53 protein-coding genes, 1 tRNA gene and 2 pseudogenes (2 of these 56 only partly in view) are annotated in these 57,671 nt (G+C 32.6%); 32 read left to right on the top strand and 24 right to left on the bottom strand.

The window, feature by feature from the left end; all coding sequences use genetic code 11:
- Positions 1-200: the 3' portion of a sulfite exporter TauE/SafE family protein gene (locus MK851_RS01420; protein ID WP_320240810.1), read on the top strand. It extends 532 nt beyond the left edge of the window; 200 of the gene's 732 nt are visible here — the last part of the coding sequence; the start codon falls outside the window, past its left edge; the stop codon is at positions 198-200.
- 31 nt (positions 201-231) lie between these two features.
- On the opposite strand, the gene MK851_RS01415 is transcribed toward MK851_RS01420, so the two are convergent.
- The 4 genes from MK851_RS01415 to MK851_RS01400 all read right to left on the bottom strand — a co-directional run bounded on the left by MK851_RS01415 (position 232) and on the right by MK851_RS01400 (position 3,747).
- A complete protein-coding gene (locus MK851_RS01415; protein ID WP_320240809.1) occupies positions 232-1,371 on the bottom strand; it encodes an ATP-binding protein in 1,140 nt (379 codons plus the stop codon).
- Positions 1,372-1,374: 3 nt separating this feature from the next.
- The gene (locus tag MK851_RS01410) at positions 1,375-2,130 is read right to left on the bottom strand and encodes an SDR family NAD(P)-dependent oxidoreductase (protein ID WP_320240808.1); all 756 of its coding nucleotides are present in this window, start codon (positions 2,128-2,130) and stop codon (positions 1,375-1,377) included.
- Between the two features lie 134 nt (positions 2,131-2,264).
- Positions 2,265-3,182: a hypothetical protein gene (locus MK851_RS01405; protein WP_320240807.1), complete on the bottom strand. Its 918-nt coding sequence runs from the start codon at positions 3,180-3,182 to the stop codon at positions 2,265-2,267.
- Positions 3,183-3,285: 103 nt separating this feature from the next.
- Positions 3,286-3,747: a hypothetical protein gene (locus MK851_RS01400; protein WP_320240806.1), complete on the bottom strand. Its 462-nt coding sequence runs from the start codon at positions 3,745-3,747 to the stop codon at positions 3,286-3,288.
- Between the two features lie 77 nt (positions 3,748-3,824).
- Between MK851_RS01400 and MK851_RS01395 the strand changes: the two genes are divergently transcribed.
- A complete protein-coding gene (locus MK851_RS01395; protein WP_303505509.1) occupies positions 3,825-4,934 on the top strand; it encodes an NAD(P)/FAD-dependent oxidoreductase in 1,110 nt (369 codons plus the stop codon).
- Positions 4,935-4,956: 22 nt separating this feature from the next.
- Entirely contained in the window at positions 4,957-5,409 is a 453-nt protein-coding gene (locus MK851_RS01390; RefSeq protein WP_303504847.1) for a 3-oxoacyl-ACP synthase, read from the top strand.
- Between the two features lie 188 nt (positions 5,410-5,597).
- On the opposite strand, the gene MK851_RS01385 is transcribed toward MK851_RS01390, so the two are convergent.
- The 5 genes from MK851_RS01385 to MK851_RS01365 form a co-directional block, all read right to left on the bottom strand.
- A complete protein-coding gene (locus MK851_RS01385) occupies positions 5,598-6,533 on the bottom strand; it encodes an ABC transporter ATP-binding protein (protein WP_303504845.1) in 936 nt (311 codons plus the stop codon).
- A 63-nt stretch (positions 6,534-6,596) separates the two neighbouring features.
- Positions 6,597-7,469, bottom strand: a complete 873-nt coding sequence (gene rimK, locus MK851_RS01380; RefSeq protein WP_303504843.1) for a 30S ribosomal protein S6--L-glutamate ligase — start codon at positions 7,467-7,469, stop codon at positions 6,597-6,599.
- A gap of 3 nt (positions 7,470-7,472) precedes the next feature.
- Positions 7,473-7,886: an ATP-dependent zinc protease gene (locus MK851_RS01375; RefSeq protein WP_115899602.1), complete on the bottom strand. Its 414-nt coding sequence runs from the start codon at positions 7,884-7,886 to the stop codon at positions 7,473-7,475.
- A gap of 128 nt (positions 7,887-8,014) precedes the next feature.
- Positions 8,015-10,117 carry a M13 family metallopeptidase gene (locus tag MK851_RS01370; RefSeq protein WP_320240805.1) on the bottom strand — a complete coding sequence of 701 codons (2,103 nt, stop codon included), beginning with the start codon at positions 10,115-10,117 and terminating at the stop codon, positions 8,015-8,017.
- A gap of 113 nt (positions 10,118-10,230) precedes the next feature.
- Complete coding sequence (locus tag MK851_RS01365; protein ID WP_320240804.1) at positions 10,231-12,390, bottom strand: prolyl oligopeptidase family serine peptidase; 2,160 nt, start codon at positions 12,388-12,390, stop codon at positions 10,231-10,233.
- A 140-nt stretch (positions 12,391-12,530) separates the two neighbouring features.
- Here MK851_RS01365 and trxA point away from each other — a divergent pair.
- From trxA to MK851_RS01340, 5 genes and pseudogenes are all read left to right on the top strand, one after another.
- Positions 12,531-12,893 (top strand): annotated as a pseudogene (gene trxA, locus MK851_RS01360) (thioredoxin); the annotation flags it as partial.
- A 305-nt stretch (positions 12,894-13,198) separates the two neighbouring features.
- Entirely contained in the window at positions 13,199-14,170 is a 972-nt protein-coding gene (locus MK851_RS01355) for a ribonucleotide-diphosphate reductase subunit beta (protein ID WP_320240803.1), read from the top strand.
- 172 nt (positions 14,171-14,342) lie between these two features.
- Complete coding sequence (locus MK851_RS01350) at positions 14,343-16,730, top strand: ribonucleoside-diphosphate reductase subunit alpha (protein WP_320241267.1); 2,388 nt, start codon at positions 14,343-14,345, stop codon at positions 16,728-16,730.
- Positions 16,731-16,838: 108 nt separating this feature from the next.
- Positions 16,839-17,501 (top strand): SMI1/KNR4 family protein, encoded by a 663-nt coding sequence (locus tag MK851_RS01345; protein ID WP_320240802.1) that lies wholly within the window; start codon positions 16,839-16,841, stop codon positions 17,499-17,501.
- 37 nt (positions 17,502-17,538) lie between these two features.
- Positions 17,539-18,876, top strand: a complete 1,338-nt coding sequence (locus MK851_RS01340; protein WP_303505505.1) for a deoxyguanosinetriphosphate triphosphohydrolase — start codon at positions 17,539-17,541, stop codon at positions 18,874-18,876.
- Positions 18,877-18,928: 52 nt separating this feature from the next.
- On the opposite strand, the gene MK851_RS01335 is transcribed toward MK851_RS01340, so the two are convergent.
- Entirely contained in the window at positions 18,929-19,501 is a 573-nt protein-coding gene (locus tag MK851_RS01335; RefSeq protein WP_303504831.1) for a DUF3109 family protein, read from the bottom strand.
- A gap of 110 nt (positions 19,502-19,611) precedes the next feature.
- Here MK851_RS01335 and MK851_RS01330 point away from each other — a divergent pair, with 110 nt between their 5' ends.
- Genes MK851_RS01330 through MK851_RS01320 form a run of 3 tightly spaced genes read left to right on the top strand, consistent with a single transcriptional unit; the run spans position 19,612 to position 21,957 of the window.
- Positions 19,612-20,193, top strand: coding sequence for a MarC family protein (locus MK851_RS01330; protein WP_115899595.1), 582 nt, complete (start codon positions 19,612-19,614; stop codon positions 20,191-20,193).
- A gap of 1 nt (position 20,194) precedes the next feature.
- Positions 20,195-20,803, top strand: a complete 609-nt coding sequence (locus tag MK851_RS01325; protein ID WP_303504823.1) for an FAD-dependent oxidoreductase — start codon at positions 20,195-20,197, stop codon at positions 20,801-20,803.
- Positions 20,804-20,826: 23 nt separating this feature from the next.
- On the top strand, positions 20,827-21,957 hold the full coding sequence (locus MK851_RS01320) for an endonuclease (protein ID WP_320240801.1): 1,131 nt from the start codon (positions 20,827-20,829) through the stop codon (positions 21,955-21,957).
- 241 nt (positions 21,958-22,198) lie between these two features.
- Here MK851_RS01320 and MK851_RS01315 read toward each other — a convergent pair whose 3' ends face one another.
- From MK851_RS01315 to MK851_RS01290, 6 genes are all read right to left on the bottom strand, one after another.
- A complete protein-coding gene (locus MK851_RS01315) occupies positions 22,199-22,945 on the bottom strand; it encodes a succinate dehydrogenase/fumarate reductase iron-sulfur subunit (protein ID WP_303504819.1) in 747 nt (248 codons plus the stop codon).
- 9 nt (positions 22,946-22,954) lie between these two features.
- A complete protein-coding gene (locus MK851_RS01310) occupies positions 22,955-24,970 on the bottom strand; it encodes a fumarate reductase/succinate dehydrogenase flavoprotein subunit (protein ID WP_303504816.1) in 2,016 nt (671 codons plus the stop codon).
- Between the two features lie 12 nt (positions 24,971-24,982).
- Positions 24,983-25,660 (bottom strand): succinate dehydrogenase cytochrome b subunit, encoded by a 678-nt coding sequence (locus MK851_RS01305; protein WP_320240800.1) that lies wholly within the window; start codon positions 25,658-25,660, stop codon positions 24,983-24,985.
- A gap of 182 nt (positions 25,661-25,842) precedes the next feature.
- Complete coding sequence (locus MK851_RS01300; RefSeq protein WP_320240799.1) at positions 25,843-26,427, bottom strand: alpha-ketoglutarate-dependent dioxygenase AlkB; 585 nt, start codon at positions 26,425-26,427, stop codon at positions 25,843-25,845.
- Between the two features lie 9 nt (positions 26,428-26,436).
- On the bottom strand, positions 26,437-27,123 hold the full coding sequence (locus MK851_RS01295) for an alpha/beta hydrolase (protein WP_320240798.1): 687 nt from the start codon (positions 27,121-27,123) through the stop codon (positions 26,437-26,439).
- The gene (locus MK851_RS01290; RefSeq protein ID WP_320240797.1) at positions 27,124-27,744 is read right to left on the bottom strand and encodes a DUF6973 domain-containing protein; all 621 of its coding nucleotides are present in this window, start codon (positions 27,742-27,744) and stop codon (positions 27,124-27,126) included.
- Positions 27,745-27,824: 80 nt separating this feature from the next.
- On the opposite strand from MK851_RS01290, the gene MK851_RS01285 reads away from it, so the two are divergent.
- From MK851_RS01285 to MK851_RS01275, 3 genes are all read left to right on the top strand, one after another.
- Positions 27,825-28,670, top strand: a complete 846-nt coding sequence (locus tag MK851_RS01285) for a helix-turn-helix domain-containing protein (protein WP_320240796.1) — start codon at positions 27,825-27,827, stop codon at positions 28,668-28,670.
- Between the two features lie 394 nt (positions 28,671-29,064).
- The gene (locus MK851_RS01280; RefSeq protein WP_320240795.1) at positions 29,065-29,622 is read left to right on the top strand and encodes a carboxymuconolactone decarboxylase family protein; all 558 of its coding nucleotides are present in this window, start codon (positions 29,065-29,067) and stop codon (positions 29,620-29,622) included.
- Positions 29,623-29,726: 104 nt separating this feature from the next.
- Positions 29,727-30,089, top strand: a complete 363-nt coding sequence (locus tag MK851_RS01275) for a cupredoxin domain-containing protein (protein ID WP_320240794.1) — start codon at positions 29,727-29,729, stop codon at positions 30,087-30,089.
- A 43-nt stretch (positions 30,090-30,132) separates the two neighbouring features.
- On the opposite strand, the gene MK851_RS01270 is transcribed toward MK851_RS01275, so the two are convergent.
- The 8 genes from MK851_RS01270 to MK851_RS01235 all read right to left on the bottom strand — a co-directional run bounded on the left by MK851_RS01270 (position 30,133) and on the right by MK851_RS01235 (position 36,658).
- Positions 30,133-30,555: a hypothetical protein gene (locus MK851_RS01270; RefSeq protein WP_320240792.1), complete on the bottom strand. Its 423-nt coding sequence runs from the start codon at positions 30,553-30,555 to the stop codon at positions 30,133-30,135.
- The gene (locus MK851_RS01265) at positions 30,555-30,791 is read right to left on the bottom strand and encodes a PLD nuclease N-terminal domain-containing protein (RefSeq protein WP_320240790.1); all 237 of its coding nucleotides are present in this window, start codon (positions 30,789-30,791) and stop codon (positions 30,555-30,557) included. Before MK851_RS01265 ends, MK851_RS01270 begins: the two co-directional genes overlap by 1 nt.
- Positions 30,792-30,932: 141 nt before the next feature.
- A complete protein-coding gene (locus MK851_RS01260; RefSeq protein ID WP_320240789.1) occupies positions 30,933-32,225 on the bottom strand; it encodes an aminopeptidase P family protein in 1,293 nt (430 codons plus the stop codon).
- A gap of 73 nt (positions 32,226-32,298) precedes the next feature.
- On the bottom strand, positions 32,299-32,883 hold the full coding sequence (locus tag MK851_RS01255; protein ID WP_320240786.1) for a Crp/Fnr family transcriptional regulator: 585 nt from the start codon (positions 32,881-32,883) through the stop codon (positions 32,299-32,301).
- A gap of 156 nt (positions 32,884-33,039) precedes the next feature.
- Positions 33,040-34,362, bottom strand: coding sequence for a DEAD/DEAH box helicase (locus MK851_RS01250; protein ID WP_320240784.1), 1,323 nt, complete (start codon positions 34,360-34,362; stop codon positions 33,040-33,042).
- 131 nt (positions 34,363-34,493) lie between these two features.
- The gene (locus MK851_RS01245; protein ID WP_320240782.1) at positions 34,494-34,748 is read right to left on the bottom strand and encodes a hypothetical protein; all 255 of its coding nucleotides are present in this window, start codon (positions 34,746-34,748) and stop codon (positions 34,494-34,496) included.
- 75 nt (positions 34,749-34,823) lie between these two features.
- The gene (locus MK851_RS01240; protein WP_320240780.1) at positions 34,824-35,789 is read right to left on the bottom strand and encodes a succinylglutamate desuccinylase/aspartoacylase family protein; all 966 of its coding nucleotides are present in this window, start codon (positions 35,787-35,789) and stop codon (positions 34,824-34,826) included.
- Positions 35,756-36,658 carry a RimK family alpha-L-glutamate ligase gene (locus MK851_RS01235; RefSeq protein ID WP_320240778.1) on the bottom strand — a complete coding sequence of 301 codons (903 nt, stop codon included), beginning with the start codon at positions 36,656-36,658 and terminating at the stop codon, positions 35,756-35,758. The genes MK851_RS01240 and MK851_RS01235 overlap by 34 nt, the downstream gene beginning before the upstream one ends.
- 141 nt (positions 36,659-36,799) lie before the next feature.
- Here MK851_RS01235 and MK851_RS01230 point away from each other — a divergent pair, with 141 nt between their 5' ends.
- The 18 genes and pseudogenes from MK851_RS01230 to MK851_RS01145 all read left to right on the top strand — a co-directional run.
- The gene (locus MK851_RS01230) at positions 36,800-39,625 is read left to right on the top strand and encodes a VPS10 domain-containing protein (protein ID WP_320240776.1); all 2,826 of its coding nucleotides are present in this window, start codon (positions 36,800-36,802) and stop codon (positions 39,623-39,625) included.
- Between the two features lie 96 nt (positions 39,626-39,721).
- A complete protein-coding gene (gene folB / locus MK851_RS01225) occupies positions 39,722-40,084 on the top strand; it encodes a dihydroneopterin aldolase (RefSeq protein WP_320240773.1) in 363 nt (120 codons plus the stop codon).
- 55 nt (positions 40,085-40,139) lie between these two features.
- Positions 40,140-40,210 (top strand) — tRNA-Cys (locus tag MK851_RS01220).
- A 244-nt stretch (positions 40,211-40,454) separates the two neighbouring features.
- Positions 40,455-42,137 (top strand): helix-turn-helix domain-containing protein, encoded by a 1,683-nt coding sequence (locus MK851_RS01215; RefSeq protein WP_320240771.1) that lies wholly within the window; start codon positions 40,455-40,457, stop codon positions 42,135-42,137.
- Positions 42,138-42,268: 131 nt separating this feature from the next.
- On the top strand, positions 42,269-43,114 hold the full coding sequence (locus tag MK851_RS01210) for an MBL fold metallo-hydrolase (protein WP_303506006.1): 846 nt from the start codon (positions 42,269-42,271) through the stop codon (positions 43,112-43,114).
- A 10-nt stretch (positions 43,115-43,124) separates the two neighbouring features.
- On the top strand, positions 43,125-44,762 hold the full coding sequence (locus MK851_RS01205; protein WP_303506004.1) for a S8 family serine peptidase: 1,638 nt from the start codon (positions 43,125-43,127) through the stop codon (positions 44,760-44,762).
- Between the two features lie 67 nt (positions 44,763-44,829).
- Positions 44,830-45,234, top strand: coding sequence for a hypothetical protein (locus MK851_RS01200; RefSeq protein WP_303506002.1), 405 nt, complete (start codon positions 44,830-44,832; stop codon positions 45,232-45,234).
- Position 45,235: 1 nt separating this feature from the next.
- Entirely contained in the window at positions 45,236-47,086 is a 1,851-nt protein-coding gene (locus MK851_RS01195; RefSeq protein ID WP_320240767.1) for a M1 family metallopeptidase, read from the top strand.
- 214 nt (positions 47,087-47,300) lie between these two features.
- Positions 47,301-48,992 (top strand): glutamine--tRNA ligase/YqeY domain fusion protein, encoded by a 1,692-nt coding sequence (locus MK851_RS01190; RefSeq protein ID WP_320240765.1) that lies wholly within the window; start codon positions 47,301-47,303, stop codon positions 48,990-48,992.
- A 227-nt stretch (positions 48,993-49,219) separates the two neighbouring features.
- Positions 49,220-50,656 (top strand): regulatory iron-sulfur-containing complex subunit RicT, encoded by a 1,437-nt coding sequence (gene ricT, locus MK851_RS01185; RefSeq protein ID WP_320240763.1) that lies wholly within the window; start codon positions 49,220-49,222, stop codon positions 50,654-50,656.
- Positions 50,646-51,131: a gliding motility lipoprotein GldH gene (locus MK851_RS01180; protein ID WP_320240761.1), complete on the top strand. Its 486-nt coding sequence runs from the start codon at positions 50,646-50,648 to the stop codon at positions 51,129-51,131. The genes ricT and MK851_RS01180 overlap by 11 nt, the downstream gene beginning before the upstream one ends.
- Complete coding sequence (locus MK851_RS01175; RefSeq protein ID WP_320240759.1) at positions 51,131-53,407, top strand: penicillin-binding protein 1A; 2,277 nt, start codon at positions 51,131-51,133, stop codon at positions 53,405-53,407. Before MK851_RS01180 ends, MK851_RS01175 begins: the two co-directional genes overlap by 1 nt.
- 60 nt (positions 53,408-53,467) lie before the next feature.
- Positions 53,468-54,169, top strand: a complete 702-nt coding sequence (locus tag MK851_RS01170) for a CoA transferase subunit A (RefSeq protein ID WP_303505989.1) — start codon at positions 53,468-53,470, stop codon at positions 54,167-54,169.
- A 17-nt stretch (positions 54,170-54,186) separates the two neighbouring features.
- Positions 54,187-54,450: pseudogene (locus tag MK851_RS01165) on the top strand (four helix bundle protein).
- A 150-nt stretch (positions 54,451-54,600) separates the two neighbouring features.
- Positions 54,601-55,254, top strand: coding sequence for a 3-oxoacid CoA-transferase subunit B (locus MK851_RS01160; RefSeq protein ID WP_320240757.1), 654 nt, complete (start codon positions 54,601-54,603; stop codon positions 55,252-55,254).
- Positions 55,255-55,321: 67 nt separating this feature from the next.
- The gene (locus MK851_RS01155) at positions 55,322-56,083 is read left to right on the top strand and encodes an exodeoxyribonuclease III (RefSeq protein ID WP_303505985.1); all 762 of its coding nucleotides are present in this window, start codon (positions 55,322-55,324) and stop codon (positions 56,081-56,083) included.
- 7 nt (positions 56,084-56,090) lie between these two features.
- On the top strand, positions 56,091-57,599 hold the full coding sequence (locus MK851_RS01150; protein ID WP_320240755.1) for a lytic transglycosylase domain-containing protein: 1,509 nt from the start codon (positions 56,091-56,093) through the stop codon (positions 57,597-57,599).
- 27 nt (positions 57,600-57,626) lie between these two features.
- Positions 57,627-57,671, top strand: the 5' portion of a protein-coding gene (locus MK851_RS01145) for a DUF4837 family protein (protein ID WP_303505981.1). The gene runs 948 nt beyond the window's last position; the window shows 45 of its 993 coding nt (coding positions 1-45); its start codon is at positions 57,627-57,629; the stop codon falls past the right edge of the window.

Below are 57,671 nucleotides of genomic sequence, written 5' to 3'. Positions count from 1 at the left end.
CATTTGTCTACTACAACAATGGTTACATTCACAATCACGACCTAAAATACGTCCCTTTTTTGTTTGTAATTGGACTTGTAGGATCATTTATAGGAAAGAAAACATTAGCTTATATACCACAATCTAAATTCAGAAAACTGTCGTTGTCTTTTATTCTATTAATTGGAATCGTTACAATTGTACAATTAATGTTGAGGTAGATAGTAAGATTTTAAAAGAGGTTAAAAGTTTCTAATTATACTTCACCTTACGTATTACTCGCATTGCCTCTTTATATTTAATATAGGTAGTTTTGTCTTCTAAGTTTTTAATATAAATTTTTGCTTTTTTAAGTTGTAGAGGAGCACTTTCAAAACCATTTAAATAACAGATTAAGTAGGAAGTAGGTAATCGATATACATCTTCGTGCTCAATAACAGAAAGTGGTTTGTTGTTCACAATTTTAGCGATAATACTATTATTGTTATCGTAAATAAGTTGTAAAATATCGTTATGATATTGAGGAGCTTCAAATAAAAACTCCGTAACAATATCATGCTTTCCGTTATCTTTAAAGTTGATAATAGTTTTTTCTAACGGATAGCGTTTTTCACTCTTATCAATTCCTAAAACAATATATTCAGTAATAATAAATGATTGTTCGTTATAACTAATTTGTACATCATCTAACGAAGAAAAAAATAAACGAACTTGCTCGTTTATCAATTCAATATCAACCCGTGTAAAAAACTCTTCATCATTTATAATTTTCTTTTTTCCAGCCCAACAAAGGACAAATTGTTCGTTAAATACTTTGTACTTCGGATTGTATTCTGGTTTGTGTCTTTCAATAAAATCAAAAACACCGTCGAGTGTAAGCTGGATATTGTTACTAGCATTTTTTTCAATAGCTTCAACAATCGCTTTATTGTTGTTTTTAAGTATAAAACTATCTTTGGTAGGCATAGAGTTACTACCTCTGCGATAAAAAATTGTTCCTCTACGATACTTCCATGCATTTTTAGCTAAAGAGGTAATTAATTTAGTAGGATAAATAGTTACTAAACCAATTACTTTATGACGTTGTAAGCGAGGAAAAGGAACATTTTCATATTCTATTTTTGGAGGGTTTTTAAGATAAGCATTTACCAAATTTTGAATTTTACTATCATCGTAAAAATCAACCCCAATAATTTTATTTTCTTCATCCTCAATACCAATAACAATGTAAGAGTTATTGTTAGGATTAGAATTAGAAAGTGCACAAACGTGCTTTATAAACTTAGCTTTTCCCTCTTTAGAACCTAAAGATAACTTTTGCTTTTTATCATAAAAACTATTCTCGTCGTTATGAGACAGTAAGTTTTTAATTAAAAGACGTTTGTTAATCACAACTTAAGCGTTTTTGTTCACAATAGTTGCACTAGCTTGCGCTGTAGGGTATACAATTAAATCTTCAATATTTACATGGTATGGGCGAGTAATTACAAAGTGAATAATATCTGCTATATCTTCAGGTTGTAGTGCTTTGTATCCTTGATATACAGTTTTAGCTCTTTCAGAATCTCCTTTAAAACGAACATCAGAAAACTCAGTTTCTACCAATCCAGGATGAATAGCGCTTACGCGAATGTTATGTTGATTCAAATCAATACGCATTCCTTTATTTAAAGCGTTTACAGCGAACTTTGATGCACAATATACATTTCCGTTAGGATACACATCTTTCCCTGCAATTGAACCAATATTTACAATGAAACCATTGTTTCGTTCTACCATTTGAGGAATAATGGCTTTTGAAACGTATAAAAGACCTTTTACATTCCCATCTATCATAGCATCCCAATCATCAATATTTCCATTTTGAATACTGTTTAATCCATGAGCATTTCCAGCATTGTTAATAAGAATATTAATATGTTTAAACTCAATAGGTAAACTATTGATTGCTTTTAGTACTTCTTTGTTATAACGAACATCAAACTGAAGTACATGTACCTTGGTGAACTGTGATAGTTCTTGTTGTAATTGTTGTAGTTTTTCAATACGCCTACCACAAATAATTAAGTTAATGTTATTCTTAGCAAAAAGTTGAGCGGTTGCCTTACCAATACCTGAGGTTGCTCCAGTAATTAAAGCAGTTTGTTGCATGGTTTGTTGTTTTGTATAAAGGTAAACTTTTTTATGTTAAGCTACTATTATAAAATGAAAAACCGCCCCGTGAAGGGCGGTTCTTTTCAGTTGGCTACTACACCAACCAAAAATCAACTAACCAAACTTTATTTTTATTTCCTTTTCGGAACTGTTTCTCTTTCTATTTTAGTACGCTTTCTACCGCTATTCCTTACAGCTGGTTTTGTAGTACTTGTTTTTTCTCCTTTTAAATATTGTATAAATTCTATACCAGAAAAAATATATGTTGTTCTTGAACTTACGTGTTTTAATCGTATTGTTTCGTCATTTATAACGGTTAAATCAAACTCTTCAGTATCTCCGTTATCATAATTAAGTGTTAAATATTTTAGGCTGTTTTCACCTGTAACATTTCTAACAATATAACTTCCTTCAAAGTCCCAATTAATATAATCAACATTTGTGCCAAAAGGGTCGTGTGATGAATAGAATGTCACATCATTTTCATGGGTAAACTTTAGATAATGCTCGTTATCAAAAGGGGTTGGTGTACCTCCAGCTTCATCAGTTCTTTCCCAAGCTTTAAACTCTTGTAAAAAATATTCAATATTGTCATAAAATAACATGTCATAATCAAATGTATCTACTTGGTAACCTACTAGATAATAACTCACATTTTGAGACAAATCATCAATTCTAATTTCATTACTAGAAAGTTGTACTACATCAAATTCAAAATATCCATCTATATCGTGACGCGTTTCTAAAGCGGTTCCGTAGGTGCCATAGTTACCTACAGCTATACCAAAACCATTTCCTGTTTTACCAACATCAACAATATTGTTATTTGTATACATGGTTCCGTTTAAAAAGGAAATGGTAAAAGCTCTTGATAAAAAAGGAACTTCGCCACTACCAGTAGTTCTGTGATAATCTACATACCATAAATCATAACTTGAAATATATTCGCTTAAAGCAAAACCATCATCTACAATTTCATTTCTTACAACACACGACGTAAGTGTTACACCACTAATAAGTAGTACTAAAAGTAATTTTATACGTTTCATAAGCATTCGTTTTATGGTTATGCTAATAAGTTTTCAAATTACGTGCCAAAAATAAAAAACACCTCAAAAAAGAGGTGTTTAAAGCTATTCTATGCTGAGGTTTTTATTGCATAAAGACCCTATCTTTTTTTATAATGTTTTCTATTTTAACGTAGTGTATTTTCTCTCCTACAACATATGAAACCATTGCTTCATTTTCTTTTAATTCGAAAGGAAATTCTTCTGTTGGGGTGTTTCCAAACTCTTTTTTAGGGTCAGCATGTAAAATAAGATCTTTTCTGTTATTAAATGAGGTTTTATAACGAGCAGCGATGTATTGTTTATCATTATGTTGCTCAACAACAGCTTTGGTAATTCTATTTTGAAAATATACTTTTTGAAAATCAACAGACTCTTCAGGAGCAAAATAAATAATTAAGTTAGTAGAGCTGTAGCTACCTTTTACACCACCAGTTACATGAGAATAACTTGCTGATTCTATTTTGAAAGGATGATTGTTTTCCATTTTTACACTTGCACATTTCGTAAAACTTAAAGCTAAAATTAAGATTCCAATTAATTTCATAGAGTTGTTTTTTAATGTTTACATTTAGACATTCAAGGAGCGTGCCAAGTCACAAATATAATCAGATTTATATGAAGTTGAATTTCAGTTATTGGGAATTAAAAGAATGGTTTAAAGATGTCGATTTTACAGTAGTAGGTAGCGGTATTGTTGGGTTAAACTGTGCATTACAACTGAGTAAAAATTACCCGAAAGCCAAAATTCTTATTCTTGAAAAAGGAATATTACCGCAAGGAGCAAGTACTAAAAATGCAGGATTTGCTTGTTTTGGGAGTTTATCAGAATTAATTGATGATTTAGAAACACATACTGAAGGAGAAGTTTTTAATTTGGTGAAAAAACGTTGGGAAGGCTTACAGCTTTTAAGAACTAACCTAGGTGATAAAAACATCGATTTTCAACAAAATAAAGGATATGAACTTTTTTTAACAACTGAACTATATGAATCGTGTTTGGATAAAAAAGAGGTTATAAACAAACTTTTACAACCGTTATTTTCTTCAGATGTTTTTACAGTCGATGACAATAAGTTTCATTTTAAAAATATTCATCAAAATTATATTACCAATAATTTTGAAGGACAGATTGATACTGGTAAAATGGCAGCGAAACTGTTAAAAAAAGTGTTGTCCTCAGGAATCAAAATCATCAATACTATTCATGTTGAAAACTTTATTGAAAACAATGAGCAAGTTGCAGTAAAAACAAATCAAATAACATTTAATACCAAAAAGCTATTTATTGCTACCAACGGGTTTTCAAATCAGCTATTAAACGAAAAAGTACAACCAGCAAGAGCACAAGTGTTAATTACGAAACCAATTAAAAACCTCCATATTAAAGGAACTTTTCACTTAGATAAAGGATATTATTATTTTAGAAATATTGATAATAGAATTTTGTTTGGAGGAGGGAGGAATCTTAATTTCAAAGGTGAAGAAACTACTGATTTTGGACAGACAGTACTTATTCAAAATAAATTAGAGGAAATTTTAAAAACTACAATCTTACCAAATACTAAAGTTGAAATTGAACATCGTTGGAGCGGAATTATGGGAGTTGGAAATCAGAAAAAAACCATTGTAAAGCAGCTTTCAAATAATGTGTTTTGCGGAGTTCGTTTAGGTGGAATGGGGGTTGCCATAGGAAGTTTGGTAGGGAAGGAGCTAGCTGAACTTATGGATTAATGTTGTTTAGAGAGGTAAAAAAATGAATATTAAAGAAGAATTATACAAACAATGTGAGTTGTATGTGAATAAACGTTTACAAACAGTAGAAGAAACGATTACCTTTCATCAAAAAGCGTTGCAATCAGAAACAAAGAGTTCTGCAGGAGATAAACATGAAACAGGTAGAGCAATGCTACAGTTAGAAATGGAAAAAGCGAGTCAGCAACTTAGCGGAGTTGCTCAAATGAAAGAAACACTTGCAAAAATTAATACAGAAACAACTTCAAAAAATGCTCATTTAGGTAGCGTGGTTATTACTACCTCAGCCATAAACTATTTTATTAGTGTAAGCGTAGGTTTGTTAGTTGTTGAAAATAAAACATACTTTGCTGTATCTCCATCTTCACCCATAGGAAAGTTAATCTTAGGAAAAAAAGAAGGAGAATCTTTTGAGTTTAATGGAGCAAAAAATACCATTAAAGAAGTTTTTTAAAGCATAAGGTAGGGTAAAATAAAAACTACTTGTTCTAAATGCAGGAAAGGTTGTTATAACCAGAACAGAAAAAGAAGCTATAATACACTTTTATCTTTTGGTATTTAGACGGTAAGGGTGTATTTTTTTAGAAAAATAATTTATTTTAAGATAGTTGAGTAATAATTATTGAGATAGTTATTATTGGTTTAAACAGTCTCTTTTATCTTAAAAGAGACCGTTTTTTTATACTCAATACTTTCAAAGTGATTTATAAAAATTGATTGGTTGTTGTACGCAACTTCTATTAGCCAATAGTTCCCTTTAAAATAAGATTTCAATACAGTTCCTTCTAATTTTGATGGTTTTTTGGTAATCTCAAGTAAGTTAGGATATAGTAATAATGTTTGTTTATTTATGGTGAGTTCGTTTACATCATCAAATAAAGAAGCTACATACTTTTCTTTTGGGTTTTTATACAGGTTTGCTGGACTATTGTATGCAATGACTTTATGGTTGCGAATTACCATCATAGTATCAGCAAAAGAAAGCGCATCATTTCCGTCGTGTGTTGCAACAATACAAGCAATATTTTTCTTTTTTAAATAAGAAAACAATCGTCGCCTTAATGAGTTCTTTTTAAAGTTGTCTATTTGACTGAAAGGTTCATCTAACAATAGTAATTCAGGTTTTTTTGCGAGAGCCCTTGCTATGGCTACTCGTTGTTGTTGTCCGCCACTTAAGTTTTTAACTTTTTCGTTTGCCAATTCAGTCATTTCAATAACTTCAAGAAGTTCTTTTGTTCTTTCTTCAGCTTCTTTTGGATAAAATCGAGATAAAAACTTCTTAATATTTTCACTTACTGATGTAAAAGGCATCAAATCAAAATCTTGTGCGACATATTTAAAAAACTCCATACCAGGAACAAGGTAATGTTCAGGGCCTAATATTTGTGTGTCGTTCCAGTGTAAACTTCCATGATCAACATCGAGTAATCCATATACAATTTTTAAAAGGGTAGATTTCCCACAACCGCTTTCACCCATTACACAGAGATGCTCTCCTTTTTGAAGTGTAAATTGGATGTTTTCTAAAGTTTTTTCTTTTGACGGATAAGTGAATGAAATATTGTTTACTTGTAGCATAGCTACAAAAGTAATTGTTTAGTTATAAACAAAAAACCGATACAGAGAGTATCGGTTTTGTTTTTAAGCGCTTCTTTCTACGTAACGTATAATGCTTTTTGCTACATCTTTTCCTGTAGCTTTTTCTATGCCTTCTAAACCAGGGGAAGAATTAACCTCTAAAATTAACGGACCTCTATCTGACTGTAACATATCTACACCAGCAATACCTAACTTCATTGCTTTAACAGCTTTTAAAGCTGCATTTTCTTCTTCATCAGTTAATTCTATAATTTCTGAAGTTCCTCCTCGATGTAGGTTTGATCTAAACTCTCCTTCTTTACCTTGACGCTTCATGGCTCCAACAACAACTCCATCTACTACAAAAACACGAATATCTGCTCCTTTAGCTTCTTTGATATACTCTTGAACAATTACACGAGCTTGTAAGCCATTAAAAGCTTCTATAACAGATTCTGCAGCTTTTTTGGTTTCTGCTAACACAACACCTAAACCTTGTGTTCCTTCTAAAAGTTTAACTATTAAAGGAGCTCCTCCTACTTTTTTGATGATTTCAGAGGTATCTTTTGAGTAATTGGTAAAAACGGTTTTTGGTAGTCCTAAATTTGCTCTTGAAAGCACTTGTAAACTACTTAGTTTATCTCTAGATCGTACTAAAGCCTGTGATTCTACTGCAGAAAATACTTTCATCATTTCGAATTGACGAACAACTGCGGTACCATAAAAAGTAACTGAAGCACCAATACGAGGTATAATAGCATCAACATCGGTTATAAGTTCATGATTGTATACTATAGCAGGCTTCTTTTTTTCAATAATAAGATCACATTTAGTATGATCTAATACGACCATTTCATGACCTCTTTTTTCGCCTGCTTCTACTAAGCGTTTTGTTGAATATAATTTAGGGTTTCTAGAAAGAACAACAATTTTCATTTTTTATATTTCTTTTGAAGTGATGTTTTTTTGTGAAACATCTACAATAAATTTTTTATTTAAAAATTTTCTACCAATTAATACTGGATAATTCATTTTACCTCTATCTGATAACGATAGCTTTATTTTATATTTTTTGCCGTAAAAAATAGCGGATGTGGAAACAACATATCTCTTTTGTTTTTTTCCGTTTGAGCTTCTTATGCTTTTAACTTTATACTTTGTAGTTTGGAGTAATTTATTATTATACCTTTCTGTCTTAGGGCATAATAGTATAAACTCTAATACACCGTCTTTTTCTTCAATATGTTTGCAGTGTATCGCAGAAGTATAAGCTCCAGTATCAATCTTTACGGGCAAATCTTCTATTTCCCAGTTTAAAAAGGATATTTTTTCAACCCTTCCAATTAGTCTCATTTTTTAAAATTAAGGTGAGCGAATTACTTACTATTTTTTGAAATATACAATACTCTATTATTAATTTTTTAAAATAAAAAAACCAGTGCTTATACACTGGTTTAAAGGTACTTATTTTTTAATTGAATTTACCAAATTCTTACACGATCTTCTGGTTTTAAATACATTTTATCTCCCTCTTTAACATCAAATGCTTCATAAAAAGCATCTACGTTTTTAAGAGGCATATAAGCTCTGTATTGCCCTGGAGCATGTGTATTTGTCATAATCAAGTTTTTAAGCGCTTCATCACGCATTTTTGTTCTCCAAATAGTTCCCCAAGAAAGGAAGAAACGTTGTTCTGGTGTATAACCATCAATTTTTTCTGGACGACCATTTTTTCCTAAGAAAACCTGTAACCCTTCATAGGCAGCTTGTACACCTCCTAAATCACCAATATTTTCTCCTAAAGTATATTCTCCATTTAAATGCATGCTATCAATAGCAATAATATCACTGTATTGTTTTATTAATTTAGCACCTGCTTTTTTAAACTTTTCAGAATCCTCTTCTGTCCACCAGTTTTTAAGGTTTCCATCACCATCAAAACGAGCACCAGAATCATCAAAACTGTGAGAGATTTCATGACCAATAACAGCTCCAATTCCTCCATAGTTCACAGCTTCATCAGCCTTATAGTTATAAAAAGGAGGTTGTAAAATTGCTGCTGGGAATACGATTTCATTGTTTACAGGGTTAAAGTAAGCGTTTACTGTTTGAGGAGACATTCCCCATTCAGTTCTATCAACTTCTTTACCTAACTTAGCCATATCTTTTTCAAAGTTCCACTTACGAACGTTTACAGCATTGTCAAAATAGGTACCACCTTCATCTAAACCTTTAACAAGTAAAGCAGAGTAGTCTTTCCATTTATCAGGGTATGCAATCTTAACAGTTAATTTGTGTAATTTATCTAATGCTTTTTCTTTTGTTTCTTCACTCATCCATGGTAATTGCGCAATACGTTTTTCGAAACCTAACATTACGTTATCAATCATTTCCTTAGCTTTTTGCTTCGCTTCAGGTGGAAACTTTTCATCTACATATAATTTACCTAAAGCTTCGCCAATAGCTCCGTTTAAGTTTGCTAAAGCACGCTCGTTTCTTGGGCGTTGTTGTTTAGCTCCACGCATTTCTTTACTGTAAAAATCCCAGTTTGCAGTTTCTAAATCGGTAGATAATAAGCCTAAAGAATTATTAATAGCGTTCCAACGTAGTGATAATTTAACAGTTTCAATAGGACTATTCTTAAGAACATCATTCATTGCTTTGAAATACCCTGGATCTGTAACAATAATCTTTTCAAGACCTTTAGCGCCATCTAACCCTTCAAGATCAACACCAATTCCTTTCAAATGAGCTTCCCAATCGATTACTGGAGCTAACTCAGTTAATTCAGCAAGGGTCATTGGGTTGTAAATTTTACGAGTATCTCTACGTTCTTCTTTTGTCATTCTAGGTTCAGCTAAACTCTTTTCAAAAGCAACAATAGTTGCTGCATTCTTTTTGGCTGTAGCCTCATCATCACCAAACTCTTGTAACATTTTAGCTACAAAAACCTCATATTTTTCAAGTTTGTCTTTTACCTTTTCATCAACGTAGTAATCTCTTGATAAACCAAGTCCGCCAGCTCCCATGTAACCCGCATTCATACTACTATTTTTAAGGTCGTTAAAAACACCAAAACCATAAAAACCAGCACCTCCATAAGGAGCCATGTTGGTAATGAATGTTTGTACGTCGTTTAAGTTTTTAATTTCTTCAATTTTTTCAAGAAAAGGTTGTACTGGTGCTTTACCAGCTTTATTTCTAGCTACGGTATCCATAATGGTTTCGTAGTAGTTTACCGCTTTTTCTTGATCAGAATCTATTTCGTTTCCTTCAGCATCTTTTATTTTTGGGAAGTTACCTTCTTCAATAGCCTTGTTTAAGATAGCTAATACATCTTTGGTAGTGGTTTTTCTTAATTGATTAAATCCTCCCCAAGAAGTTTCATCAGCAGGAATTTCAGTGTTATCAATCCAAGAACCGTTAACATATCTAAAGAAATCATCGGTAGGTTTAACCGAAGTATCCATGTTTTCTAAAACAATTGCCTGTACTTTTTCTTCAGGCTTTTTATCTGTTTTACATGCAATAACTCCTAAAGAAGCAACGGCAGTAGTAAACAGCATTTTGTGAATGGTTTTCATTTTTAATGTTTTTTGAATGAATCTTAATTTTAACAAACTACCTCGAGGATTTTGCCTCGAGGTAGTAAATTTACTTCTAATAAGATTCAGTTTTTATAAAAATGTTACAGTTTTTAACTTTTTATTTTAGATTTTGGTGCATTTGGTAATGTTTCAAACCCCATGTTAAATAATGTAAAGCCAAAAATATCAGAGTATTGTTCAATAGTTTTTGCTACAGGAGTTCCTGCTCCGTGACCCGCATTGGTTTCAATTCTAATTAAAACAGGGTTGTTTCCTTGTTGTTTTTCTTGTAATTCAGCAGCAAATTTAAAACTATGAGCTGGTACTACACGATCATCATGATCACCAGTAGTTACCATAGTTGCAGGATATTGAGTTCCTTCTTTTACATTGTGTACTGGTGAATATCCTTTTAAGTATTCAAACATTTCTTTGCTTTGTTCAGAAGTTCCGTAATCGTAAGCCCAACCTGCCCCAGCTGTAAATGTGTGATAACGTAACATATCTAACACGCCTACTGCAGGTAAAGCTACTTTCATTAAATCAGGACGTTGCGTCATCGTAGCACCTACTAATAAACCTCCGTTAGAGCCTCCTCTAATTGCTAAGTAATCAGATGAAGTATAATTTTCTTTGATTAAGAATTCAGCAGCAGCAATAAAATCGTCAAATACATTTTGTTTTTTTAATTGTGTACCTGCATTGTGCCATTTTTTACCATATTCACCACCACCACGTAGGTTAGGTACAGCATAAACACCGCCTTGTTCCATCCAAACTGCATTGGCAATACTAAAGCTAGGTGTTAAACTTACATTGAATCCTCCGTAACCATATAAAATAGTTGGATTTTTACCGTTTAGTTCTAACCCTTTTTTATAAGTGATAATCATAGGAACTTTCGTTCCGTCTTTTGAACTGTAAAATACTTGCTTGCTTTCATAATCATCTGAGTTGAATGAAATAGAAGGCTTCCAGTATAATTCATAGGTTCCATCTTCTGGATTGAACTTGTATGATGAACCTGGGGTGTTGTAGTTGGTAAAAGAGAAATATAATTCTTTAGCGTCAGTTTTTCCACCGAAACCACCAGCAGTTCCTACTCCTGGTAATTTTACTTCACGGATTAGTTTTCCGTCGAAATCATATTGTACTACTTTTGAAACAGCATCTACCATATACTTTGCAAAGAAGTATCCAGCTCCTGTTGATGGAGATAGTACATTTTCTGTTTCAGGAATAAAATCTACCCAGTTTTCTGGTGTAGGATTTGAAGCATCTACGGTAACAATTTTTTTGTTAGGCGCATTTAAGTTGGTTACTAAGTATAGTTTACTTCCTTTACTATCAATTACACCAGTATCGCTATCAAAATTGTCAATGATAGGTGTTAGTTTGCTATTAGAGTTTGTTAAATCCTTAATGAATAACTTGTTTCCAGAAGTTGAGGTAGAAGCAGATACTAATAAGTAGTTGTTATCTTCTGTTAAATACCCACCAACATAACGGTGTTTTTCTTCTGGAGTAGCTCCAAAAATAATCTCATCAGAACTTTGTGGGGTTCCTAACTTATGGAAGTATAATTTATGTTGATCTGTTTTTGCAGATAATTCACTTCCTTTAGGTTTATCATAACTAGAATAGTAAAAGCCTTCGTTTCCTTTCCAAGCAATTCCTGAGAATTTTACATCTACTAAAGTATCTTCTTTTATTTCTTTAGTTTCAGCATCCATTATAATAACCTTTCTCCAATCACTTCCTCCTTCAGAAATTGCATAGGCTACAGTTTTTCCGTCTTTGGTAAAACTTACAGAACCTAACGACGTTGTTCCGTCTTCAGCAAACGTATTAGGGTCTAAGAAAACCTCTTCTTTACCGTCTTTATCTTTTCTATATAAAACATATTGGTTTTGTAGCCCGTTGTTTTTATAAAAATAAGTATAATCACCTTCTTTAAATGGAGTCCCTACTTTTTCGTAGTTCCATAATTCAGATAAACGATTTTTTAATTGCTCGCGATATGGAATTTTGTCTAAGTAATCAAAAGTAACTTCATTTTCTGCTTTTACCCAAGCTTCAGTTTCGTCACTTCTATCGTCTTCTAACCAACGATAGTTATCGGTTACTTTTGTATCAAAATATTCATCTACAACAGGTTTTTTAGCTGTTTCTGGATAGTTCACACTAATATTGTTTTTAGGTTGCTTTTCTTCTTTACAAGAAACTAAAATTGTTCCTGCACAAATAATTGGAAGAAGGATTTTTTTCATGATTAAAAAATTGGTTAATTTGACCAAAGTTAGAAGAAAAACAATCATAGCTATTGATTTTAAGACGATTTTAACAAAAACAGCCTTGTAAACCTATTGAAATAAAAACGACTACCTTTACCTAATTACAATATTTAAATAACATGACTGAAAATTTAAACAGAGAAGCTTTTTTAAAAAAGGTTTTTAACTATGAAGAGAACAAAGAATGGAAATTTGAAGGAGAACTACCTGCTATAATTGATTTTTATGCCGATTGGTGCGGACCATGTAAAGCACTTGCTCCTGTTTTAGAAGAATTAAGTGCAGAGTACGAAGGAAAAATTAATATTTATAAAATTGATACAGAAGCTGAACAAGAATTATCTGCTGCTTTTGGAATAAGAAGCATTCCTTCTATGTTATTTTGTCCTGCTAACGAGGACCCTCAAATGGCTCATGGAGCGTTACCAAAAAAACAAATTGAACAAATAATTGAAGACGTTTTAAAGGTTAAAAAATAACCTTAAAAAAGAAGAATATAAGAGTTTAAAAAGTGACACATTTTGTGTCACTTTTTTTATGTAAAAACACAAAATAAGAAACTCAGTGAGTATCACTTATCAAGCGTTTTTTTAAATTTTAAAGTATTGATTTTAAAGTTTTTGTAAAAACATAAAAATGTTGTAAATTGAAGAAGGAAAAGTAATTTGTTAAAAACTTCAAGGGATTTGTGAATAAGTATAGCTTTCAGAATTTAGCAATTTTTCCAATCTTTGTTTCTATCTCAGGGAATAAAAAATAACACACTAAAAAGAGCTTAAAAAGCATGGCATCGATTGAACCAATTTTACAAGAAAATAAAGACAGATTTGTAATTTTTCCAATTCAACATAACGACTTATGGGAATGGTATAAAAAGCAACAAGCATGTTTTTGGACTGCAGAAGAAATTGACTTACATTCAGACTTAACGGATTGGAATTCTAAATTAACAGACGATGAACGTTACTTTATTAAGCATGTTTTAGCATTTTTTGCGGCATCTGATGGAATTGTAAACGAAAACTTAGCGGAAAACTTTGTAAATGAAGTTCAATATTCAGAAGCAAAATTCTTTTATGGTTTTCAAATCATGATGGAGAATATTCATTCTGAAACGTATTCATTATTAATTGACACGTATATTAAGGATGAAGAAGATAAAGACAAGTTGTTTAAAGCAATTGATGTTTTTCCTGCCATAAAAAAGAAAGCAGATTGGGCATTAAAGTGGATAGAATCTGATTCGTTTGCTGAGCGTTTAATTGCTTTTGCAGCAGTTGAAGGAATTTTCTTTTCAGGATCGTTTTGTTCAATTTTTTGGTTAAAGAAGCGTGGATTATTACCTGGATTAACATTCTCAAACGAGTTAATTTCTCGTGATGAGGGTATGCACTGTGATTTTGCAGTACACTTACACAACAATCACTTAGTAAATAAAGTGCCAAAAGAAAGAATTAAAGAAATTATTATTTCTGCTTTAAATATTGAAAGAGAGTTTATTACCGAATCTTTACCTGTGAGTTTAATAGGTATGAATGCTACGTTAATGACACAATATTTAGAGTATGTTACCGATAGACTACTTTTAGAATTCGGATGTGAAAAAGAGTACGAGTCTACCAATCCATTTGATTTCATGGAAATGATTTCATTGGAAGGGAAAACTAACTTCTTTGAAAAAAGAGTATCAGAGTACCAAAAAGCCGGAGTAAAATCTGGTGGTACAGGAAGCATCAGCTTTGATGCAGATTTTTAGGAACCAATAAACTGCTATTTCCCCTACATGCAGTATTACTCAGCTAGAGCACTTTTTCCAGTGCTTTAGCGTTATAATCGTTTCAAAAAGAAACAAACTAGTATTAACATTTTACATGTTGTCTAAACAACTATGTTTTGACGACGCTATTAACCAAAAAACCAATATCAATATGTATGTAGTAAAAAGAGACGGCAGAAAAGAGCCTGTGATGTTCGATAAAATCACAGCAAGGGTTAGAAAAATGTGTTATGGATTAAACAAGATTGTTGATCCAGTAAAAGTAGCAATGCGTGTTATTGAAGGGCTGTATGATGGGGTAACTACTTCTGAATTAGATAATTTAGCGGCAGAAATTGCTGCTACAATGACAACTGCACATCCCGATTATGCGAAATTAGCAGCGAGAATTGCCGTATCTAACTTACATAAGAACACCAAAAAATCGTTTTCGGATACAATGACCGATTTATACGAATACATCAATCCACGTACAGGAAATAAAGCTCCTTTATTATCAGATGATGTGTATAAAATTATTATGGATAATGCCGATAAATTAGACTCGACAATTATCTACAGTCGTGATTTTAACTACGATTATTTTGGTTTTAAAACGTTAGAAAGATCTTATTTATTAAAGCTAAACGGAAACATTGTTGAACGTCCACAACAAATGTTAATGCGTGTTGCTATAGGGATTCATAAAGAAGATATAGACGAAGCAATTGCTACATACGAATTAATGAGTAAAAAATACTTTACTCATGCAACACCAACGTTATTTAATTCAGGTACACCAAAACCACAAATGTCATCTTGTTTTTTACTACAAATGCAAGATGATAGTATTGATGGAATTTATGATACGTTAAAGCAGACAGCTAAAATTTCACAATCTGCAGGGGGTATAGGTTTATCTATTCATAATATCCGTGCTACAGGAAGTTATATTGCAGGTACTAATGGAACTTCAAACGGAATTGTACCTATGCTACGTGTATTTAACGATACAGCACGTTATGTAGATCAAGGAGGAGGAAAACGTAAAGGTTCTTTCGCAATGTATTTAGAACCTTGGCATGCTGATATTTACGATTTCTTAGATTTAAAGAAAAACCATGGTAAAGAAGAAATGCGTGCACGTGATTTATTCTATGCTATGTGGATTTCAGATTTATTTATGAAACGCGTACAAGAAGATGCTGACTGGACGTTAATGTGTCCACACGAGTGTCCTCATTTATATGACACGTATGGTGAAGAATTTGAGCGTTTGTATACAAGTTACGAAGCAGCTGGTAAAGGAAGAAAAACCATTAAAGCACGTGATTTATGGGAGAAAATCTTAGAATCACAAATAGAAACAGGTACTCCGTACATGTTATATAAAGATGCAGCAAACCGTAAGTCAAATCAAAAGAATTTAGGAACAATCCGTTCTTCAAACTTATGTACTGAGATTATGGAGTATACTGCTGATGATGAAGTAGCAGTATGTAACCTAGCTTCTATTGCAATACCAATGTTTGTTGCTGAAGATGAAAATGGAAATAAGTTTTTTGACCACAAAAAGTTATTTAAAGTAACTAAAAAGGTTATTAGAAACTTAGATACGGTAATTGATCGTAATTATTACCCTGTAAAAGAAGCAGAAAACTCTAATTATCGTCACCGTCCAGTAGGATTAGGAATTCAAGGGTTAGCAGATGCTTTTATTATGCTGCGTTTACCATTCACTTCAGAAGAAGCGAAGAAACTTAACCAAGAAATTTTCGAGACCCTATATTTTGCAGCTGTAACCTCATCAATGGAAGTTGCTAAGGTAAAAGGAGCCTATTCAACTTATGAAGGTTCGCCAATGTCACAAGGAGAATTCCAACACAATATGTGGGGAATCAAAGACGATGAGTTGAGCGGTCGTTGGGATTGGGAAAAACTACGAAAAAACGTAAAAAAACATGGAGTTCGTAACTCATTATTGGTAGCGCCAATGCCTACAGCATCTACCTCTCAAATATTAGGAAACAATGAAGCTTTTGAACCATATACTTCTAATATCTACACACGTAGAGTATTATCAGGAGAGTTTATCGTAGTAAATAAACATTTATTAGAAGATTTAGTAGAGTTAGGTTTATGGGATAATGATATGAAGGAAGATATTATGCGTGCCAACGGATCAATTCAACATATTGATGCTATTCCACAAAACTTAAAAGATTTATACAAAACCGTTTGGGAAATGAGTATGAAAGATATTATTGATATGGCACGTCATAGAGGATACTTTATCGATCAATCTCAATCGTTAAACTTATTTATGCAAGATCCTGATTATGCGAAGTTAACCTCAATGCACTTCTACGCATGGAAATCTGGATTAAAGACAGGAATGTATTATTTACGTACCAAATCTGCTGTAAATGCGAAGCAGTTTACGTTAAATATAGAAAAGAAGGAAGAAGACAAGCCAATGAGTACAGATGAATTCAAAGCGATGGTTGAAGCTTCTAAAAATGCAGAAGGACCAGACGATTGTTTAATGTGTGGATCTTAAGAATTAGTTTTAATTATTTATTAAAGATTGCTTAGTAGAGTCGGAGCAAAATTAAAAGGGAGAAAAGAGAAGCTGTTAGGCTTCTCTTTTTTTGTATTTTAGAAGCCTATGGAGATAAAATACTATATAATACTTGGCATTTTTTCCGCCGCTGTTGCTATTTTAAGGAGTAATAACAGAATTGATTCAGAAAAAATAGAAAAGAAAAAAGCTATTAGGAATAAAGCAACATATTTATTAGATAAATTTAGGAATTCTCCTGATTACAATCACCTAATTTCTAAAAGTATAATTAGGTTATTAGAAAACTACCATTTTCACGAGAATGTTGGAAAAACATTAACTGATGAAGAAATTAAAATTATTGAAGAGAAGTTAATTCTAAAACTCCCTAAATCATATAAAATATTTCTGAAATACTTTGGAGATGGAGGCGATTGGATTTTTGTACAAAATATAGACAACATCCAAAATGGAGGCTTTTATAAAGAGTACGATTATAATAACACGTTAAAAGAATATGTTTACTTAGGAGAGGAGAAGATTATAACAGAAAGTTTACTTTCTTTAATGTCTGAAGATTCAAATGGAGGAGCATGGTGTTGGTTAACTCATGAAGAGAAAAAAGATAATGAATGGTCTTTAGCTTACTATATAGATGGATGTTTGCATTACAAGGTAAAAAATTTTACAGAATGGTTAGAGGTAGCTGCGTCTGATAGGGAGGTTATTAGAGAATATGATGTAGAAGAAAAACTAGGTTTAGGATAAAGATTTTGTATTTTCGACAAAATTTTATTTACGAATGATGAACTGGGAACAACTCCTTTCTTTAAAACGTTTTGGTGATACCCAAAAACGTGAACGTGCAAAACAAGACGAAACTCGTTTGGGTTTTGAGGTAGATTTTGATAGAATTATATTTTCATCGGCTTTTCGCAGCTTACAAGACAAAACACAGGTAATTCCATTATCAAAAACTGATTTTGTTCACACACGTTTAACCCACAGTTTAGAAGTATCGGTTGTAGGGCGTACATTGGGACGAAGAGTAGGTAAGGAGCTGTTAGAACGTCATCCACATTTAAAAGAGTTAGGATATACTTTTAACGATTTTGGAGCGATTGTAGCTGCTGCATCTGTAATGCATGATATTGGGAATCCGCCATTTGGACATTCAGGAGAAAAAGCGATTGGAGAGTATTTTAAAACAGGAAAAGGGCTTCAGTATAAAAATCAATTAACCGATTCAGAATACCAAGACCTAATAGATTTTGAAGGAAATGCCAACGGATTTAAAATTCTCACAGAAAATAGAGAAGGAATTAAAGGAGGTTTACGTTTATCGTATGCAACCCTAGGAGCTTTTTTAAAGTACCCTAAAGAGAGTTTACCAAAGAAACCTACCAATCACATAGTAGATAAAAAATATGGCTTTTTTCAGTCAGAAAAAGAAGCTTTTTTAGATGTAGCACAAGATTTAGGTTTATTAAAAAAAGAATCTGGAGGAATTTCTTACTACCGACATCCATTAGCATACTTAGTTGAAGCAGCTGACGATATTTGTTATACAATCATTGATTTTGAAGATGGTATCAATCTAGGTTTAATTGAAGAAGATTATGCCTTAGAGTATATGATTAAATTGGTGAAAGACACCATTGATAGCAAGAAATATCATTCATTGCAACATACAAAAGACCGTGTAAGTTATCTACGCGCTTTAGCCATAGGAGTGTTAATTAACGAAGCAGTAGCTATATTTTTAGATAATGAAGAAGTTATTTTAAAAGGGACATTTGATAAAGGTTTATTGGATAAATGTAAATATGAAGCTCAGATTAATGATATAATTAAATTAAGTGTTGATAAAATTTACAGAAGTAAAGAGGTTGTTGAAAAAGAAGTTGCAGGATATAAAATCATAGCAGACCTTCTAGATGTTTTTGTAACGGCTTTAAATAATAAGTTTGACAGTAAACAATCTAACTATGATAAATTAGTACTGAACTTAATACCACAAGAATACCAACAGAACAAAGAAAATTTATATGATAGAATTATGCAAATTTCTAGTTACGTTGCAGGCTTATCTGATGGGTATGCTATTCGTTTGCATAGAAAAATAATGGGAAATATCAATTAATAATTCACTACATAAAATAAAAAACGACACTATCTAGCGTCGTTTTTTTATCTTATTTTTTCAAGTGCTTTTCGGCTACCTTTTCAAGTTCATCATACCAATTCTGTCCAAACTTTCTAATTAACGCTTGTTTTACAAATTTGTACACAGGAACACTCAACTCTTTACCTAAAGAGCACGCATCGTCACAAATCTCCCATTTATGATAGTTTACAGCAGCAAACTCACTATAGTCTTTTACGCGAACAGGGTATAAATGGCAAGAAATTGGTTTTTTCCAATCTACAACTCCTTGATTATATGCTTCTTCAATAGCACATAAGGCAGTACCTTTGTCATCAAAAATAACATAGGCACAATCCGCGTCATCAATTAAAGGAGTTTCTAGCTCTCCAAAATCACTGGTAACCCAAGTGCCTTGTTTTTCAATAGCCTCAATTCCTTCTTTTCTTAAAAAAGGTTTAATTTTTGGGTAAATTTCCTCTAAAATTGTTGTTTCCTCTTTTTCAAGGGGCGCACCTGCATCACCATCTATACAACAAGCTCCTTTGCACGCAGATAAGTTACAGACAAACTCTTTTTCTATAAGCTCTTCTGAAACGATGGTTTTTCCTAATTGAAACATAATTTGTGTTTAAAATTGGAAGTTTATAGTAACTTCCCGTAAATTTAAATGCAAAAATACTAGATTGTAACATTACTTATATAATTTTGCACGCGAAAAATATAGCAACTATGGACTTTAACTTCAAAGAAATTTTTACAGCCTTTATGGTATTGTTTGCGGTAATTGATATTGTTGGAAATATTCCCATCATTATTGATTTACGTAAAAAAGTAGGACACATACAATCAGAAAAAGCCTCAGTAATAGCAGGTTTTATTATGATTCTGTTTTTGTTTTTAGGACAGCGACTATTAAACTTAATAGGTATAGATGTACACTCATTTGCGGTAGCGGGTGCTTTTATTTTGTTTTTTCTAGCATTAGAAATGATATTAGGAATTACTCTGTATAGAGATGATGAAGAAGAGGCAATTAGTGCAACCGTTTTTCCGTTAGCATTCCCATTAATAGCAGGTCCAGGTAGTTTAACAACATTACTTTCATTACGTGCTGAATTTAACCTTGAGAATATTATTGTAGCTGTTTTATTAAATGTAATTGTAATTTATATCGTGTTAAAAACTTCTACAAAAATTGAAAAAGTGATTGGACCGAACGGAATTAAAATTATCAGAAAAATATTTGGTGTAATCTTATTAGCCATTGCAGTTAAATTATTTGCAGCTAATTTTAAAATGTTGATAGCGTAACATGGTTTTTGACACACTTATTATTGGAGGAGGAGTATCAGGTATGCAATGTGCTTTAGTTTTAGGTTCTGCGCTTACCAAAGAGTATGCAAGAGACAAAAAAGTAGGTATCATTATGCACCAACGTTCTTCTCATTTACAAGATGCATTGTTTAATAATGTTCTTGGACTTACTCCGGGAACTTTAGGAAAAGATATTTTAGAAGAAGGTAGAGACCAGTTAGAACAATTATACCCTGAGGTTTCTCAAATAGATAACGAGAAAGTAATAGCTGTTTTTGAAGAAGAAGATAATTATAAAGTTGTTACAAATAAAAAAGAGTACCATAGCAAAAATGTAGTTATAGCGCTTAATTATTCTAAACCATTTGATATAGTAGGTTTAGAGCAATATGTAGAACGACATACACGTGCAAATGCTATGAAAGATAGAATTCAATTACGAAACTTTAATCACTTAATTAGAGAAGGTTTATATGTTTGTGGAACTTTAGCAGGTTGGAGAAGTCAGTTTGCTATCGCTGCAGGAAGTGGCGCAAGTGTAGCTACAGATATTTTAACTGTGTGGAATGAGAATGTACCAACAAAGGTGCACGATAAACATAAATAGGGCTAATTATTTTATTAAAAATTATGAAGAAAATAATAGGAGCAATAGCAATCATAGTGTTGTTTATTAATTGTGGAGGTAGTGACAATGTAGTTATACCAGCAGAAGATAAAGTTGTTGCAGTTGACGACTCTTTTGAAGCAAAAGAAAATAAAGAAACAGAACTCCCTAGTTTTTTAACAAATGACACATATACATCAGGAAAAATAAAAATAACGTTTGAGGCCTCTTCAGCAAGAAATGGAAGTATTACAGAGAGCAACAATACATTTACGTATATTCCAGCGCAAGATTTTGTAGGTACAGATTCTTTTAAGTACACTATTTGTAGTACAATTACACCTAATAGCTGTTCTACAGCTACAGTAATAATTAATGTAAAAAATATACCAGAAGGAAACTCAGGTAGTTTTAAGATTCCTTCTGAACTATCAGAGTATTATAAAGATGTAGACTTTACGTTAACAGGAGCTTCTTTAAAAGATGCCTTAGCTACAACGATAATTAGTACTCACACAACTAATTTATCATATACTCCTGATGTTTGGGATGTATTAAAACAATCAGATTTAGACCTTAATGATAACAGTAAAGTGGTTTTAATTTATGGTTATGATGATACCGATGGAAATTACGTAACAGATAGAACTCGTGATAAAGATATGAATGGTGGAAATACAGGAGATTGGAATAGAGAACATGTATATCCTAAGGCTTTAGGAAATCCAAATTTAGGAACATCAGGGGCTGGAGCAGATGCACATCACTTAAGACCTTCTGACGTAAGATTTAATAATGACAGGTCAAGTAAAAAATTTGCTACAAGTTCTGGTGACGCAGGAGATGTTTCAGGCAATTGGTACCCTGGAGATGAATGGAAAGGTGATGTAGCACGTATGATAATGTATATGTATGTACGTTATGGGAGCCAATGTTTACCTAAAAATGTTACAGTTGGATCAATTACAACCTCTGATAGTAATATGGTTAATTTATTGTTAGAATGGAACGCGGAAGATCCGGTATCAGATTTAGAGATACAACGTAATAATGTTGTGGCTAATGAACAAGGAAATAGAAATCCATTTATTGATAATCCTTACTTAGCTACGGTAATTTGGAGTGGTAACGAAGCTGAAAACACTTGGAAATAGAACACAGACAATTAAGATGTTAAAAGCCTGAGTTTTTAAACTCAGGCTTTCTTATCTCATTTGAGATATGATTGATTTAGTAAATAGATAGTCCCCCACAGATTATCATATTGTAATCATCGGCGACAAATGTATATTCTTTTTATTTTTTTAAATTAAAAAAAGGCATGAGTGTGTAAATATCGAGCATAAAAAAAACGAAGCAAGTGCTTCGTTTTTTTTATGTTATATAAGGTCTATTTTATCCTTTAAAACTTGCTTTTAAGAACTCAGAGTTCATACGAGCAATGTTTTCCAAAGAAATTCCTTTCGGACATTCGATTTCACAAGCTCCTGTATTTGTACAGTTACCAAAACCTTCTAAATCCATTTGAGCAACCATGTTTTTAACACGCTCAGTCGCTTCAACCTGTCCTTGTGGTAATAAAGCATATTGAGACACTTTAGCTCCTACAAATAGCATTGCAGATGAGTTTTTACAAGTAGCTACACAAGCACCACAACCAATACACGTTGCAGCATCCATAGCTTGGTCTGCGTTTTCTTTAGGAACTAAAATAGCATTTGCATCGGTAGTGTTTCCAGACGTGTTTACTGAAATGTAACCTCCAGATTGTTGAATTCTTTCAAAAGAACTTCTATCAACAACCAAATCTTTAATTACAGGGAAAGCAGCAGCTCTAAATGGTTCAATCGTAATGGTATCACCATCTTTAAACATACGCATATGTAACTGACAAGTAGTTACTCCACGATCTGGCCCATGAGCTTCACCGTTAATGTACATTGAACACATACCGCAAATTCCTTCACGACAGTCATGATCAAATGCTACAGGCTCTTCTCCAGAATTTACCAATTGTTCGTTTAATACGTCCATCATTTCTAAGAAAGACATATGCTCAGAAATATCGGTCACCTTATAATCAACCATTTTTCCTTTATCACTTGCGTTTTTCTGACGCCAAATTTTAAGTGTTAAATTCATAATTCTCTCTTATTTGTATGAACGTTGTTTTAATTCAATATCGTTAAACTCTAATTCTTCTTTGTGTAAAACAGCATCAGCTGGTTCACCTTTATATTCCCAAGCAGAAACGTAAGCAAAATTAGCATCGTCACGTTTTGCTTCACCTTTTTGTGGTCCGTCTAATTCAACAGATTCTTCTCTAAAGTGACCTCCACAAGATTCAGTTCTGTCTAATGCATCTTTAGCAAATAATTCTCCTAGTTCTAAGAAATCAGCAACTCTTCCTGCTTTTTCTAATTCTGGATTCATTTCATTTGCATCACCAGGAACTGTTACATTTTTCCAGAAATCTTCACGTAATTCTTTAATTTCAGCCATAGCTTCTTTTAAACCTTGTTCATTACGTGCCATTCCACATTTTTCCCACATGATTTTTCCTAATTTCTTGTGGTAGTAATCTACAGAATGTTCTCCTTTATTATTGATAAAGAAATCAATACGGTCTTTAACCGATTTTTCTGCTTCTTCAAATTCTTTAGTATCTGTTGAGATTTTTCCTGTACGAATGTCGTTTGATAAATAATTACCTATTGTATAAGGTAATACGAAATATCCGTCAGCTAAACCTTGCATTAAAGCAGATGCTCCTAAACGGTTTGCACCGTGATCAGAGAAGTTAGCTTCACCAATGGCGTAACAACCATCAATGGTAGTCATTAAGTTATAATCTACCCAAATTCCTCCCATAGTATAGTGAGTTGCAGGGTAAATCATCATTGGAGTTTCATACGGATTGTCATCTACAATCTTCTCGTACATTTGGAATAAGTTTCCGTATTTAGCCTCAACAATTGCTTTCCCTAAGTCGTATACTTCTTTCGCCGTAGGGTTAGTAATATGCTTTAATTTTGCTTGCTCTCTACCGTAACGTTCAATAGCCGATTTAAAGTCTAAATACACTGCTTCTCCAGTAGCATTTACACCATAACCAGCATCACAACGCTCTTTTGCAGCACGAGAAGCCACATCACGAGGAACTAAGTTACCAAAGGCAGGATATCTTCTTTCTAAATAGTAATCTCTATCTTCTTCAGCAATTTGAGTTGGTTTTAATTTACCTTCTCTAATAGCCAATACATCTTCCATTTTCTTCGGAACCCAAATACGACCATCGTTACGTAACGATTCAGACATTAAGGTTAATTTAGACTGATAGTCTCCTGAACGAGGAATACATGTTGGGTGGATTTGTGTGTAACAAGGGTTTGCAAAGAATGCTCCTTTTTTGTGAACTTTCCAAGCTGCTGTTGCATTAGAACCCATTGCGTTGGTTGATAAGAAATATACATTTCCGTAACCTCCAGAAGCAATTACTACTGCGTGTGCAGAGTGACGCTCAATTTCACCAGTAACTAAGTTACGAGCAATAATACCACGAGCTTTTCCATCGACAATTACCAAATCTAACATTTCGTGACGATTGAACATTTCAATCTTACCACGAGCAATTTGACGGTTCATTGCTGAATAAGCTCCTAATAATAACTGCTGACCTGTTTGTCCTTTTGCATAGAATGTACGAGATACTAATACCCCACCAAACGAACGGTTATCTAATTGTCCACCATAATCACGTGCAAAAGGTACACCTTGAGCAACACATTGGTCGATAATATTTGCAGAAACCTCAGCTAAACGGTAAACGTTTGCTTCACGAGAACGGTAATCTCCACCTTTTACAGTATCGTAAAATAAACGGTAAAAAGAATCACCATCACCTTGATAGTTTTTTGCTGCGTTAATACCACCTTGTGCTGCAATAGAGTGTGCACGACGAGGTGAATCTTGATAAGCAAAAGCTTTAACGTTGTATCCTAATTCTGCTAACGTTGCAGAAGCAGAACCACCTGCTAAACCAGTTCCTACTACAATTACGTCAATTAAACGCTTGTTAGCAGGATTTACCAAGTCAATTTTATCTTTATAAGTTGTCCACTTATCTTTTAATGGACCTTTTGGAATTTTTGAATCTAAAGTTGCCATACTTGTTGCGTATTAATGATTGAAGTGATGAAATAATGCAATAACTACGAACCCTAACGGAATTAAGATTGCATAAAGCTTACCAAAAGTTTTCAATCCTTTAGTGTATTTGTTGTTTGCTCCAACTGATTGGAAAGCAGAGTTAAATCCGTGTAATAAGTGCAATGCTAAGAACACAAAAGCAATCACATAAGCGCCAACTCTAATTGGGCTTACAAACTTGTGTTGTAATTCGTGGAAGTACCTAAACTCACCATCGTGCAAACCACTCCAATCACCTTGAATAAATTTAGTGTTGATTTCTGGAAACCAAAAATCGATAAAGTGTAATACAATAAAAGCTAAAATAGCTGCTCCACTGTAAATCATGTTTCTACTCATCCAAGTAGAGTTTGCAGCTCCATTATTTTTAGCATAGTTAACTTTTCGAGCACTTTTGTTTTTAATTTCTAAGATGAATCCCATTACAAAATGAAATACTACACCAATAATTAAAACTGGTTGCATTACATATTGAATTAACGGATTTGTCCCCATAAAGTGCGACATTTTGTTAAATGTGGCTCCGTTATCTGGAAAAATCGAAGTAATGTTAATTGCAAAATGTTGTAATAAGAAAAACATCAGGAAGAATGCCGAAAGTGCCATGGCAAACTTTCTTCCGATAGAAGATTTTAGTAATCCGCTCATTATTTTGTTTGTTGATTAAATAATAGCACAAATTTAAGAGGAACACAGTACTTGAACAAACTTTACGAATTGTTTTCTTAAATATTTAGAATGGGTTTAAATAGTAGTTGTTAAAAGTTATTTTTCTAAATATTTAAGGATAAAAACGTAATAATTCTATAGTTTTTTAAGTTAGTTGGATTTTAAAAACCATATTTTCTAAAAGTTAAATTAACTCTCGGGTTTAAATATTTTGGGTTTTCAGGCAGGCTATGTTCGTAGTATTCTTGACAACCATCTTCCATAACTAACAAACTTCCGTGTTCTAGAAGTATTTTGCTTTCAATCATTGTTTTATTTTCTCGAAGATAAAACATGCGTTCTTCTCCTAAACTAATTGAAGGAATAATGTCCGTATCTCCAAAAGCCATTTCATCTGAATGGTAGTTTACACCGGAGTTTCCATCAGGATAATAAATACAGACACAAGTTTTAAACTCTAACCTAGTATGCTCTTGAATTTGTTTTTTTATCGGTAGCATATATTCTGGCCATTTCATAATGTTTCCCCAAACTGATTTTGGAAAAACATTTTTCTCTATCAAGTCAGAGTCAATAAACATTACCTTACCAAAGTTATATTTAATTACCTCATCGGATGGAAGTTTCATTTCCATCATATTTGTGAGTTCAGAGAGGTTTGTTAATTGCTGAAATAGATTTGTAGCATCTTTTTCAGTTAAAAAATTAGGGCTGTAACTAATAACTTTATTAAATTCAGTTGACATTTTATGTGGTTAGTTAACAGTTATATTTAATATTGATGCCAATTCCTCGGGTTTTTCAAGTGGAATCATATGACCACAATTTTTAATTAGTATGTATGTTCCTTTTTCGGATTTGTTAGCAAACTCTTTTAGTTTTTTAGGATTGACAAGCGCATCATTTTCCGCAGCAATAAAAAATATAGGGATGTTTAAGTTTAAAACTTTTTGTGAAATATCTAACCGAGCTGAAGTTGCTTTTAATTGACGAAGTAGTACATCTTTCCCTAAATCAGCATCCATTTTTTTGATAACAGAAATAATTTTGGAATTACTGTGATTATCTGGGTGTAAAAATTGTTGAATTCTTGATTGAGAGATTCCTTTATAAGTATGTTTTTCTAAAAAGGCAATCGTACTTTTTCTTAGTTGAATTTCTGAATTACTCAATCCATCAGTGTTGGCAGCAACTACAACCAACTTTTTTACTTTTTCAGGATAGTGAACACTAAAGTTCATGGCGGAAAACCCACCTAAAGAAAACCCAATAATTGTAGCAGGTTCTTCAATGTGATTCAGTATGGTTTGATTAATTCCTTCAAAAGAAGTTGCTGGAGTAATATCGATATTAATTGGAAGGATGTTTTTCAGTTTAGGAAAAACATATTGCCATAAATCTACCGTACACATGGTGCCTGAAATTACATATACTTTTTGCATTTATCTATTATAATTAGAACTAACCAAACATTTGTTATTCTTCCACTTGCCGATTAATGTTTTTTTTGAAATAACCTCATTATTACAAGTTAGAAAATTACCGTTTTTATCTTTTTTAATAATTTTTAATTTTCCTTGATGAATGGCGTTGATTACTCTGTAAATCAATCCATTTTTAGGAAGGTTACCACCTTTTTTTGAAAGTGTTAAACCAACCTCGTTGTTAAATAAATCCATTTCTGAGGAGATTTTATCAGGAATAACACCGTCTTCTAGTTTTCGTTTTTTATATGTTTTGTAGTTGTCTTTTTCATGGGCTTTACCAAGTGAACGAGCAGCATTTTCTCCAATTTCTTGTCGTAATAAAGCCATCCAAAAAGCGTGACGAAAAGCATCTACTTGTCCGCCTGCATGATCGCCATCTAATAGGGGAGAAGCTCTTAAAGAGTCACTTATCCTTGATGCTTCACGTGAAACAATAAAAGCTTTTTTTGCTTTAAATGGATGGAGTAGTACCCATGTTTTTTGGGCTCCTTGTAGTTTTTTAAATTGTTGCCAGTTGGATTGAGCAGTGGTGTAAAAAGGGAGTAAAAGAACTAAAAAAAGCAGTTTTTTAAGCATAAAGTTAATTTTAAATCAAAGATACATTGGTTTTGTTAGCTCTCCCTATTTTTTTCGACAAACAATAAAACTATGTATAAATGGCGGTACAAGATATTCAAAACTACTCCTATCAAAATATTTTTTCGTTGCAAACAGTTCAGTTTGAAGAATCATGTGTAGTAAATTCACCACAACAAATAGACCAATACAAGGTGTTTTGGATAAAAGAAGGAAAAGGGAGGTATAATATCGATTTTAAAAGTTACTCTTTTAAAGATGGGGTACTGTTTTTTTTATCGCCTGGACAAGTGTTTTCAGTAGATTCCGAAAAAATTAAAGAAGCCTATCAGCTTAGTTTTACAAGAGATTTTTATTGTATTCAAACACACGATGCTGAGGTATCATGTAACGGAGTATTATTTAATAACATATACGAAACACCTTTTGTAGTGCCCTCGGAAAAAGAAACACAAAAATTAGATTTTATCCTTCAAAATCTAAAAGAAGAGTTTGAGTTGAAAGAAACAGCACAATACGATATGCTACAATCACTTTTGAAACAGTTTATTGTATATTCAGTACGGATAAAAAAAGAAAAAGATGTTGTAAAAGAGAGTGTTGAAACCAAGCTTTTTAAAGATTTTAGTTTATTAGTAGAACAAAACTTTAAAAAGATACATCGAGTTACAGGGTATGCTTATCGGTTAGGTTTATCGCCAAAATCCTTAACCAAACATCTTCAAAAAATAGGAACAGAAACACCAAGTGATTTTATAAAAAATAGAATTATTACCGAAGCAAAGAGATTGTTATTGTATAAAAATGATTCTATTAAAGAAGTTGCTTTTGATTTGGGGTTTAATGATCCTGCCTACTTTTCTCGGTTTTTTACCAAAGCTACCGGGCAATCGCCAAAACAATTTAAAAAAAGCTATAGCTTGTAAAAGAAAAAACCACGCAACGCGTGGTAAACTACACAACTAATAAAGTTTTTTGTTACACTAATACAAACAACCTTTTCGACGCCTTAAAAGTACTGTAATAAAAGTGTTGTTACGTTACCTGTATTTTACGAAACCGTGAATAAAAAGCTAGCTTTTTGTAAGAATAATGTTAGCAAACATAGCTTGTCCAAGTTTTAAGAACCTTTGTCCATTTTTTAAGCCCTATTCCTGTCGCAACTTTGTATCAGAATTCAAAAACAACGAATTATGAGAACAGAAATTAACCAATGCCCAAATTGTTGGGGATATCAAGAATACGATGAACAGTTTCCTGAAAGAGAATTATGTAACTGTGAAAAAACAAACTAAAAAACAACTTTAAAATAGTAAAATTATGAGTACAAGAATTGAAACTTTAAATCCAGAAACCACAACAGGAAAATCAAAAGAATTGTTTGATGCAGTTCAAAATAAGTTAGGGTTTATTCCAAACCTAATTAAAGTAATGGGGAATTCACCAGCTCTTTTACAAAGCTATTTAAGTTTAGGAGAATTAAACGGGAGTGGGAATTTTTCAAACAAATTTAGAGAGCAATTAGCATTAGTGATTGCAGAAGAAAATGAATGTAACTATTGTTTATCAGCACACACGGTAATAGGAAAAAACAATGGCTTGTCAGAAGAAGAAATTGAACAAAACCGACAAGCGGAGGCTTCTGATGCTAAAACCAAAGCAGGTTTAAAATTTGCACAAAGTGTTACAAAAAACAAAGGAAATGTAAGTTCAGCAGAAATAGCTGAGGTAAAAGGAGCAGGATATAACGACGGAGATATTTTAGAAATCGTACTAAATGTTGTAGCCAACACTTTAACAAACTATGTAAATCACATAGCAGAAACTGAAGTTGATTTTCCAAAAGTAGAAGCAGGAAAATTCACACAAAACGCATAAAAAACGAATAGCTCTTGTAACCTTATTTACAAAGTGTAGTTACGGGGTTTTAGATTACAGAGCTATTCATCTATAAAAAAGTAAAACCATAAAAATCAATAAAAATGAAAAAAGTAGTAGCTATTTTAGTATTATTAGTAGGATTTGCATTTACAGCAAATGCACAAAAAGCAAAAACCATTTCTTTAGAACAAACAAAAGGAAAATTCACTCAAAAATCGTTAACCCTTTCAGAAGGAACTTATGTTTTTGAAATTTCAAACAAGAATGTAGGACACGATGTAGGTTTTGTATTAGCACCAAAAGGAAAAACTGATGAAAGGCATCATATAAAAAACGCGTATGTAACTTCTTTAGTAAAAAACAATGGCAAGTCAAGCTCTAAAAAAGTAACCTTAACAAAAGGAGAGTACGTGTACTTTTGTCCACTTAATCCAACACCTCAATATACTTTAACAGTAAAGTAGTGTTTTAATAATTAATAATAAAAACCCGTTTTTACGGGTTTTTTTAATTCAGTTTTACAAATCCACTTCCAAGTCCGTCGTAGTTATTGTCAGAAATTTCTAAAGTGTTTGGTTTTACGAGCCTAATAATTCCAGAAAGGACAATTCCTGAAAGTTGCTGATCGTCGGAAAGTTGTATAAAACGTTCTTGTTTGTTAGAATAAATCGCTTTTTTCATTTCTAGGGTGTATGTACCTTTTGAAACAAGAGTACCATTTTCTGATATTGAAAACTGATAGTTTTTCAACAAGGTTAATTGTATTTTTTTGTTGAGTGTTTCAGGCGTTTTATGAATATGGTTTCCAAAACCACCATCGGTATTTGTCCAGTTCCATATTCCGACTATATCGGAATTATCAATCTTGTTTATTTGGCTAGAAGCACAAGAAATTAATGCAAAAGCGAATATATAAAGTAGATTTTTCATTATGAAGGGTTTTGTGTTTGTTTCTTTATTTTTTGTTCTCTCCCAATTAAGAAATACAAAATAACGCCAAAAAAGTTAGCTAATAAAACAACGAGAATCCAAAAAAATTTATTGTTTCCTTTAAATTTACTTTTTAAAATATCAATAAGCGCAATTATTGTTGGTAAGATACCAAGTAATACTACAATTAGGAGTACTATAATTTGCCATACTCCAATCATTCCTAAATAAGTCATTATAATAACAATTTTTTAAGTACTAAAAGTAGTAAAAATAATGGGAATAAAGTAAAAACATCTTCTTAATATAATAGAAAAACGCCATTAAGTTTCCATAAAAAGGAGTTTTAATGACGTTTTAAAATATGGGAAATGATACTATTTATTCATAATATCTTCTATTTCGTCAGCTTCAATAGGGATGTTTCGCATTAAGTTAAATGGCTCACCTGTTTCTTGAATTACTACATCATCTTCTAAACGAATACCAAAACCTTCAGCAGGAATATAAATACCAGGTTCAACTGTAAATACTTGGTTTGCTTGCATTGGCTCATGTAACAATCCGTAGTCATGCGTATCTAAGCCCATGTGGTGAGAAGTACCGTGCATAAAGTATTTTTTGTATGCTGGCCAGTTAGGATCTTCGTTTTGAACATCTGCTTTGTCTAATAATCCTAAGCCTAATAACTCTGAGGTCATTAACTTACCAACTTCTACATGATAATCAGCCCAAAGGGTTCCTGGAACTAACATTTTTGTTGCGTCATTTTTTACACGGTTTACAGCATTGTACACTGCTTTTTGTCTGTCAGTAAAACGGCCAGAAACAGGAATCGTACGCGTCATGTCTGAAGAATAGTTAGCGTATTCAGCTCCAACATCCATCAATAATAAATCATCTGCTTTACATTGTTGGTTGTTTTCAATATAATGTAATACGTTGGCATTGTTACCAGAAGCAATAATAGGAGTATAGGCGAATTTTTTAGAACGGTTTCTCACGAACTCATGAATGTACTCTGCTTCTATTTCGTATTCCCACACTCCTGGTTTTACGAAATCTAATACACGTCTGAATCCTTTTTCAGTAATATCACAAGCTTTTTGAATTAAATCAATTTCAATTTGATCTTTTACTGAACGTAAACGTTGTAAAATAGGATTACTTTTTGCTACTGAATGAGCAGGGTATTTGTTTAATAACCATTTTGTAAAACGTGCTTCACGAGTTTCAGTTTCAACATTGGCACGATAGTGTTCGTTGGTATTAATGTAAACGGTATCGGCTAAAGCCATCATTTCAGCTAATACTTTTTCTAAGTCTTGTAACCAGTGTACGTTTTTAATACCAGTAGTTTCTAGCGCTTTTTCTTTGGTTAGTTTTTCACCTTCCCAAACTGCAATATGCTCGTTAGTTTCACGTAAAAATAGGACTTCACGTAAACTTTCTTTCGGACAATCAGGGAATAAAATTAAGATACTTTCTTCTTGATCAACTCCACTTAAAAAGAAAATATCACGGTGTTGTTCAAATGGTAAAGTGCTGTCGGCACTTACAGGATAAATATCGTTTGAGTTAAAAACAGCTAAACTATTAGGCTTCATCTGAGCCATAAAGTTTTTACGGTTTTTTATAAATAATTGACTGTTTATTGCGTCGTACTTCATAATGATTCAATTAAATTGATAAGATTCCCTCAAAAATACGGAAAGAAACTGTGCAAATATTAGCCATTTGGCGCTAATTTATATTTTTTCGAATTCTACTCATATGGCGAGTAGAAATTCCTAAAAAAGAAGCTAAATAATGTAGCGGAACTTCTTGAAGTAATTTGGGTTCGTTTACGAGTAGCTTTTTATAACGCTCTTCAGGAGTTAAGGTCAGCAGGTCAATGCGGTAATCGTCAATTAAAAAAATTTGATGCTCAACTAAATTGTAATAAAACTGATGAAAGGCTTTGTTCTGTTTCATTAAGTGTTTAAAATCATCTATGGTAATAACCCAAAGTTTACAAGCACTAAGTGCTTTAATATTTTTGGGAGAAGGGGTTTGTTGTAAAAAGCTTTTTAACGATGAGGTAAAACTATTTTTTAAAGCTAAATAGGTGGTTTTTTCTTCTCCAGAAACCGAGACAGCATGTTGTAAAATACCGCTTTCTACAAAACAGAAATAGGAGCAAACTTCTCCTTTTTCAACAAAATATTGATTTTTTGATAATGAAAACTCGTTAAAATGATTGACAATCTCAGGAATGAGATTATTTAATAAATCATTGTTTACGATTTCTTGAAGGTGTTGTGCTACTATTTTTTTTGAAGCTTCCATTTTTACGGAATAAATTTTAGCTTAAAAGTATAAAAAAGGATGCTTTTTTGTAGCATCCTTTTGAATAATTTATGTCGATGAGCTATTCTAACCCAACTTTTCAAGTAGTTAATACAGAGACTCAGTTAGTAATAAAACTTCAAAAGACCTAATAAGTTAGTGAGAAGTTTTGTTATTGTTCCTTCTATTACGGTTGTTTCGCTTTCTAGGAGTATGTTTTTTAGTATCTTCTGCTGAAGTTTTTTTTGCTTTTTTCTTTGAGTCGGAAGATATTTTAAACGATTTTTTAGCAGGTTTATTTCTAGGTTGCTGCTTTGGTCGTTCTGTTTTTACTTCTTCTTTTATGGTAGATAAATCAAACCCTTCTAACTGAGAAATGATAATTTTTTGCCCTAATAATTTTTCAATACTTTTTAAATAAGCTTCTTCTTCTTGTGATACCAATGAGATTGCTTCTCCACTAGCACCTGCTCTTCCTGTTCTACCAATTCGGTGTACATAATCTTCAGGAACATTAGGGAGTTCAAAATTAATAACGTGTGGTAATAATGGAATGTCTAATCCACGAGCAGCGATATCAGTAGCTACCAGTACTCTAATAGAATTGTCTTTAAAGCCTTTCAAAGCCTTGGTTCTTGCTCCCTGACTTTTGTTTCCGTGAATAGCAGCAGCAGAAATTCCTCGTTTAATCAGTTTTTCAGTTAACCTGTTAGCACCGTGTTTAGTTCGAGTAAAAATTAAAACTTGGCTCCAATTTCCTTTTGAAATTAATTGACCAACTAATTCAGTTTTCTTGCTTTTAGGAACTTTGTATAACTTCTGATTTACTTTTTCAGCAGTTGTATTTTCAGGAGCTGCTTCAACCATTACAGGGTTGTGTAAAATACCTTGTGCTAATTTTTTTATTTCTTTCGAAAAAGTAGCTGAAAACAATAAATTTTGACGTTTCTGTGGCAAAAAAGAGATAATTTTTTTAATATCTCGTAAAAAACCCATGTCTAGCATTCTATCAGCTTCATCTAAAACTAAAACATCTACACGTTTTAGTGAGAGTTGATTTTGCTCGTGCAAATCGATTAGTCTACCAGGAGTAGCGACTAAAACATCTATTCCGTTTTTAAGAGTAGCTATTTGAGAACTTGGTTTTACACCACCAAAAATAGCGGTAGATTTAATGTTTAAATGCGTGCTATATTCGCGTACATTATCATATACTTGAGCTGCTAACTCTCTTGTAGGAGTTAGCACTAATGCTTTAATTGGACGGTATTTCGGATTCTTTTTTTCTGATATGTTTTGTAAAATAGGCAAAGTAAACCCTGCTGTTTTACCGGTTCCAGTTTGTGCAGAGGCTAATACGTCTTTGCCTTCTAAAATAACGGGAATTGCTTTTTCTTGAATAGGAGAGGGAGTTTCGTACCCTTTTTCGGTTACAGCTTTCACTAAAGCTTTTGATAAACCTAACGATGTAAATGTCATATATAATTCTTCAGTAGTATCTAAATAAAATACTACTATGAGCCAACAAAGGTACTGCTATTTATTGGCTTCACTTCTAAATAAAAAAGACGTCTTAAATAAGACGTCTTTTTTTGAATTTTAATATGTGTTTAACTTTTAGCCATGGTACTTTTAATAATACCAACAATAACTAGTAAAACAGCTCCACCAACACCACTACCTGCAATGTTACCGATAATACCAGAAATATCAATATTTAACATTCCTAACAATTGAGCTCCTAGGCCACCGCCTAAAATTCCTACAACAGAGTTCCAAAGAGTACCTAAAGAATACTTTTTTAACACAGCTCCGGCAAGATTACCACCTACTGCTCCACTTAATAAGCTAATAAGAAATTCCATAATTTATAATTTTGATTAGTTAATTGGAATTAAAGTAAGTGAAAAATTACGGATAAAACAAATAAAATCAGTTTGTTATGTTTTTCCTAAATGAAACAAAGCGTCGCCCATGTTAATAATAGGGAAATTGTTTTTAGCAATTACATAACCGTCGTAAGGAGACTTTACTGAGAAGTTTGTTTCTCCATAAGTGTCCATAATATGTCCTAAAACTTGCCCTTTTTTTACTTTTTCACCATTATGCACAATGGGAGTGAACAATCCTGCAACCTTCGCTCGAACCCATTTTCGTTGGTTAATGTGTATTGAAGTAGCATTTTTAGCTATTTTGATACTTTGATTTATCATTTTAAAGTGTTTTAAAATGCGAAGTGTTCCGTTGATACCTTGTTCAATAGCTTTTTCTTCGAGACGTAATGATTCTCCTCCTTCATATACAATTACAGGAATGTTGTTTTTGTAGCATTGGTTTCTAAATGATTTTGGAATCAATTTAGAACCAAACATAAATGGTACATTAAAAATGTTGGCTAGTTGAAATCCTCTTTCATCTTCAGGAGTATATCGTATTTGCGGAAAGTTATTTCGTTGTTCACCTCCTGTATGAAAATCAATAGCAAAATCTACGTTATTGGTAATTTCTTTCATTAAGTAATACGCCATTCTGCTTGCCAAAGAACCCGTTTTTGAACCTGGAAAGCTTCTATTTACATCTTTACCATGCATATCGCGAGACATGTTTAAAAAACCAAAAACGTTTAACAATGGAACTACAATAACACAACCACGATGAATTTTGTACGATTTATCAATTAACATTCTTCGTACCAATTCAATACTATTTACTTCGTCACCGTGTAAACCACCTTGTAGTAGAATAGTTGGCCCTAATTGATCACCATTAAAAATATACACAGGAATTTCTATTAGAGTTCCTGTAGGTAACCTATCAATAGGAATTTTAATTAATTTAGATTCACCTAAACCAATTTTTTGTCCACGAATTTCTATGATTTCGTTTTTAAAGTTTTGTTCGAACATTTTTCTTCTAAAAATTTAACAATGGCTTTGGCAATATTATCTTTAGTATACGCTTCAATTCCTTGTAAACCAGGAGTAGAATTAACTTCAATTAATAAAGAGCCTCGTTTTGAGCGAATCATATCAACCCCAGCAATTGGAAGTTCTAAATATTGAGCAGCTTTAATAGCTATTTCTTCTTCTTCAGGAGTTAAAGCAACCTTGTGCCCGCTTCCTCCTTTATGAATGTTAGAACGAAAATCTTCCTCTAGCCCTTTACGTTTCATTGAAGATACTACTTTACCATTTACAACAAAAGCACGAATATCTTCACTATTACTTTCTTTAATAAACTCTTGTAGTAAAATACTGGTATTTGTTCCGTGCATGGTATCTATGATAGACATGGCAGATTTTTTACTTTCAGCCAAAATTACACCTGAGCCATGTGTTCCTTCTTGTAATTTAATAATTACAGGAGAACCACCTAATAAATTTATTTGCTCACCAATATTTTCAGTATCAACTGAAAAAACAGTTTGCGGAATAGGAAGTCCATTTCGACTCATTATTTGTAAAGTGCGAGCTTTGTTTTGTGCATTAACGATACCTGAATAACTAGCAGAGCTGTAAACTCCATTCAATTCAAATTCTTTTACAACTGTTGCTCCGTGTTTCATTGCAGAAGCACCTATTCGAGGAATAATAACATCAGGAATATCAATAATGTTTTTACCCTGATGTATAATGGCAGGCTTACCATCGCCAAGTTTTATAGAACATTTTAAATGATTTATAATTTCAACTTTATGTCCACGACGACGAGCTTCTTTGTATATCCTTTGTGTTGAATAAATTTGGTCACTAACAGAAAGAATAAAAATAGTCATCGCCTAAAAATTTGAGGTTAAACAAAGCTACTAATTTTTTTGTTTGACAAAAGCTTCTGAATGAAGTCTCTCAATATTCTGTTAATTTTTTTGAAATACTACTAGCTTACTGTATTTTCACTTCTTCTAAACCAAATTATAATGAGAATCTTAGCCAAAGTTTTTATCGCTTTATTTCCGTTTACAGTAGTTGCACAGCAGCCTACCTCTGCAGAAAAAATACAACAAGCTTTACAACAAAAGGAAGCATTAACTTTAACTTCTACAGTAAAAAACATACCGTTTAAAAATATTGGGCCTACTGTAATGAGTGGACGTGTGGTGGATATTGATGTAAATCCAGAAAACACTACAGAGTTTTATGTAGGATATGCTTCTGGTGGGGTATGGCATACCAATAACAACGGAACTACTTTTACTCCAGTTTTAGATAATTCTCCTACACAAAATGTAGGCGATATTGCTGTAGATTGGAAAAACGGAACAATTTGGGTAGGAACAGGAGAAAATAATTCTTCTCGATCATCTTATGCAGGAATTGGAATTTTAAAATCTACTGATAAAGGTAAAACTTGGACAAATGTAGGTTTACTCGATTCACATCATATTGGACGAATTTTAATCAATCCGAAAAATCCTGATGAGGTAATCGTTGGTTCTATTGGTCATTTATACTCATCAAACAATGAAAGAGGAGTTTTTAAAACTTCTGATGGAGGAAAAACATGGACAAAAACTTTGTTTATTGATGAAAATACTGGAATTATTGATATTCAACCTGTACCAAATAACTTCAATATTTTATATGCTGCTGCTTGGGAGCGTGAACGTAAAGCATGGAATTTTGATGGAGACGGAAAAAATTCAGCAATATATAAATCGACCGATGCAGGAAATACTTGGACTAAAATTTCTGATAACAATGGTTTCCCTAATGGAAATGGAGTAGGGAGGATTGGTTTAGCAGTATATGATGAAAACACGGTGTATGCTTTTCACGATAGTCAATTCCGAAGAAAAAAAGATGCTGCTAAGAAAGAGAAGGGAGCAGGAGCCTTAACAAAAGAAGAGCTTGCATCAGTTTCAACTGATGAACTTTTGAATATGAAAGACAAAAAATTAAATTCATTTATAAAAATGAATGGTCTTCAAGAGAAATATCGTGCAGAAAATGTTAAACAAATCATTCGTTCAAGCCCAGGAGAAATGAAACCAAGTGATTTAATAGGTTATTTAAAAGATGCAAATGCAGCGTTATTTGATACTCCAGTAATAGGGGCAGAGGTTTTTAAAACTACTGATGGAGGAAAAACTTGGAAAAAAACACATGAGGGTCATTTAGATGATTTATACTATTCGTATGGATATTATTTTGGCGAAATTCGTGTAGATCCGCAAGATGAAAACGGAATTTATGTATTAGGGGTCCCAATTTTAAAATCGAAAGATGGGGGAAAAACATTTACTTCTATTAGTAAAGAAAATGTTCATGCTGATCATCAAGCATTATGGGTAAATCCTAAAAAACAAGGACATTTAATTGATGGAAATGATGGAGGGTTAAATATTTCATACGATGACGGTGAAAGTTGGGTTAAATTAAATCAGCCTGCTGTTGGTCAATTTTACACCGTATATGCCGATAACCAAGAAAATTATAAGGTGTACGGAGGAATGCAAGATAATGGCGTTTGGGTAGGAAACCACAATGCCAAAATTGATAAAAGATGGCATCAAACAGGAAAAAATCCTTACGAAAGTTTAATGGGTGGTGACGGAATGCAAGTTGCCGTTGATGACAGAAATCCAAATATTGTGTATACAGGGTATCAGTTTGGAAACTATTATCGAATTGATAGAGCAGCAGGAAAGCAAACCTATATTCAGCCAAAACCAAAAAAAGATAAACCAGCATATCGATTCAATTGGCAAACACCTATTCAGTTATCAAAACACAATCAAGATATTTTATATTTAGGAGGAAATAAGTTACACCGTTCTTTAAACAAAGGTGATGATTGGGAAGAAATTTCTGGAGATTTAACCAAAGGAGAAAAAGAAGGAAATGTAGCTTACGGAACCTTAACTACTATTTCTGAAAGTCCATTTCAATTTGGGTTAATCTACGTAGGTTCTGATGATGGATTGGTGCAGGTAACTAAAAACGGAGGAGGAAGTTGGGAAAAAATTTCAAATACTTTTCCACAAAATTTATGGGTAAGTCGTGTAATAGCTTCAAAATATAAGAAAGAACGAGTGTATGTTACGTTAAACGGGTATCGTTTTGATGATTTTACTTCGTATGTATACATGTCTGATGACTACGGTAGAACATGGAAAGATATTAGTAATAATATTCCAACTTCTGCGGTAAATGTGATTAAGGAAGATACTAAAAAAGAAAATGTTCTATACTTAGGAACTGATAACGGATTGTATGTTTCTTTCAATCAGGGAGAAACTTGGGAAGCGTTTAGCAACGGATTGCCGAATGTTGCAATGCACGATTTAGTAATTCAACCCAAAGCAAAACATTTATTAGTAGGAACACATGGACGTAGCTTATACAAAGCAAATATTACTTCTTTACAAGAATTTGACAATAAAGAAGCTATTTTCAGTATGAAGGACATTAAGAAAAGAAAATCTTGGGGTAGTTCTTGGAGTAAGTGGTTAGAACCAAATACACCAAAAATTACTATTCCGTTTTATGTAACTACAAATAAAGAAGTTGTGTTAGAAATATATTCGGGTAAAGTTTTGGTAAATACGATAAAGGCTAACGCAACAAAAGGATTTAATGAAGTAGTGTACGATGTTTCTTTTTCTGAAAAAGGAAGAAAAAAATATGTAAAGAAACATAAAGAAGTTAAGGTAAAAAAAGCAAAGAATGACAAATACTATTTACCTAAAGGGAAATATAAAGTAACGATAGGTGAGTTAAGTCAAACATTTGAAGTTCTTTAACAGATAAATTAAAAAAGAGAAAAACAAAACTGTTTTTCTCTTTTTTTGAAATAAAATTTACACGACTTAATAAAGAAACATTACTATTTTTGCGGTATGGGAATAGTACGTGTAAACGACATTCGTGTTTTTACAAATCACGGATGCTTAGAGGAAGAAGCAAGAATAGGTTCGGAATACCGAGTAGATATCGAAGTAAAAGCTGATTTACAAACATCCGCGAAAACAGATAATTTGGTTGATACGGTAGATTATGTACATTTAAATCAAATTGTAAAAGAAGAAATGGCAATTCGTTCTAAATTACTAGAGCATGTTGCTCAACGAATTTTAGATAGAATCTTTAGAGAAATACAACTGGTTGATGAAGCGGAGGTTAGCGTAGCAAAAATTAATCCACCAATTGGCGGAAATGTTGCTGAGGTAGCAATTATTTTATCAGATGTGCGTAAAAATTAAAAAAAGCTTGCAAAAAAAGATAAAAGCTGTAAATTTGCAGTCCTTATCAATATAAGGTGTCGTGGCCGAGTGGCTAGGCAGTGGTCTGCAACACCATCTACAGCGGTTCGAATCCGCTCGACACCTCAAAAGCTCATCAAATTTGATGAGCTTTTTTTTTATTTAACTTATTTGAGGCATTTGCTGTTGCCATAGGTTGTAATATTCTTATTTAAATGATATGAAAAAGGTAGTTATTTATAAATATCGATTAATATCTGTAGGTGTATATCTGTATTTGACTTGTCTGCTATTACATTTGCCTTTGTGAAATTTAAAAAATATTGAATGGGTTTTTTAGTGAAAAAAGTAAAAGGAAATTAGTAGAGAAATGAAAAATAAATTAAAGACACATAAAAAACAGATTACACTATTCTTTTTCTTGCTTTTGTTCATAAGTTCTTTTGGACAAAGTAACGTTGATACCCTTCCGAGTAAAACAATGGAAGAGTTGTTTTCTTACTATGAAAAGAGTGAAGAAAAAGAAGAAAAAATTAGATATATAAAAGCTTTCTTAAAGGTAGCTAAGAGAGAAAAACACAGACAAAGAATTTCCGCAGGTTATTGGGTTTTATCAGATTTATATGAAGATGATAGAGTATTGAAATATAGTGATAGTGTTATTAATTTAATGTCTGAGAAGAGTATTAAGTATTACCCTTCAGTTGCTTATATGAAAAAAGGATATTACTATCAAAAAAATTATCAATATGATGATGCAATTGATAGTTACCTATTAGCACTAGAATATACAGAAAAACATAATAGTAGGTCATTAGCGTTTAGTATTAAAAATAGTATTGGTTCATTGAAAAGAAGACTTCAAATCTATGATGAAGCTGCCATAATTTTTAAAGAAAACTTAAAATACGCGGAGAAGAATGATTTAAAAAATAGAAGGCTAAATTCAATAATGGAACTGGCAAATCTTTATACAGATTCAAAAAAAATTGACTCTGCTCAAAACTATATAAATAGAGGAAAAAAAATATACTTAAAATTAAACGATACTTTAATGCTTCATCATTTAAATATGAATCAAGGAATTATTGAATGTCATAAAAAGAATTATAATATAGCTATTAATATACTTAAAAATGAAGCTTCCTTTTTTAAAAATAAAAGTTTAAATAATTATTTAATTTACATTTATTTCTATCTGGGAAAATCTTTTGAGGGAATTAATAAAGAAGGGCAAAAAATAAGAGCATATAAGAAAGTAGATTCCTTATTCCAGTTAGAGAAACCAGTTTTTTTATTTATAAGAGAAGCATATGAAGTATTAATCAATAAATATAAAAAAGATAATAATTTAAAAAATCAACTATTATATATCAATAGATTTATCAAATACGACAGTATTATAAATTACAATGAGAGGTATTTAAACAGAAAAATTTATAGAGAGTATGATATTCCAAAATTAAAATCGGAAAAAGAAACTGTAATAAAACAAATGAAGAAAAACAACGCCTTTTTTTACTTTGTCATTATAATGATTTCTCTAATAGTAGTTTTATTATTGGTTCTTTTTATTTATCAATATTACAAGAAGAGAGTTTATAAACAAAGATTCGAAGAAGTAATTAATTCTAAGGAAGTTGTTAAAGCTGTAAAAAAAACAAAAGAAAATATTATAATACCGAAACAAATTAGTGAAGCTATTTTAAAAGGATTGGATGAGTTTGAAAAAGAGCAGAAATTTATAGCTAATAATATTACATTAAGTTCTCTGGCAAAAGAGTTAAATACTAATACTCAGTACCTATCTAAAGTAGTTAACTATTATAAAGGTAAATCTTTTTCTGCTTATTTGAGTGATTTAAGAGTCTCATATATTATAGAGAGGTTAAAAAAGGATGCTATTTTAAGAAAATATACAGTAAAAGCTATTGCTAAAGAGGCAGGTTTTAACAACGCAGAATCGTTTTCTAAAGCATTTTTTAAAGCTAAAGGAATCAAACCTTCTTATTTTTTGAAAGAATTAGAAAAAAGAGATGATAACCTTTTATGATTTTATAAAGTCACTCGGAAAGTTTTAAACGCGTACAATGCTTTAATTATGGCAGATAGCATTTCTAGAAACTAGGCACTTTTTGTTTTCCTTAACAAATTAATTCGTTAAAATTCTGCATCTTTGTAGCTATGCGAATTTATCCGATAGAAACAGGAAACTTTAAATTAGATGGGGGTGCTATGTTTGGCGTAGTTCCGAAAACGATTTGGCAAAAAACAAACCCTGCCGATGAAAAAAACATGATTTCAATGGGCATGCGATGTATGTTGATTGAAGATGGAGATCGTTTAACACTGATTGATACAGGTATTGGAAATAAGCAATCCGATAAGTTTTTTGGTTACTACTATCTGTATGGAGACTTTTCATTAGATACTTCTTTAGCAAAATATGGATTCCATAGAGATGATATTACCGATGTGTTTTTAACACACCTACATTTTGACCATTGTGGAGGAGCAATTCAATGGAATAAAGACAGAACAGGGTATGAACCAGCTTTTAAAAATGCACGTTTTTGGAGTAACCAACGTCATTGGGATTGGGCAGTACACCCAAATGCGAGAGAAAAAGCATCTTTTTTAAAAGAAAACATCCTACCGATTGAAGAAAGTGGACAACTAAACTTTTTGCACCTAAATGCAAAAGATTATGTAGGGTTTGATGTGTTGTTTAAAGACGGACATACCGAAAAACAAATGCTGCCAAAAATAGAATATCAAGGAAAAACAGTAGTGTTTATGGCAGATTTATTGCCTACCGCAGGTCACATTCCGTTACCCTATGTAATGGGATACGATACAAGACCGCTACTAACCTTAAAAGAAAAAGAAGCCTTTTTAAACGAAGCAGCCGATAAAGAGTTTTACCTTTTTTTAGAGCATGATGCCTATAATGAAGTAATAACGGTAAAACATACAGAAAAAGGAGTTCGTTTAAAAGAAACATTTAAGTTTACAGATATTTTTAATTAAGATAGAGATTATGAGAGTTTTAAAGCCCGTATTTTACTCGGCAATTGCAGTGGCTACCTTAGCTAGCTGTAAAACAGTAAGCAACATCCCTGTGCCAACAGGAAGTAATACCGTAGTGAATATTCCAGCGAAAAAAGCTGAATTAACAGACTATGAGCAAGAAAATTGGCAGCATTTAGACTTGGCTACAGATACTATTCCAGGAATGAGTGTAAATAAAGCCTATGAGTTTTTAAAAGGGAAAAAGCATGTAGAAGTTGTAGTTGGTGTCGTTGATTCTGGAACTGATTTAAAACATGAGGATTTAGTTGATGTAGCTTGGGTAAATACCAAGGAAATTCCTGGAGACGGAATTGATAATGATAAGAATGGATATGTTGATGATATTAATGGATGGAACTTTTTAGGAGATTCTTACAAAGAACACTTAGAATACGAACGTATTTTAATGAAACCAGAAGTTGCAGATGCTGAAACCTTAGCAGAAGTAAAAGCATATCAAGCTGAGAAAATAGCAGAGGCAAAGAAAACGGTTGCTCGTTATGGGAGTTTAAAAGGAATGATTGCAGATGCTGATAAAGCATTTACTAAATACTTTGGAAAATCAACCTATACTAAAGACGAAGTAGAAGCTATCAATACAAACGACCCAATGTTAATTAAAGCAAAAGGATTTTCAGCGGGAATGTTTGGTTATTTTGATACGCTTGAAGAGGCGAAAGAGTATTTTGAGAATGGAATAAAGAAAGCTCAAAAAACTATTAATGGAGATAATTTAAAAACGGATTACCGTACTGTTGTTGGTGATAACGCGTATGATATTAACGATAAACCAGGATACGGAAATGGTAATACAGGTCATTCTGAAAAAGATGAAGCGCATGGTTCTCACGTTTCAGGTATCATTGGAGCAACAAGAAACAACGATAAAGGAATGAATGGGGTTGCCAATGTGAAAATTATGGCTGTTCGTTCAGTATCTGAAGGAGATGAGTACGATAAAGACGTTGCTTTAGGTATTCGTTATGCAGTTGATAACGGAGCGAAAGTAATCAATACAAGTTTTGGAAAGGCTTTTTCACCAAATAAAGAATGGGTTTACGATGCAATTAAATATGCAGCATCAAAGGATGTGTTAATTGTAAATGCAGCAGGAAATGATGGAAAGAATATTGATGTTGAGAAGACTTTCCCTAACGATGCACCAGATTTAATGACTGAAGTTGCAGATAATTTTTTAACAATTGGAGCAATGAGTGCTAATTATGATAAAACATTACCAGCAAACTTCTCTAATTACGGTAAAAAGAATGTAGATGTATTTGCTCCTGGAGTACAGGTATATTCAACGACTCCAGAGAATGAATACAAGAAATTTAATGGAACTTCAATGGCTTCTCCAGCAGCAGCAGGAGTTGCAGCATTAGTACGTTCTTACTATCCAGAGTTAACAGCGAGTCAAGTAAAACACATTTTAATGAACTCTGGAACTAAAATAGATTTACAGGTTGTTAAACCAGGTTCTCAATCAAGAGAAAACCCTACAGGAGAGTTAGTTCCTTTCTCAGAATTATCGGTATCAGGACGTGTTGTAAACGCATACAATGCGGTTAGAATGGCTGATAGAATGGTAAATGGAAGAAAATAAAATCAGTATAAACAAGCTAAAAAAGAGCATTATTTTTTGATGCTCTTTTTTTGTTATAAGAAAACACATGCAACTAGAATTCAACAAAAAAACACAAGAATTAACAATTAAAGATGAAGTGCCGATGCATTCATGGTTAATAATCTCTTTAATGTTAATTAATGGAATTAATATGGGGGTTCAGTTGTATTTAATGAGTTACCAAAACAATGAAACTCTTTTTGTTTTTATGTTTGTACTTGCAGTAGTTTCTGTAGTAGTAATATTTTATTACGTAGTAAAAAGATCATGGAAGTCTAAATACCTGCTTGATGAAATTGAAGGAATAGAAACAAGAACAGTTTATGGAAAAGAACGAGTTTTTCTAAAGTTATGTAACGGAAAAAGACGTAGTTTTCCAGTATTAAAAAATGAAAAAGAACTAAGTGATTTTAAGAAAACACTAACCTCAATGGGGATTAAATCAGTTTAATATGAAGAAAATAATCTTAAGCCTTTTATTATTACCGGTTATTTCATGTGCTACTGTAAATAGCACAAAAAATAAAACCGTAACAAAAACAAAAGTAAACAAGCAATCAAACAAAGGGTATTGGCAACAACATGTTGATTATACTATGGATATTGATATGAATGTTAAAACATATCAATACAAAGGAATGCAAAAATTGGTGTACACAAACAATTCACCAGATGCGTTAAATAAAGTGTTCTATCATTTATATTTCAATGCATTTCAACCAAACTCACAAATGGATGTTCGTTCAAGAAATATTCAAGATCCAGATAGAAGAGTAGGAGATCGTATTAGTAAATTATCACCTTCAGAAATAGGATACATAAAAGTAAGTTCTTTAAAACAAAACGGTTCGGTAGTAAAACACGAAACTGTTGGAACGATTTTAGAAGTTACATTAAACAAACCAATTCAACCAGGAGAAAGTGTAACGTTTGATATGATTTTTGATGCGCAAGTACCAAAACAAATCCGCCGTTCGGGTCGTAATAGCGCAGAAGGAGTCGCTTTGTCAATGACACAATGGTATCCTAAAATGGCTGAGTACGATTTTGAAGGTTGGCATACACCACCATACTTAGGAAGAGAATTCCACGGAGTTTGGGGTAATTTTGATGTAACACTTCATATTGATAAAAATTATGTAGTTGGAGGAACTGGATATGTGCAAAATCCACAAGAAGTAGGTCATGGTTACGAAGATAAAACAAAACCGTTAAACCTTCCGTCAGGAGATAAATTAACATGGAAATTCACTGCGCCAAATGTACATGATTTTACTTGGGGAGCAGATCCTGAGTTTATTCATGATACCTATAAAATGGACAATGGAATCGACTTACATTTCCTTTACAAGAAAACATTAGGTGCTGAATATTTAGAAAACTGGAAAAAATTGCAACCTAAAACAGCTGAATTAATGAAATATTTTAGTGAGCATATAGGTCAGTATCCATACAAGCAATACTCAGTTATTCAAGGAGGAGATGGAGGTATGGAATATGCAATGTGTACATTAATTACAGGACAACGTAAGTGGGGAAGCTTATTCGGTGTTACAGCACACGAGTTAGCACATACTTGGTTTCAATTCTTATTAGCAACTAACGAAAGCAAGCACCCTTGGATGGATGAAGGGTTCACCACTTATATTTCAAACAAAGCAGAAAATGAAATTTTAGGAGAAGGAAAAGAAAATCCACATGCAGGATCTTATCGAGGGTATAATTACGTGGTAAAAAATAATATTGAAGAGCCTTTAACAACACACGCTGATAGGTATCACACGAATACAGCGTATGGAGTTGCGAGTTATTCAAAAGGAAACATTTTCTTATCCCAATTAGAATATATTATTGGAAAAGAAAATGTAGCAAAAACACTAAAGAAATATTTTGAAGACTTTTCTTTTAAGCATCCAACACCAAATGACATTAAACGTACCGCCGAAAAAGTTTCAGGACTTCAGTTAGACTGGTATTTAAATGAATGGACACAAACAACACATACTATTGATTACGGAATTAAATCAGTAAATGGAAAAGAAATTACCTTAGAACGTATTGGTAAAATGCCAATGCCAATTGATGTTAAGGTAACGTATACTGATGGTTCAAAAGAATCATTTAATATTCCGTTACGTATGATGCGTGGAGAAAAACCAACCAATGCTACAGTTATTACCGATTGGACTTTTGCACATCCAACGTACACTTTTACAACAAAAAAAGAGGTGAAATCAGTTGAAATTGATCCGTCTAAATTAATGGCAGACGTAAACCAAGAAAACAATTCGTACGGGAAGTAAAACTTAACGATAAAAAACACTAAAAACGGAAAATCTATATAGGTTTTCCGTTTTTTTATTGCTAAAACTTAATCCATAATTTTCTTTGTGTAATTATCTCATAGATTCTATGTAATTTTGTTGCTTAGACCTTTTAGGAAGCTCTTGATTGATTCTATTTTAAGAGAAAACTATAGAAGGCTGTAAAAATAGAACACGTACATAATTTATAAAGATGTCAGAAGAAAAGAAATCATTGAATTTTTTAGAGCAAATTGTTGAAGAAGATTTGGCAAATGGAATGCCAAAAGAAAATTTGCGTTTTCGTTTTCCACCAGAACCAAACGGATACTTACATATAGGGCATACAAAAGCTATTGGTATTAGTTTTGGTTTAGGAGAAAAATACAATGCTCCAGTAAACCTTCGTTTTGATGATACAAACCCAGCAAAAGAAGAGCAAGAATATGTAGACGCTATTAAACGTGATGTATCTTGGTTAGGGTATCAATGGGAAAAAGAATGCTATTCTTCTGATTATTTCCAACAATTATATGATTGGGCAGTTCAATTGATTAAAGACGGAAAAGCGTATGTAGATAACCAATCTTCTGAAGCAATGGCTGAGCAAAAAGGAACGCCAACGCAACCAGGAGTAGCAGGACCTAATAGAGACAGAAGTGTTGAAGAAAACTTAGATTTATTCACACGTATGAAAAATGGTGAGTTTGAAGAAGGTTCTCATGTGTTACGTGCTAAAATAGATATGGCTTCACCAAATATGTTACTACGTGATCCTATTATGTATCGTATTTTAAAGAAAGAACACCACCGTACAGGAAGCGATTGGGTAATTTATCCAATGTACGACTGGACTCATGGTGAAAGTGACTACATAGAACAAATCTCTCACTCATTATGTTCATTAGAGTTTAAACCTCACCGTGAATTATACAATTGGTTTAGAGATAATGTGTATGAATATAGTCAATCAGAATACCCATTACCACCAAAACAAAGAGAATTCTCACGTTTAAACTTAAGTTATACCGTAATGAGTAAACGTAAGTTGATGAAGTTGGTGGAAGAAGGAATTGTTTCAGGGTGGGATGACCCACGTATGCCAACTATTTCAGGATTACGTCGCCGTGGTTATACTCCTGCTTCTATTCGTAGTTTTGTGGATACTGTAGGAGTTTCTAAACGTGAAAATGTGATTGATGTAGCGTTACTGGAGTTTAAAATTAGAGAAGATTTAAACAAAACAGCGAATCGAGTGATGGGGGTTTTAGATCCAGTAAAAGTGGTAATAGATAATTATCCAGAAGATCAAGAAGAGATTTTAATTGCTGAAAACAATCCAGAAGATGAAAACTCTGGTACAAGAGAAGTTCCATTTTCAAGAGAAATTTATATAGAACGTGAAGACTTTAGAGAAGAAGCAAACAAAAAATTTTTCCGTTTAAAATTAGGAAAAGAAGTTCGTTTAAAGAATGCGTATTTTATTACCGCTAATAGTGTGGAAAAAGACGAAAACGGAAATATTACTGTAATTCACTGTGCGTACGACCCATTAACAAAATCAGGAAGTGGAACCGAAGAAAGTAAGCGTAAGGTAAAAGGAACCTTACATTGGGTGTCGGTAAAACACGCGGTAAAAGCTGAGGTAAGAGCGTATGACAGGTTGTTTTCAGATGAAGCACCAGACAGTCACAAAGACAAAGACTTTATGGCGTTTTTAAATCCAAATTCGTTAGAAAAAATCACGGCTTATGTTGAACCAAGTTTACAAACAGCAAAAATTGGAGACCGTTTTCAGTTCCAACGTTTAGGGTATTTTAATGTTGATGACGATTCAACACCCGAAAATTTAGTATTCAATAAAACTGTTGGATTACGAGATAATTGGGTGAAAAAGAATAAATAGTGCTAAAAGACATAAAACAAATAAAAAACGCTGCTTTTAACTAAAAAGTGGCGTTTTTTTTAACAAAAAAATCAATTTTCACTTTTCATTAGAATATGTATCTTTACAGATTAAGGATAGTTGTTATAAGATAAATTTTATACAACTGAAAATCAAATAATAAAAATGTTTTTTGATACTGTAAATACCACAGGTTTAAAAAACATTTCAAAAAAATATACTATCGTATGAGTTGTAGCAGTTGCTCAACTAACAAAAGCGGTGTGCCGAATGGCTGTAAGAGTAACGGAAATTGTGCTACGGGCACATGTGGAAGTGGAAATAAGCTCGCTGTTTTTGATTGGTTATCGAACATGACTTTACCTACGGGTGAAGCTCCATTTAATATTTTTGAAGTCCGTTTTAAAAACGGACGAAAACACTTTTATAAAAATCCTGAAAGCTTAACCCTTTCAATGGGAGATGTGGTTGCAGTTGAAGGATCTTCAGGGCACGATGTTGGTATTGTTTCTTTAGCAGGAGAGCTTGTAAGAGTTCAAATGAAAAAAAGAAAAATTACTGCAGATAGTGATGAAGTAAAGAAAATTTACAGAAAAGCCTCTCAAAAAGATATTGATGTTTGGCAAGAAGCCAGAGGAAGAGAGCTAGAAACACAACGAAAAGGAAGAGAAATTATAAGCCGACTAGGCTTAAAAATGAAACTTTCTGATGTTGAATATCAAGGAGACGGAACCAAAGCTACTTTTTATTACACGGCAGATGAACGTGTAGATTTTCGTCAGTTAATACGTGACTTAGCTAGCGCTTTTTCTATTAGAGTAGAAATGCGTCAGGTAGGAATGCGTCAAGAAGCAGCTCGTTTAGGAGGAATTGGTTCTTGTGGTAGAGAACTATGCTGCTCTACTTGGCTAACCGATTTTAGAAAAGTAAATACAGCAGCAGCCCGCTATCAACAGCTATCACTAAATCCGTTAAAATTAGCAGGACAGTGTGGTAAGCTAAAATGCTGTTTAAATTATGAGTTAGATACCTACTTAGATGCATTGCAAAGCTTTCCGAAGCAAGATAAAATACTAAAAACAGAAAAAGGAGATGCTGTTTTCGTTAAAATGGACATCTTTAAAAAATTACTTTGGTATACCTACAAGGAAGAAAGTTTTAAATGGTATAAACTATCGTTAGATCAAGTTCAAGAGATTATAGAATTAAACAAAAATAATGAACTTGCTTTACCGTTAGAAGAATATGAATTGGAGATAACTGAAGAGGTCTCTGTTGATTTTGAGAATGTCGTTGGTCAAGATAGTTTAACACGTTTTGATGCTCCAAAAAAAGGGCGCAAAAATAGTAGACGTAAGAAAAGAAACCCAACAAATAAGAGAGAGGGAGATAAACAACCTCCTATAAACAAGAGACCAAAGAAAAAGCCACAAGGGAAATCAGTAAAGACTGAAGGAGGGCAAAAAACAGAAAAGAAGAGGGTTGACAATAGGAAACCAAGACCTAAAAATAACCCAAAAACTCGAAAACCTAAACCAGAAGGTAATACAACTGAAAAACCACAAGGACAACAAAAAAAGCCTAGAAATCTTAGAAGAAAAAACAACAAACAACGTAAAAAAAACAATAACGATAATAAAAGTAATACCAATAATGAGGAGTAAAATTGGCATCTTTTTTTTAGTCGCTACGCTATTTGCTTCATGTGATTCAAATAGGGAGTTTGATAATTATATGGCACTTCCAAAAAGTTCATGGAATAAAAAAAATGCAATACAATTTACATTTCCAATTAACGACTCTATTGGTAAGAAAAACCTTTTTATAAACCTTAGAAATAATAAAGATTATGCATACAGTAATCTTTTTTTAATCACACAAATGAATTTTCCTGATGGGCAAATAATCATAGATACATTGGAGTATGATATGGCAGATGTTACAGGAAAGTTTTTAGGACAAGGTTTTACCGATATTAAAGAAAACAAACTTTTTTATAAAGAAAACATAACGTTTCCCCGCAAAGGAGAATATACTTTTAAAGTTCGACAAGCCATGCGAAAAAATGGAGAAATTGAAGGTATTGAAGAGTTGAAAGGGATAACTCATGTAGGGTTTAGAATTGAAAAAACAAAGTAATGATAGAGAAAAAAACAACAAATTTTAGTAAGTACATTAAATGGTTTTGGGGTATCATTTTAGGAGGATTTTTATCTGTCTGCCTATTGTTTTTACTAGCTTCTTGGGGAGTGTTTGGAACATTGCCAACTTTTGAGGAGTTAGAAAACCCAGAGAATAACTTAGCAACCGAAATTATTTCTTCGGATGGTAAAACCTTAGGGAAATATGCTGTTGAAAATAGAACACCTATAAAATATAAAGACATTCCACAGAATATGGTGAAAGCCTTGGTTTCAACAGAAGACGAACGTTTTTATGAGCATTCAGGAATTGATTTTAGAGGAACAGCAAGAGCTATTTTAAAACCAGGAAGTGGAGGCGCGAGTACAATAACCCAACAGCTAGCAAAAATGCTGTTTACGAAAAAAGCATCTCGAAATATTTTTAAAAGAGTACTTCAAAAAGTAAAAGAATGGGTAGTAGCTGTTAAGTTAGAGCGTCAATATACTAAAGAAGAAATCATAACCATGTATTTGAATAAATATGATTTCTTAAATCAAGCAGTAGGTGTCCGTTCAGCAGCTCGAATTTATTTTGGAAAAGAACCCAAAGAGTTAGATATAGAAGAATCAGCAATGCTAGTAGGAATGCTTAAAAATTCCTCTCTTTTTAATCCTTTAAGGAGGAAAGAGATGGTAAAGCAACGAAGAAATGTTGTTTTAAAGCAAATGAATAGAAGTGAGTTTATTACTTTAAAACAAAAAGACTCATTACAAAAATTAGGTCTAGGACTTAATATAAACAGAGAAGGACATAGTGACGGTTTAGCGACGTATTTTAGAGAGCATTTAAGAAGTATCCTAAAAGAATGGGTTAAAGAAAACCCAAAGCCAAATGGAGAAGAGTATAATATTTATAGAGATGGATTAAAAATTTATACAACGATAGACTCTCGTATGCAAAAATATGCTGAAGAAGCGGTTTATGAACACATGGCAAACCTTCAATCATATTTTGACAAAGAACAAAAAAGAAATAAAAAAGCTCCTTTTTATGATATAGGAAAAAAAGACATAGAAAAAATAATAAGAAGAGCAAAGCAAAATTCAGACCGTTATAAGCGAATGAAAGCAACTGGTAAGTCTGAAAAAGAAATAGATAAGGTGTTTAATACTGCTACAGATATGCGTATTTTTACGTGGAAAGGTGAACGTGATACGGTAATGACCCCTTATGACTCAATACGTCATTATAAATATTTCTTACGTTCAGGTTTGGTATCTATTGAGCCTCAAACAGGTCATATTAAAGCTTGGGTTGGAGGAATAAACCATAGGTATTTTAAATATGATGCAGTTGAGCAACAAAAACGTCAAGTAGGTTCTACGTTTAAACCTTTTGTATATGCTACTGCAATTAATCAATTAAAAATGTCACCTTGTGATAAATTGCCAAACACACCATACACTATTCCTAAGGAAAAATATGGAATGCCAAAAGATTGGACACCTAAAAATGCAGGAGGTAAATATGGAGGGGAACTTACATTAAAAGAAGCTTTAGCAAAATCAGTAAATGTAATTACAGCACAGCTAATTGATAAAGTTTCACCAATAAATGTAGTTCGACTAGCAGAATCTTCAGGGATAACGTCTAAATTAGAGGCAAATCCGTCTATCGCATTAGGAGCAATTGATTTATCGTTATTAGAAATGGTAAGTGCATATTCAACTTTTGCTAACAAAGGATTACGTGTAAGTCCACTAATGGTTACTCGAATTGAAGATAAAAACGGAACTGCTTTAGAAGAATTTGTACCTCAAACTAAAGAAGTATTAAGTGAAGAATCTGCATATGTAATTTTAGACTTGATGCAAGGCGTAACAAGATTAGGTTCAGGAGCACGTTTACGATCAACATGGACTTCCGCAGGTGATGCTGCAACAGGTTTCCCTTATAAATTTACCAATCCAATTGCAGGTAAAACAGGTACCACACAAAACCAATCAGATGGTTGGTTTATGGGGATCGTTCCTAATTTAGCAACAGGAGTTTGGACAGGTGGAGAAGATAGAGCTACACACTTTGCAGGGTTAAAATATGGACAAGGAGCAACAATGTCGCTACCTACATGGGCTATATTTATGAGGAAGTGCTATGAAGATAAGACATTAGAGGTAAGTAAAGGAAGTTTTGAAAAGCCTAAAGATATAAGTATAAATTTAGATTGCTCAAAAACAGAGGAAACGAAAGAAGGAGAAGAAGAAACAACCCCAGACGATACAGATTTTTAGTATAATTGTAGCGTATTTAAAACCTCACTTATTGAGTAAAGCTTAAAAACAACAACTATAATGATAAATAAAAAAGTAAATAACATACAAGAAGCATTACAAGGTGTACAAGACGGCATGACCTTTATGTTAGGAGGGTTCGGTTTGTGTGGAATACCTGAAAATGCTATTGCTGAGTTAGTAAAAATAGGAGTAAAAGATGTTACTTGTATTTCTAATAATGCAGGAGTTGATGATTTTGGTTTAGGGTTGTTATTACAAAATCATCAAATAAAAAAAATGATTTCTTCTTATGTTGGAGAAAATGATGAGTTTGAGCGTCAAATGTTGTCAGGAGAATTAGAAGTAGAATTAACACCACAAGGAACCTTAGCGGAAAAATGTAGGGCAGCACAAGCAGGTTTCCCTGCTTTTTATACACCAGCAGGTTATGGGACAGAGGTGGCAGAAGGAAAAGAAACTCGTGAGTTTGACGGAAAAATGTATGTTTTAGAACCAGCGTTTAAAGCAGATTTTGCCTTTGTAAAAGCATGGAAAGGTGATGCAGCAGGAAATTTAATATTCAAAGGGACTTCAAGAAACTTTAATCCAAATATGTGTGGGGCAGCTACTATTACAGTTGCTGAGGTTGAGGAGTTAGTTCCAGTAGGAGAATTAGACCCAAATCAAATCCATATTCCAGGAATTTTTGTACAACGCATTTTCCAAGGAGAAAAGTATGAGAAGAGAATTGAGCAACGAACTGTTCGAAAACGAGACTAATACCTTATAATGTAACAATGTATCAATTTGAAAATGTAACAATGAAGAATCCTGTAGTAGATAAATCAGTAGAAGTTGGATTGTTTGTTATTGAATATTGTGAACAGTTAGAAAACGAACGAAAATATGTAATTGGTCGTCAATTGTTAAAATCAGGAACAAGTATTGCAGCCAATATACATGAAGCTTAGAACGCCGAAAGTAAAGCAGATTTTATTCATAAAATAAAGATTGCGACCAAAGAATTAGATGAAACCAAGTATTGGTTAACTCTTTGTTAAAAGTCTAAAAATTACCCTACAAATAAAGTTTTAACTGAAAAAATTAAGGAACTAGGGTTGATTTTATACAAAATATTAAGTACAAGTATTAAAAGTAATAAGTAGTTCATTGCTATATTGTTACATTATTAAATTGATACATTAAAGAAAATGTTAGATAAAAACGGAATAGCGAAAAGAATCGCAAAAGAAGTAAAAAACGGATATTATGTAAACCTTGGTATCGGAATTCCAACATTAGTAGCCAATTTTGTTCGTGATGATATTGAGGTAGAATTTCAATCAGAAAACGGAGTACTAGGTATGGGACCTTTTCCTTTTGAAGGAGAAGAAGACGCTGATATTATCAATGCAGGAAAACAAACTATAACAACTATGCCAGGAGCTAGTTTTTTCGATTCTGCTACCAGTTTTTCAATGATTCGAGGTAAACACGTTCACCTAACTATTTTAGGAGCTATGGAGGTTGCCGAAAATGGAGATATTGCCAACTGGAAGATACCAGGAAAAATGGTAAAAGGTATGGGAGGAGCGATGGATTTAGTAGCCTCTGCCGACAACATTATTGTAGCAATGATGCACACTAATAAAAGAGGAGAATCTAAGCTACTTAAAAAATGTTCATTACCATTAACAGGAGTAGGTTGTGTAACAAAAATTGTAACAAACTTGGCCGTATTAGAAATTAAAGACAATAAGTTTTACTTATTAGAAAGAGCTCCTGGAGTATCAGTGGAAGAAATTAAAGCAGCTACAGAAGGAACTCTGATTGTCGAAGGAGGTATCCCAGAAATGGATATTTAACAAAATTATAGGATTAAATAAAGACGTAAGGCACTATGCTTTACGTTTTTGTATTTTAAATATATAGATGAAAATAATCTCATACAACGTAAACGGAATTAGGGCGGCATTAAAAAAAGGATTTATCGATTGGTTACAAGCTGCAGACCCAGATGTAATATGTATTCAAGAAACCAAAGCACACAAAGAGCAGTTAGATGTAACTGAGTTTGAAAATGCAGGATATCCATATCATTATTGGTTTTCAGCAGAAAAAAAAGGATATTCATCCGTAGCAATTTTCTGTAAAGAAGAGCCAAAACATGTAACCTATGGAACAGGAATAGAATCGATGGATTTTGAAGGAAGAAATCTTCGTGTAGATTTTGATGAGGTTTCTGTAATGAGCATGTATTTACCTTCAGGAACTAATAGTGCTCGATTAGACTATAAATTCAATTACATGGATGAAATTCTTGAATATGCTACAGAACTGAGAAAAACCATTCCGAATTTAGTTATTTGTGGAGATTATAATATTTGTCATGAAGAAATAGATATCCACAACCCTAAAATGAAAGGAGTATCTGGTTTTTTACCAGAAGAACGTGAGTGGTTAGGAAAGTTTATTAATAGTGGATTCATAGATAGTTTCCGTCATTTGCATCCAGAAAAACAAGAATACTCTTGGTGGAGCTACCGAGCAAACGCAAGAACAAACAATAAAGGTTGGCGTATTGATTACAACATGGTAACTGAAACTTTAAAAGACAAAATTTCAAGAGCGTATATTTTACCAGAAGCAAAACATTCAGATCATTGCCCAATTGCAGTTGAATTAGATTTATAAAACCAACATGAAAAAATTACTAACACTACTCCTTTTTACAACTTCAATTTTTGCACAAGAACCTATTGATAGCCTTTCTGTAGCTAAAGACAGTGTTGATGTTGTGGTAAATGATTCTATAAACTCAGCGCAAAACCAAGAGCTATTTTCTACGGAAGATTTAAAGATGATTGATAGCTTACTAGTTGAAGAAAAATTTAATTCATCATTGTTTGATAGCATTCAATATGTAATTAATGATAAAGATATCTTAGGTAACACAACCACAATTCTTACAACCGATTTATTAAAGAAACGGTTACAAGACTTAAACGTAAGAACACCTTTTCATTTAGAGTACAATCCTGCGTTAGAAAAAGTGATTAATAGTTATTTAAAATATCGCAAAAAATACTATCCTGCATTAATGGCTCGTGCTCAATATTATTTTCCAATGTTTGAGCAATACCTAGATCAATACGACATCCCTTTAGAGATGAAATATTTGGCTATTGTTGAGTCAGCGTTGAGACCAGATGCTCGTTCTTGGGTAGGAGCAACGGGTTTATGGCAATTTATGTATGGAACAGGAATTCAGTTTGATTTAAAGGTGAACTCGTATGTAGATGAACGTCAAGATCCAGTAAAATCAACAAAAGCAGCATGTCAATACTTAAGTCAGTTGTATAAAATTTTTGGTGATTGGGATTTAGCCTTAGCAGCATACAACTCAGGTCCAGGAAACGTATCAAAAGCGATAAGACGTTCTGGAGGCTATAAAAATTATTGGAATATTCGTCCGTTTTTACCTCGTGAAACGGCAGGGTATGTACCAGCATTTTACGCAACGATGTATATTTTTGAATATGCAGAAAAACACCATATTTACCCTGAAGCACCAAAAATCTTCAATTTTGAGACAGATACAGTTCGTGTAAAAAGAACTATTAGTTTTGATCAGATTTCAGAAAAAACTGGAATAGACTCTGATTTATTAGCTTTTTTGAATCCATCGTATAAACTAGATGTTATTCCGTATGTAAAAGAAAAAAATTATGCAGTTCGGTTACCTCGAAGAAACTTAATGGACTTTTTAGACAAGGAAAAAGAAATATATGCTTTAGCAAACGAAGATGATGCTAAAAGAGAAAAGCCTTTACCAAAATACTTTGAAATGGATAAACGTATTCGCTATAGGGTTCGAAGTGGAGACTATTTAGGTAAAATAGCTAATAAATTTGGGGTACGAGTAAGAGATATTAAACGTTGGAATGGCTTACGAACACATCATTTAAAAATAGGACAAAGATTAAGTGTTTACCCTAAAAGAATGGCTGTTCCAAAAAAGGTTTCAAAGAAAAAATATAAAGCACCAACAGGTAAGCATGAGGTGTATGTTGTTAAAGAAGGAGATTCATTATGGACTATTTCAAAAAAATATCCATCAGTTTCTGTTGATGAAATTAAAAAATGGAACAATATTTGGAGTGTTAAAAGTTTAAAACCAGGAATGAAACTTAAAATTTTTAAAAGCTAAAAATACAACTACTAAACACCACAAACTATGAATAAACTAATAGCATTATTTGCCCTAATTTTTATAACAGTT

Origin of the sequence: Tenacibaculum sp. 1B UA (assembly GCF_033978845.1) — a bacterium.
Lineage (GTDB): Bacteria > Bacteroidota > Bacteroidia > Flavobacteriales > Flavobacteriaceae > Polaribacter.
Note: the sequence above shows the minus strand (reverse complement) of the source record. Positions and strands in the feature narration are given on the sequence as shown.

Coding starts and splice junctions, on each gene's coding strand:
- MK851_RS01325 (WP_303504823.1), top strand. CDS start 20,195: ATGGTTTTTGACACACTTATTATTGGAGGAGGAGTATCAGGTATGCAA.
- MK851_RS01150 (WP_320240755.1), top strand. CDS start 56,091: ATGAAAAAATTACTAACACTACTCCTTTTTACAACTTCAATTTTTGCA.
- MK851_RS01295 (WP_320240798.1), bottom strand. CDS start 27,123: ATGCAAAAAGTATATGTAATTTCAGGCACCATGTGTACGGTAGATTTA.
- MK851_RS01160 (WP_320240757.1), top strand. CDS start 54,601: ATGTTAGATAAAAACGGAATAGCGAAAAGAATCGCAAAAGAAGTAAAA.
- MK851_RS01245 (WP_320240782.1), bottom strand. CDS start 34,748: ATGGAATTTCTTATTAGCTTATTAAGTGGAGCAGTAGGTGGTAATCTT.
- MK851_RS01350 (WP_320241267.1), top strand. CDS start 14,343: ATGTATGTAGTAAAAAGAGACGGCAGAAAAGAGCCTGTGATGTTCGAT.
- MK851_RS01335 (WP_303504831.1), bottom strand. CDS start 19,501: ATGTTTCAATTAGGAAAAACCATCGTTTCAGAAGAGCTTATAGAAAAA.
- MK851_RS01390 (WP_303504847.1), top strand. CDS start 4,957: ATGAATATTAAAGAAGAATTATACAAACAATGTGAGTTGTATGTGAAT.
- MK851_RS01370 (WP_320240805.1), bottom strand. CDS start 10,117: ATGAAAACCATTCACAAAATGCTGTTTACTACTGCCGTTGCTTCTTTA.
- MK851_RS01410 (WP_320240808.1), bottom strand. CDS start 2,130: ATGCAACAAACTGCTTTAATTACTGGAGCAACCTCAGGTATTGGTAAG.
- MK851_RS01250 (WP_320240784.1), bottom strand. CDS start 34,362: ATGACATTTACATCGTTAGGTTTATCAAAAGCTTTAGTGAAAGCTGTA.
- MK851_RS01315 (WP_303504819.1), bottom strand. CDS start 22,945: ATGAATTTAACACTTAAAATTTGGCGTCAGAAAAACGCAAGTGATAAA.
- MK851_RS01170 (WP_303505989.1), top strand. CDS start 53,468: ATGATAAATAAAAAAGTAAATAACATACAAGAAGCATTACAAGGTGTA.
- MK851_RS01310 (WP_303504816.1), bottom strand. CDS start 24,970: ATGGCAACTTTAGATTCAAAAATTCCAAAAGGTCCATTAAAAGATAAG.
- MK851_RS01400 (WP_320240806.1), bottom strand. CDS start 3,747: ATGAAATTAATTGGAATCTTAATTTTAGCTTTAAGTTTTACGAAATGT.
- MK851_RS01290 (WP_320240797.1), bottom strand. CDS start 27,744: ATGCTTAAAAAACTGCTTTTTTTAGTTCTTTTACTCCCTTTTTACACC.
- MK851_RS01260 (WP_320240789.1), bottom strand. CDS start 32,225: ATGAAGTACGACGCAATAAACAGTCAATTATTTATAAAAAACCGTAAA.
- MK851_RS01275 (WP_320240794.1), top strand. CDS start 29,727: ATGAAAAAAGTAGTAGCTATTTTAGTATTATTAGTAGGATTTGCATTT.
- MK851_RS01270 (WP_320240792.1), bottom strand. CDS start 30,555: ATGAAAAATCTACTTTATATATTCGCTTTTGCATTAATTTCTTGTGCT.
- rimK (WP_303504843.1), bottom strand. CDS start 7,469: ATGAAAATTGTTGTTCTTTCTAGAAACCCTAAATTATATTCAACAAAA.
- MK851_RS01405 (WP_320240807.1), bottom strand. CDS start 3,182: ATGAAACGTATAAAATTACTTTTAGTACTACTTATTAGTGGTGTAACA.
- MK851_RS01345 (WP_320240802.1), top strand. CDS start 16,839: ATGGAGATAAAATACTATATAATACTTGGCATTTTTTCCGCCGCTGTT.
- MK851_RS01285 (WP_320240796.1), top strand. CDS start 27,825: ATGGCGGTACAAGATATTCAAAACTACTCCTATCAAAATATTTTTTCG.
- MK851_RS01330 (WP_115899595.1), top strand. CDS start 19,612: ATGGACTTTAACTTCAAAGAAATTTTTACAGCCTTTATGGTATTGTTT.
- MK851_RS01230 (WP_320240776.1), top strand. CDS start 36,800: ATGAGAATCTTAGCCAAAGTTTTTATCGCTTTATTTCCGTTTACAGTA.
- MK851_RS01340 (WP_303505505.1), top strand. CDS start 17,539: ATGAACTGGGAACAACTCCTTTCTTTAAAACGTTTTGGTGATACCCAA.
- MK851_RS01265 (WP_320240790.1), bottom strand. CDS start 30,791: ATGACTTATTTAGGAATGATTGGAGTATGGCAAATTATAGTACTCCTA.
- MK851_RS01355 (WP_320240803.1), top strand. CDS start 13,199: ATGGCATCGATTGAACCAATTTTACAAGAAAATAAAGACAGATTTGTA.
- MK851_RS01175 (WP_320240759.1), top strand. CDS start 51,131: ATGATAGAGAAAAAAACAACAAATTTTAGTAAGTACATTAAATGGTTT.
- MK851_RS01200 (WP_303506002.1), top strand. CDS start 44,830: ATGCAACTAGAATTCAACAAAAAAACACAAGAATTAACAATTAAAGAT.
- MK851_RS01385 (WP_303504845.1), bottom strand. CDS start 6,533: ATGCTACAAGTAAACAATATTTCATTCACTTATCCGTCAAAAGAAAAA.
- MK851_RS01190 (WP_320240765.1), top strand. CDS start 47,301: ATGTCAGAAGAAAAGAAATCATTGAATTTTTTAGAGCAAATTGTTGAA.
- MK851_RS01235 (WP_320240778.1), bottom strand. CDS start 36,658: ATGACTATTTTTATTCTTTCTGTTAGTGACCAAATTTATTCAACACAA.
- MK851_RS01300 (WP_320240799.1), bottom strand. CDS start 26,427: ATGTCAACTGAATTTAATAAAGTTATTAGTTACAGCCCTAATTTTTTA.
- MK851_RS01280 (WP_320240795.1), top strand. CDS start 29,065: ATGAGTACAAGAATTGAAACTTTAAATCCAGAAACCACAACAGGAAAA.
- MK851_RS01255 (WP_320240786.1), bottom strand. CDS start 32,883: ATGGAAGCTTCAAAAAAAATAGTAGCACAACACCTTCAAGAAATCGTA.
- MK851_RS01320 (WP_320240801.1), top strand. CDS start 20,827: ATGAAGAAAATAATAGGAGCAATAGCAATCATAGTGTTGTTTATTAAT.
- MK851_RS01180 (WP_320240761.1), top strand. CDS start 50,646: ATGAGGAGTAAAATTGGCATCTTTTTTTTAGTCGCTACGCTATTTGCT.
- MK851_RS01205 (WP_303506004.1), top strand. CDS start 43,125: ATGAGAGTTTTAAAGCCCGTATTTTACTCGGCAATTGCAGTGGCTACC.
- MK851_RS01305 (WP_320240800.1), bottom strand. CDS start 25,660: ATGAGCGGATTACTAAAATCTTCTATCGGAAGAAAGTTTGCCATGGCA.
- MK851_RS01240 (WP_320240780.1), bottom strand. CDS start 35,789: ATGTTCGAACAAAACTTTAAAAACGAAATCATAGAAATTCGTGGACAA.
- ricT (WP_320240763.1), top strand. CDS start 49,220: ATGAGTTGTAGCAGTTGCTCAACTAACAAAAGCGGTGTGCCGAATGGC.
- MK851_RS01375 (WP_115899602.1), bottom strand. CDS start 7,886: ATGAGACTAATTGGAAGGGTTGAAAAAATATCCTTTTTAAACTGGGAA.
- MK851_RS01365 (WP_320240804.1), bottom strand. CDS start 12,390: ATGAAAAAAATCCTTCTTCCAATTATTTGTGCAGGAACAATTTTAGTT.
- MK851_RS01210 (WP_303506006.1), top strand. CDS start 42,269: ATGCGAATTTATCCGATAGAAACAGGAAACTTTAAATTAGATGGGGGT.
- MK851_RS01155 (WP_303505985.1), top strand. CDS start 55,322: ATGAAAATAATCTCATACAACGTAAACGGAATTAGGGCGGCATTAAAA.
- folB (WP_320240773.1), top strand. CDS start 39,722: ATGGGAATAGTACGTGTAAACGACATTCGTGTTTTTACAAATCACGGA.
- MK851_RS01195 (WP_320240767.1), top strand. CDS start 45,236: ATGAAGAAAATAATCTTAAGCCTTTTATTATTACCGGTTATTTCATGT.
- MK851_RS01215 (WP_320240771.1), top strand. CDS start 40,455: ATGAAAAATAAATTAAAGACACATAAAAAACAGATTACACTATTCTTT.